The organism is Sphingomonas radiodurans (genome assembly GCF_020866845.1).
GTDB classification, from domain to species: Bacteria; Pseudomonadota; Alphaproteobacteria; order Sphingomonadales; family Sphingomonadaceae; genus Sphingomonas; species Sphingomonas radiodurans.
Genome location: NZ_CP086594.1, coordinates 2,991,764 through 3,049,434 on the forward strand (window position 1 = coordinate 2,991,764; position 57,671 = coordinate 3,049,434).

Below are 57,671 nucleotides of genomic sequence, written 5' to 3' on the forward strand. Positions count from 1 at the left end.
CGGGAACCCCGGTCGCGCTGTCGATCGACAGCCGTGTCCAGGCCGCGATGGAAAGCGAACTCGGCAGCGCGATGGCGGCGATGCAGGCGCGCGCGGCGGCCGGCGTGGTGCTCGATGTCGATACCGGCGAGGTGATCTCGATGGTATCGCTGCCGCTATTCAATCCCAATCGCGTCGGCATGTCGGGCACGGAACAGTTGCGCAATACCGTAACGCAGAGCGTTTACGAGCTTGGATCGGCGTTCAAGCCGATCGCGATGGCGACCGCGATCGACACTGGCGTCGTCACCAATATTGCGCGGCGCTTCGATGCGACCAGCCCGCTCCAGGTCGGCCGCTACCGCATCAAGGACGATCACGCGCAGAACCGCTGGCTCAACATCCCCGAAACGCTGATCCATTCGTCGAACATCGCCACCGCGCGGATCGCCGACGAGATCGGCGCGGCGCGGATGCAGGCGATGTTCCGCAAAATGGGCTTCGATACCAAGCCTGACATTGAACTGATCGAAAAAGGCCGCCCGCTTTGGCCGCAATACTGGGCGCGCACCACGGTGATGACGACCGCCTACGGCCACGGCATCGCCGTCACGCCGCTGCACCTCGCGAACGCTTATGCGACGCTGGTCAACGGCGGCATCTGGCGCCCGACCACCTTGCTGAAGATCGCGCCGGGCCATGCCCCCAAGGGCCGTCGCGTCATCAAGGATACGACCAGCGCGCGGATGCGCCAGCTGCTGCGGCTGATCGTCACCAACGGCACCGGTCGCAAGGCGGAGGCGCCGGGCTACCGCGTCGGCGGCAAGACCGGGACCGCCGAAGCCGCCGAGGGCGGCGGCTATGCGCGCAACCGCAACGTCTCGACCTTCGCCGCCGCATTCCCGATGGATGCGCCGCGCTATGTCGTGCTGACGATGATGGACAGCCCCAAGCGCGTCGAGGCGAACTCGTTCCAGACGACCGCCGCCTATACCGCCGCGCCAGTTGTCAGCCGCGTGATCAGCCGCACCGGCGCGATGCTCGGTGTTATTCCGGACGCGCACCGCGACGTCGACATGGGCGAGCTGCCGAACCTCCTCTGGCATGCGCCGGGCGAGAAGAAGGACGTCGCGGAATGAAGCTCGGTGCGCTGACCGGCGGGAGCGAGACGGAGACGGTGACCGGCTTCGCGATCGACCACCGCAAGGTCGCGCCGGGCACGATCTTCGGCGCGTTCGAGGGCCAGCGCGTGAACGGCGAGGATTTCATCCCCGCCGCCGTTGCCGCCGGCGCGATCGCCGTCGTCGCGCGCCGCTCCGCCGACGTCGAAGGGGCGGTACACATCAGCGGTGACAATCCCCGCGCCTGTTTCGCCGAACTGGCCGCCCGCTTTTTCGCGCCATTTCCGGAGACCGCAATCGCCGTCACCGGCACCAACGGCAAGACCTCGACGGTCGAACTGACGCGGCAATTGTGGCGCATGGCGGGCCACCACGCCGCCTCGATCGGAACACTCGGCGTCACCACCGCCGACGAGCGCGTGACGACGGGGCTCACCACGCCCGATGTCGTGACGTTCCTGTCGAACGTGGCCGGGCTCGCCCGCGAAGGCGTCACGCATGTCGCATTCGAGGCATCCAGCCACGGCCTGACGCAATACCGCACCGAGGGACTGCGCGTCTCCGCGGCCGCGTTCACCAATCTGAGCCGCGATCATCTCGATTATCACGGCGACATGGCGGCCTATTTCACCGCGAAGCTGCGGCTGTTCTCCGAAGTGCTCGCACCCGATGGCACCGCAGTGGTCTGGGCGGACGATCCACGCGCCGAGCGCGTGATCGATCTCGCGCGGCAGCGGCGCAACCGGCTGATCACGGTCGGCGTGCATGGGGACGATCTGCGCATCGTCTCGCGCGATCCGACGTTGCTGGGGCAGGGACTGGTGATCGCCGCCGAGGGCCGCGAGCACCGCGTGACATTGCCGCTGATCGGCGCGTATCAAGCCGCCAACGCGCTCGTCGCGGCCGGGCTGGTGATCGCGACCGGCGGCGATGTCGCGGCTACGATCGCCGGGCTCGGCCGGTTGCAGCCCGTCAGGGGACGGCTCGAGCGCGCGGTGATCACCGCGAGTGGCGCGCCCGTCTACGTTGATTATGCGCACACGCCCGATGCACTGGAGGCGGCGATCGCCGCACTGCGGCCGCACGTCACCGGGCGCCTGATCCTCGTCTTCGGTGCCGGCGGTGATCGCGACCAGGGCAAGCGCGAACCGATGGGCGCGATCGCCGCAGCGTTCGCCGACGTCGCGATCGTCACTGACGACAATCCGCGCAGCGAGCAGCCGGCCGCGATCCGTGCCGACATCCTGAAGGGTGCGCCGAACGCGATCGAGCACGGCGATCGCCGCGGCGCGATCCGGCTGGCGCTCGGGCAGGCCAATGGCGACGATATCGTGTTGATCGCCGGCAAGGGGCACGAGCAGGGCCAGATCGTCGGCGATCTCGTCCTGCCGTTCGATGATGTGAGTGTAGCCAGGGAGGTTGCAGGTGAAGCGTAAGTTCGTCGTTCCGTCCAAACCCAATGTATCCGAGAATCCAAAGCCGCCGCGGGAGCGCCGTACCCTCGGGGTGCGGTTTGAGCTCGTGACCGGCGACACCGTCAGCGGCCTGCGTTGAGCCAGCAACGTCATGCCGGGCTTGTCCCGGCATCCACCGTTGGGCTTGACCCCAAGCCGTGGGACATGCTGCCCGGTGGATCCCGGCACAAGGCCGGGATGACGGCGGCTTATTGGCGGGCGACCGCTCCGTTACCGATGCTATAAAGCGATATGGACACGCTTTGGACCTCGAACGACATCGCGACAGCCGTGAACGGCGAGGCAAGCACTGCCTTCGCCGCCTCCGGCGTTGCGTTCGATTCGCGCGAGGTCGGCCCCGGCGATCTGTTCATCGCGCTGAGTGGCGAGGCGACTGACGGGTACCGTTTCCTCGACCAGGCCTATGCGCAGGGCGCAGCCGGCGCGATCGTCTCGGCGGCAGCAAACGGCCCGAACGTCCGCGTCGCAGACACCTTTGCCGCGCTCGAGGATCTCGCCCGCGCCGCACGTGCGCGCACCACCGCGCGGATCATCGGCGTCACCGGCTCGGTCGGCAAGACATCGACCAAGGAGGCGCTTTTCGCCGCGCTCGACCGCAGCGCGCCGGGCGCCACCCATCGCTCGGTGAAGAGCTACAACAACCACACCGGCGTCCCGCTCAGCCTCGCGCGGATGCCGGCGGCAACGCGGTTCGCCGTGCTCGAGATGGGGATGAACCACCCCGGCGAACTCGCGCATCTCACCACGCTGGTGCGCCCGCACGTCGCGATCGTCACCGCAATCGCCCCCGCGCATACCCAGTTTTTCCCCGACGAAAGCGCGATCGCCGACGCCAAGGGCGAGATCTTCCTAGGGCTGGAACCGGGCGGGATCGCGATCGTGCCCTATGACAGCCCGCACCGCGATCGGCTGATCGCCGCCGCGCAGCCCTATGCTTCAAAGATCGTCACCTTTGGGACGTCCAAGGACGCCGACGTGCGACCGATCGAAACCATGCCGCTGAAAACCGGCGGCACGTTCGTGACCGCCAGAATCGGCGAGCGCGAGCTGAGCTTCACGATCGCGCAGCCCGGCGCGCACTGGGTATCGAACGCGCTGGCCGTGCTCGCCGCCGTCGACGCGGTCGGTGGCGATCTTGCGCGGGCGGGGCTTGCGCTGGGCGAACTCGGCGGGATGGCGGGGCGGGGCGCGCGGTTCGTGGCGCGCGTGCCCGGCGGCGAGGCGCTCGTGATCGACGAAAGCTACAACGCCAATCCCGCCTCGATGGAGGCAACGCTTGCGGTGCTCGGCGCGACGCCCGGCCGGCATGTCGCAATACTGGGCGAGATGCGCGAGCTCGGCGTGGCAACAGCCGAGTATCACGCCGCGCTGGCCGCACCGATCATTGCTGCAAACGTCGAAACGGCGCTGCTCGTCGGCGAAGCGATGGCGCCGCTTGCCTCGGCGCTTGAGGGGCGGATCGAATTGCGCCATGTGCCCACCGCTGCGGCGGCGCTGGAGATCCTTCCGGAGATGCTCGCGCCGGGCGACGCAATTCTCGTCAAGGGATCGAACGGGGTCGGGCTGTCGCGGGTCGTCGCGGCGCTTGCTGGGGGCATGGCTTAGTGTTGTACTGGATCGCCGAGCAGCTCGGGTTTCCCGGCGGGTTGAACCTCATCCGTTACCTGTCGTTCCGCGCCGGCGCGGCGGTCGCTACATCTCTGTTCATCGGGTTGCTGATCGGGCCGAAGTTCATTGGCTGGCTTCGCGTGCGGCAGGGCAAGGGCCAGCCGATCCGCGCCGATGGCCCACAGACCCACCTCGCCAAGCGCGGCACGCCGACGATGGGCGGGCTGATGATCCTCACCAGCCTCACGCTGTCGATCCTGATCTGGATGGATTTGAGCAATCCCTTCATCTGGGCCTGCCTGTTCGTCACGCTTGGCTTTGGCGCGATCGGATTTCTCGACGACTATGACAAAGTCACGAAGGCGAGCGCTGCCGGCATTTCCGGGCGGACGCGCTTGCTGCTGGAATTCGCCATTGCCGGCGTCGCGGCGTGGATCATCAGCTACGAGAATGGCACGGGCCTGTTCCTGCCGTTCACCAATCGCACGTACCTCGAACTGGGGTACTTCTTCCCGGTGTTCGCGGCCTTCACGATCGTCGCGTTCGGCAACGCGGTGAACCTGACCGACGGGCTCGATGGTCTCGCCACGATGCCGGTGATCATCGCCTCGGTCGCATTCATGCTGATCGTGTACCTCGCGGGCAACGTGCGCTTTGCCGACTATCTTGGTATCCCGCACGTCGCCCGCGCCGGTGACCTCGCGATCTTCTGTGGGGCGATGATCGGGGCGGGGCTGGCGTTCCTGTGGTACAATGCGCCCCCTGCGGCGGTATTCATGGGCGATACCGGCAGCCTCGCCTTGGGCGGCGCGCTCGGCACGATCGCGGTCGTGGCGCACCACGAGATCGTACTCGGCATCATCGGCGGCTTGTTCGTGGTCGAGGCGATGAGCGTGATCATCCAGGTGTTCTGGTACAAGCGGACCGGCAAACGCGTGTTCCGCATGGCGCCGATTCACCACCATTTCGAACAGCTCGGCTGGAGCGAGCCGACCGTGGTTATCCGCTTCTGGATCGTCAGCCTCGTGCTGGCGCTGGCCGGTCTGTCGACGTTGAAACTGCGGTGATCGTCTCCGCCGCCTGGGCCGGCAAGCGCTACGCGGTGCTGGGGCTTGCCCGCTCCGGCACGGCGACGGTGCATGCCTTGCTGGCAGGCGGCGCGCAGGTGACGGCATGGGACAGCGACCCCGAAAAGCGCGACGCAATAACTCCCTCTCTCCGCTTGCGGGGAGAGGGCCGGGGAGAGGGGCAGTCCGAACTGCCGACCTCCGCAACTGCCCCTCTCCCAACCCTCTCCCCGCAAGCGGAGAGAGGGCTTTTGGAAGTCGTCGACCTTGACACCGTCGACCTCGCCTCATTTGAAGCGCTCGTCGTCTCCCCCGGCGTCCCGCTGAACACCCACCCGCTCGCCGCGAAAGCCCGCGCCGCCGGCGTCCCGATCATCGGCGACATCGAGCTGTTCGCGCAGGCGCGCGCCGACTTGCCGCCGCACAAGGTCGTCGGCATCACCGGCACCAACGGCAAGTCGACGACCACCGCGCTCGTCACACATATCCTCAAGACGGCAGGCGTTCCCGCGCTGATGGGCGGCAACATCGGCCTCCCAATCCTCGGCGCCGAGCCGCTCCCCGCCGGTGGCGTCTACGTACTGGAACTGTCGAGCTACCAGATCGACCTGACGCACAGCCTCGACTGCGATGTCGCGGTGCTGCTGAATATCACGCCGGATCACCTCGATCGCTACGACGGGTTTGAGGCTTACGCCTCTTCGAAGGAACGACTATTTGAGATGCAGTCGGAGACAAGCACTCTTGTGTTTGGTTCGAGTGCTCACGCGCAACGTCGTGCGACGTACGACCGCTACTTTAACGACGGTCGCAACGTTTATTGTCAGCTCTACTACACGGTGCAAGATCCAGCCGATCTCTGGGATCCATTTGATTCGCGTAATTGGCGGTCTGTGCAGTCCGACTGGCCGGCACTGCAGGGTCCGCACAACGCGGAAAATGCGGGCGCTGCTTTTTGCGTTTGCAAAGCTTTAGGTATGAGCAACGACGAACTGGACGGTGGCCTTCGCACCTTCACCGGCCTCCCACACCGCATGGAGAAGATCGGCGAGATCGCCGGCGTTGCCTACGTAAACGACAGCAAGGCGACCAACCCGGACAGCACTGCGCCGGCCCTCGCCGCGTTCGATCGCGTCCACTGGATCGTCGGCGGGCGCGCCAAGGGCGGCGATCTCGATGCTTGCGCGCCGTACTTCAGCCACGTGGCGTGCGCCTATACGATCGGCGAAGCCGGACCACTGTTCGCGCGCGTGCTCGACGGCAAGGTGCCGGTCGAGGAGGCCGGCACCCTCGCCAGCGCGGTCGTCAGCGCCGCGCGTCACGCGCGGAGCGGAGATACGGTGTTGCTGTCGCCGGCCGCCGCGTCGTTCGATCAGTTCCGCGATTACGAGCATCGCGGGCAGGTATTTCGTGAAGCGGTCGGGGGGCTGGCATGAACGATGGTTCGGACGAACACGGGCTTCGCGGCCGGCTGAAGGAACGCGGCGGGCGCGGCGATCGCTCGCCGCTCGGCACGTGGTTCTGGGATACCGATCGCGTCCTGCTGCTGCTGACCTTCGCGCTGATCGCGGTCGGGCTGCTGGCGGTCGCGGCCGCCTCGCCGGCCAGCGCGATGCGCTATTCGGGCGAGCAGCTGAAGATCACGCCGCTCTACTATTTCTGGCGGCAGGTGATGTGGGTCGGCGTGTCGCTGCCCGTGCTGATCGGCATCTCGATGCTCCCCGTCGACCTCGCGCGGCGCGGCGCCGTGATCGGCGCGGCCGGCTTCGGCACGATGCTGCTGCTCGTGCTGATCCCGGGTGTCGGGGTGGAAGTGAATGGCGCAAAGCGGTGGTTGGGGGTTGGCTTCTCCCAGTTCCAGCCGTCCGAATTCCTCAAGCCCTGCTTCATCGTCACGGTCGCCTGGCTGCTGTCGTTGCGCTCGAAGGAGGAAGGCCTGCCGCTCACGGCGATCACCTTCGCGATGACCGCGCTGGTCGCTGTGTTGCTGATGCTGCAGCCCGATTTCGGCCAGACGATCGTGTTCGCGACCGTATGGATGGTGCTGCTGATGATCGCCGGCACGCCGATGCGCACGCTGGCCGCCTTCTTCGCCATGGCGCCGCTCGGTATCGGCGCGGCCTATCTATTCTATGGCACGGCGCGTGCGAGGATCGACGCCTTCTTGTTTCGCGATCCCAACGAGGCGGAAGGCGCGCATTTCCAGACCGATGCGGCCCATGCCACGCTCACCTCGGGCGGCTGGACGGGCACCGGGCCGGGCGCCGGCACGGTCAAGTTCGGCCTGCCGGAAGCGCACACCGACTATATCTTCTCGGTCATCGGCGAGGAATTCGGCCTGATCGCCTGCATGGTGATCGCGGTGCTGTTCCTGGCGGTCGTCGTGCGCGTGTTCGTCAAGATGCTCGACGAGGAAGACGGCTTCAAGCTGCTCGCCGCCTCGGGCCTTGCGACGCAATTCGGGGTACAGGCTCTGGTGTCGATGGCGGTCAATACCGGCCTCGCACCGTCTAAAGGAATGACGTTGCCGTTCATCAGTTATGGTGGTTCTTCGATGATCGCATTGTCGATCGGGATGGGGCTGCTGCTCACCTTCACGCGGCGCAATCCGTTCCTGCTGCGCAGCCCCTATGTCACGCGCTGGGGCGCCGCCTCGTGACGCGCGCGCGGCATTTCGTGCTCGCGGCCGGCGGCACCGGTGGCCACATGGTGCCGGCTGCCGCGCTCGCCGAGGAGCTGACGCGGCGCGGCCACCGCGTGGCGCTGGTAAGCGACGCGCGCGGCGTGCGGTTCCCGGGGCTGTTCGATGGCGTGCAGACCCACGTGCTGCCAGCCGGCCGCCTGTCGGGCGGTCCGCTAGGCTGGGCGAAGGCCGCGCGCGAGATGTGGCGCGGCCGGGCGATGGCGCGCGAGCTGTATCGCACGTTCAAGCCGGCGGCGGTGATCGGCTTCGGCGGCTATCCAGCGTTCCCCGCGCTGGCAGCAGCCTTTGCGGACAAGATCCCGACCGCGGTGCATGAGCAGAATGCCGTGCTCGGCCGCGTCAACCGCCTCGTCGCCAGCCGCGTCGATGCGATCGCGACCTCCTACGCCACGACCGAGCGGCTGGCCCCAAAGCATGGAGGCAAGGCGCACCATGTCGGCAATCCGGTGCGCGACAGCGTCCTGGCGCTGCGCACGCGCGCCTATCCGCTGCTCGAGGAGGACGGCATCTTCCGCGTGCTCGTCACCGGCGGATCGCAGGGGGCAAGCGTGCTCTCGAAGGTAGTCCCCGATGGCCTCGCGATGCTGCCGGTCGCCTTCCGTCGGCGGCTCCAGGTGACGCATCAAGCACGCATCGAGGATATCGACACGGCTCGCGCCAAATACGCCGAGCTCGAGATCGCGGCCGACCTGGCGACCTACCTCCCCGATCTGCCCGAGCAGCTCGGCTGGGCGCATCTGGTGATCGCCCGCGCCGGCGCCTCGACCATCTCGGAACTCACCGCAGCCGGTCGCCCGGCGATCCTCGTCCCGCTGCCCGGCGCGACCGACGATCACCAGACCGCGAACGCGCGCGAGATCACCGCCGCCGGCGGCGCGCGGACGATCCCGCAAAGCGCCTTCACGCCGGGCGAACTTGCCAAGCAGATGCAGAAGCTGGGCCTCGATCCTGCCGCGCTGGAAAATGCCGCCGGCCGCGCCAAAGCGTGCGGCAAGCCCGATGCCGCACGCGATCTGGCCGATCTGATCGAGAGCCTCGATGCGCCGGTCGCAAAGCTGCCCGTCGGCGTGGCGAAGCCGCAGGAGGCGTTCGCGTGAAGGGCGTCGCGACGGACATCGGCACGATCCACTTCGTCGGCATCGGCGGGATCGGCATGTCGGGCATTGCTGAGGTGATGCACAACCTCGGCTATACGGTTCAGGGCTCCGACATGGCCGAGGGCTATGTCGTCGAGGGTCTGCGCAAGCGCGGCATCACGGTGACGATCGGGCACGACGCGGCGAACGTAGAGGGCGTCGCGGTGGTCGTCATCTCGACCGCGGTGAAGCGCGGCAACCCGGAGGTCGAGGCCGCGCTCAACCAGCGCATCCCCGTGGTGCGCCGCGCCGAAATGCTCGCCGAACTGATGCGCTTGAAGTCCACCGTCGCGGTCGCCGGCACGCACGGCAAGACGACGACGACGTCGATGGTGGCGGCGCTGCTCGATGCCGGCGGCGTCGATCCGACGGTTATCAACGGCGGGATCATCAACAGCTACGGCTCGAACGCGCGGCTCGGCACGAGCGACTGGATGGTGGTCGAGGCCGACGAGAGCGACGGCAGCTTCCTGCGGCTCGACGGCACGATCGCGGTCGTCACCAACATCGATCCCGAACATCTCGATCACTACGGCAGCTTCGACAAAGCGAAAGACGCGTACGTCGAGTTCGTCGAGAACGTGCCGTTCTACGGCGCGGCGCTGCTGTGCCTCGACCATCCCGAAGTGCAGGCGCTGATCCCGCGCGTGCGTGATCGGCGGATCGTCACCTACGGTTTCGCGGCCAGTGCCGACGTGCGCGGCGTGAACGTCGCGCCATATCCCGGCGGCAACCGCTTCGAGGCGATCATTCGCCATCGGGACGGCACGACGCGCTCGATCGAGGGCATCGACCTGCCGATGGCCGGGCGTCACAATGTGCAGAACGCGCTCGCGGCCATTGGCGTGGCGCTCGAACTCGGCATCGACGATGCGACGATCCAGCGCGGGTTCCAGAAGTTCGACGGCGTGAAGCGGCGCTTCACCAAGGTTGGCGAAGTAGCGGGGGCCGTCGTGATCGACGATTACGGCCACCACCCGGTCGAGATCCGCGCCGTGCTCGCCGCCGCGCGGGAAAGCGCGCAGGGCCGCGTGATCGCGGTGGTACAACCGCATCGTTATTCGCGGCTCGGCACGCTGATGGAAGACTTTCAGGGCGCCTTCAACGATGCCGACGCGGTCTACGTGACCCCGGTTTACGCCGCGGGCGAAGCGCCGGTGGCGGGGGTCGATTCCGAGGCGTTGGTCGAGGGGCTAAGGCGCCGCGGGCATCGCGCCGCCGCGACGGTGGCGGATGCCGACGCATTGGCCGACGCGCTCGCCGGCGAAGTGCGCGCTGGCGATCAGGTGGTGTGCCTCGGGGCCGGCGACATCACCAAATGGGCGGCCGGGCTGGCAACTGCGATCGAGGCGCGGCGATGAGCAGCGACTCCTTGATCCTCCCCGGAACGGGGAGGGGGACCGCCGGCGAAGCCGGTGGTGGAGGGGGATCGCCGCTGGGCGAAGCCCCTGTGGAAGCCCCCTTCCACCAGCCTGCGGACGGTCCTCCTCCCCGTACCGGGGAGGATCTTACGGTTCGCGGTCGTCTCACGCCGAACGCGCCACTCGCACCACTCGTGTGGTTCAAGGCAGGCGGCTCGGCCGAATGGTTGTTCGAACCAGCCGACACCGACGATCTCGCCACCTTCCTCGCAAATCTCGATCCGACAGTCCCAGTGCTGCCACTGGGCCTCGGATCAAACCTGATCGTCCGCGACGGCGGCGTCCCCGGCGTGGTGGTGCGGCTCGGCAAGACCTTCGCGAAGGTCGAAGCAATCGACGCGACCACGCTCCGGTGCGGCGGCGGAGCCAGCGGCATCCTCGTCTCCTCCACCGCGCGAGACGCTGAAATCGCAGGCGTCGAATTCCTGCGCTCGATCCCCGGCACTGTCGGCGGCTTCGTCCGCATGAACGGTGGCGCCTATGGTCGCGAAACGGCGGACGTGCTGGTCGACTGCGAGGTCGTGCTGCGGTCGGGCGAACGGCGGACGCTCGCCGCCGCGGACCTGCACTACACCTATCGCCACTCCGCGCTGCCCGATGGCGCCATCGTGGTGAGCGCCACCTTCCGCGGCGAACCCGGCGACACCGCCGCGATCCAGGCCGAAATGGACCGCATCGCCGCCAGCCGCGAGGCTTCGCAGCCGCTGCGCTCGAAGACCGGCGGATCGACGTTCAAGAATCCGCCGGGGCACAAGGCCTGGGCGCTGGTCGACGCCGCCGGCTGCCGCGGTCTGCGGCGCGGCGACGCGCAGGTCAGCGAGAAGCATACCAACTTCCTCCTCAACCTCGGCCAAGCCACGAGCGCTGACATCGAGGCGCTGGGCGAAGACGTGCGCGAGCGGGTGAAGGAGAAAAGCGGCGTGACCCTCGAATGGGAAATCCAGCGCGTGGGGGTAAATGCTCCCTCTCCCCGCACGCGGGGAGAGGGCCGGGGACAGGGGCAGTCATGAGCGCCACGTCCGACACGCCCCCTCTCCCAACCCTCTCCCCTGAAGGGGAGAGGGCTATTCGTTCCCTCCACATCGTCGCCCTCATGGGCGGCTGGTCCGCCGAGCGCGAGGTCTCGCTCACCTCGGGCGCCGGCATCGCCGAGGCGCTGGAATCGCTCGGCCACCGCGTCACGCGGATCGACATGGACCGTGACGTCGCCGCCCGGCTCGCCGAGGCCAGGCCCGACCTCGTCTTCAACGCGCTGCACGGCACGCCGGGCGAGGATGGGTCGATCCAGGGCCTGCTGGACATCATGGGGCTGCGCTACACCCACAGCGGTCTCGCCACCTCGGTCATCGCGATCGACAAGGTGCTGACCAAGCAGGCGCTCGTCCCGCAGGGCGTCCCGATGCCGGGCGGGCGGATCGTCGCGAGCGAGGAACTGTACGCCGGTGATCCGCTGACCCGGCCGTATGTGCTGAAACCGGTCAACGAAGGCTCGTCGGTCGGCGTCGCGATCGTCACCAATGAGGGCAATTACGGCAATCCGATCAGCCGCGATGCGACAGGCCCGTGGCAGGAGTTCGACGAACTGCTCGCCGAGCCCTATATCCGCGGCCGCGAACTGACCACCGCGGTGCTCGGGCAGACCGCGCTCGGCGTCACCGAGCTTCGCCCGAAATCGGGCTGGTACGATTACGACGCCAAATATACCGACGGCCTGACCGACCATATCTTCCCCGCGCCGGTGCCCGGCGAGATTACCGATGCTTGCAAGGCGATCGCGCTCCAGGCGCACCGCTTGCTCGGCTGCAAGGGCTGCAGCCGCTCCGATTTCCGCTGGGATGACGAGCGCGGCGTCGATGGGCTGTTCCTGCTCGAGGTCAATACCCAGCCGGGCATGACGCCGCTCAGCCTCGTGCCCGAACAGGCGCGACATATCGGCATGAGCTATCCCGCGCTGGTGCAGGCGATCGTCGACGAAGCAATGCGGGGAGAGGCGCTGACATGAGCCGGACGATGAAGCGCGAGGGGCCAGCACGCCGCCCCACCGTGCGCCGCCAGCCGCCTAAGACCTCGTTCGGCGACCGCATGATCGCGCGCATGCCGGTCAGCGAGGCGGTACTGCGCAAGGCGGTGACGTGGACGATCCTCGGCCTTGCGGGCGGAGCGGCGATCGTCACCGCGTCGTGGTTCGGCGTGCCGGCGACGATCGGCACCGCGGTCGCCGATAGCAGCGGTCAGCTCGGCCTGCGCGTCGAGCAGGTCGACATTACTGGGCTCAAGCGGATGAACCGCGAGACGGTTTACGCCGTGGCGCTCGAGGATCAGCCCAACGCCATGCTGCGCGTCGACCTGACGCAGATCCGCGAACGGCTGCTCGCCTACGGCTGGGTTTCGGACGCCTATGTCTCGCGCCGGTTGCCCGATCGCCTGCTGATCCACATCGTTGAGCGCGAGCCGGCGGCGATCTGGCAGAATGGCGGCAATCTGACGCTGATCGACGCCAAGGGCGTGCCGCTTGAGACGGTCGACCGCGATCGCATGCCCGATCTCCCGCTGGTGATCGGGCCGGGCGCGGATCGGCAGGAAGCCGCCTATCAGCGCTTGCTTGCGGCGGCGCCAGCGCTCAAGCCACGCGTGAAGGCGGCAACCTGGGTCGGCAACCGGCGCTGGGATTTGACCTTTGATACCGGCGAGACGCTTGCACTGCCGCAGGATGGCGCAGCGGCGGCGCTGGTGCGGTTCGCGCAGCTCGACGGCTCGCGTGCGCTGCTCGGCAAGGGCTGGCTGCGCTTCGACATGCGCGATCCGGCGAAGCTGGTGGCGCGCAAGCCGGGTGCGGATCTGGAACATCAGGTGCCCGACGACGGCAGCGGCGCCGCGATCGATCCGGAACGACTGGCGCGGGTGGGCGACGCGTAGACGACACGACGGGGCAGAATATGGGGGACAAGCAATGGCGAAAGCAGCACCGGAAGGGTTGATCACCGCACTCGATATCGGGACATCGAAGGTGTCGGCGATGATCGCGCAGCGCGGCGACGGGGGCGAGCTGATCGTGCTCGGCACCGGCCAGCGCGAATCGAAGGGCGTGAAGCGCGGCTATATCGCCGATATGGCAGTCACTGAGGTCGCGGTGCGCGAGGCGGTGGCGCAGGCCGAGCGGATCGCTGGCCTCAACATCGAGAACGTCTGGGCGGGCTTCTCTGCCGGCGGGCTTGTCAGCGACGAGGCCTTCATCGAAGTCGAATTGAACGGCCACCGCATCGAGCAGCAGGATATCGACGCACTGTTGCAGGAAGGGCGCCAGGCAATCGACCCGCAGGGCCGCATGGTGCTGCACGCGCAGCCGGCGCTCTACACCCTCGACGGCCTCACCGGTGTGAAGAAGCCGCTCGGGCTCCACGCCGACCGGCTCGGTGTCCACATCCATGTCATCGCCGCCGACGGCTCGCCGGTCCGTAACCTCGACCTGACGGTGCGCTCGGCGCATCTCGAGGTGAAGTCGATCATCGCCTCGCCGGTCGCGACCGGGCTCGCCTGCCTCAGCGAAGAGGAACGCGATCTCGGCGTCGCACTGGTCGAGATCGGCGCGGGGATCACCAACGTGTCGCTGTTCGCCGGCGGCATGCTCGTCGGGCTCAAGTCGCTCGCGATGGGATCGTGCGACATCACCGACGACATCGCCTCCGCCTTTGGCACCACCCGCGGGCAGGCGGAGCGGATGAAATGCTTCCACGGCTCGGCCAACGCTTCCCCGCGCGACAATCACGAGATGGTCACGATCAGGCCCGGCGCGAACGATGACGACGCCGATCCGCTGCAGATCACCAAGGCGGCGCTGATCGCGGTGATCCGCACGCGGCTTGAACATCTTATGGTCGAGATCCAGCGCGCGCTGAAGGAGCTGAAGTTCGAAGGCCCGGTCGGGCGTCAGGTGGTGCTCACCGGGGGTGGCGCGGAACTCAAGGGCATCGCCGATTACGCGCAGCAAGTGCTCGGCCGCTCGGTGCGCGTCGGTCGGCCGCGCGGGCTGACCGGGCTGCCCGATGCGCATTCCGGGCCGGGCTTCGCGACGCTCGCCGGGCTCGCCTTTTTCGCAGCGTCCGATCCGGTAGATCTGCGTGGGCTAGTGCCGCAACAGCAGATGGTGGTGCGCCAAAAGGGATTTACCGCGCTCAGGCGGTTGTTCCAGGCGGCGAAGGCCAATTATTGATTCGCGACGCCTGCTTTTCGGCTGGCACGTAGCGTAGCAATGTTGCACTAAGTTTAATGGCGATGGCGGGCCAGTGTTTCGCGCCCGGAATGATGGAGTATATTGGCGATGGGCATCGAATTCATTGCACCCGAGGTGGATGAGTTGACCCCGCGAATTGCGGTGATCGGCGTGGGCGGCGCAGGTGGCAACGCGATTGCCAACATGATGCGCGCAGACGTGCAGGGCGTCAGCTTCCTCGTGGCGAATACTGACGCGCAGGCGCTGAAACAGTCGATCGCGCCGCAGAAGATCCAGCTCGGCGCGAAGATCACGCAAGGTCTCGGCGCCGGCAGCCGGCCCGAGATCGGCCGCGCCGCCGCAGAAGAGACGATCGAATCCGTCTCGAAGCTGCTCGAAGGCGCCCACATGTGCTTCATCGCCGCCGGCATGGGCGGCGGCACGGGCACCGGCGCCGCACCGGTCATCGCCAAGGCGGCGCGTGACATGGGCATCCTGACGGTCGGCGTCGTGACGAAGCCATTCGCCTTCGAAGGCGCGCGCCGCTCCAAGTCGGCCGACCAGGGCATCGAGGAGCTGCAGAAGTTCGTCGATACGCTGATCGTGATCCCGAACCAGAACCTGTTCCTGATCGCCAACGCCAACACCACCTTCAAGCAGGCGTTCGAGCTGGCCGACGAAGTGCTGCAGCAGGGCGTGCGCGGCATCACCGATCTGATGGTCATGCCCGGCCTCATCAACCTCGATTTCGCCGACGTGCGTTCGGTGATGCAGGAGATGGGCAAGGCGATGATGGGCACCGGCGAGGCCGACGGCGACGACCGCGCGCTCGTCGCAGCGCAGAAGGCGATCGCCAACCCGCTGCTCGACGGCGTGTCGATGCAGGGCGCCAAGGGCGTCATCATCTCGATCACCGGCGGCGAGGACATGCGCCTGCTCGAAGTCGACGAGGCCGCGAACCACATCCGCGAGCTGGTCGATCCCGATGCGAACATCATCTGGGGTTCGGCATTCAACCCCGATCTCGAAGGCCGCATCCGCGTGTCGGTGGTCGCAACGGGTATAGAGGCAGTCGAGCGCACCGAAGCGCCAGCGGCCGAGCCGGCCCGCGCCTTCAGCTTCTCCGCCCCGCGCCGCATCGAGACGCCTGCTGCGGCAGCGCCTACCGCCGCTGCTACGCCGCCGGCTCCCGAAGCACCGCAGCCGAGCGGCGCCGCCGCCGGCGCAATGGCAGCGGGCGTGCCTGCGCCAGGCAAGCAGCCCGAGGTTCATCCGGCACCGGCAGCACGCGCTGTCGAAGACGAGGCGGATGGCGACGAATTGCTGCTCGGCTCGGACACGATCGTTCCCGAAACGCCAGCACCGGCCGCCAAGTCGCGCGTCTTTGGCGAGGAAGAAACCCCCGCCGAGGCACCGCGTCGTCGCTGGCTGTCGGGCGGCGCCGAGGCTCCGCCGGAAGACGTGCCACCGCAGCCGCGCGTGAAGCTCGGCGGCACGCTGTTCGAGCGGATGCAGAACGCCTCGCGCGGCGCGGCGCGCGGCGACGAGGAAGAAAGCAAGGATTCGCTCGACATCCCGCGTTTCCTGCACCGCCAGAACAACCAGTAAGCGAGCGCGCGGGCGGGGTGGCCGGCATTCGTCGGCCCTCCCGTCCGGCTTGGCGCTTGCCCGCGCGCGGCGCATTGCCGGTCGATCGCGCCTTACCCTAAGTAATCATTGCCCATGTTGATTACCCGTCCCTTGATCCTCGCCGTCGCGCTGGCCGGCGCGCCGACTGCGCTGGCGCAAAGCTATTCCGGCCAGCCGCTCCAGATGGTCCCACGGCCAACGCCCGATGCCGATGCGCTCGCGGCGGCGATGCGCCGGCTGGGTGCGAACCCACGTGATCTGTCCGCACTGATTGAGGCGGGGGAGTTGTCGCTCCGGCTCGGCGACGTCAATGCCGCCGCGGCGTTGTTCAAGCGCGCCGAGATGGTCGATCCGATGAATGGCCGCGTCAAGGCGGGGATGGCGCGCATCCTCGTCACTCAGCAGCGGCCCGGCGAGGCGCTGCGCTATTTCGACCAAGCGACTGGCTATGGCCTCGATCCCGCCTCGTTCGCCGGCGATCGCGCGCTCGCTTACGATCTGATCGGCGAGCAGGAGCGGGCGCAGCGCGACTATCGCGTGGCGCTGAAGCTCAGCCGCAATGACGAGGTCGAACGCCGTTACGCACTTTCGCTCGGCATCTCGGGCAAGCGCGATGAGGCATTGTCGGAGATCGACGCTCAGGTCCGACGCAACGATCGTAGCGCCTGGCGAATCCGCGCCTTTGTCCTTGCAATGAACGGTGATGTCCCCGGCGCCGAGAAGATCGCCGCCACGATGATGCCGCCCGGCATGGGCACTGCGCTTGCGCCCTTCTTCAGCCGGTTGGTCACTTTGCCGCCGATCGATCGCGCGTTCGCAGTGCATTTCGGCGAGCTGCGCGCCTCGCCGCAGCGGTTGGCGGACGCACGCATGGCGCCACCACTCCCGGTGCTCGCGCCCGAACCACGCGCGACGCAGGTCGCAGCGGTCGCACCCCCGCGTGCGGCCGATCCCCGGCGCGAGCGCCAGCGGCTACGCGAAGAGGCTGTCCGTCAGCGCGCGCTCGCCCGCCAGCAGGCGCGCGCGCGCCGCGGCCGTCGCGATCCGGCGCCGGTCGTGCTTGCCAGCGCAACACCGCCGAGCGTCGCCGCTGACACAGCCGCCGCGCTTCAACCGCCACGGTACGGCGGCGGCGTCAGTTTTGCCCCCCCGCGTGCCGTCGTACAGACCCTGCCAACGCCAACGCCAGCACCGCCGCCCGCCGCCGTGGCGGTCGCGTCAGCCAGTCCGCCGCCCGCCGCCCCGTCGCCCGCGCCCGCTTCGGTCGCGATCTCTGGACCTCCGCCGCGCGAGCCGACCCCCGCATCGACTGTAGCGAGCGTCGCCCGGCCGCTGCCGCAGCCCGGATTCTCCTCGCTGGCGCCGACTAGCCCGCAAGCTGCACCGCTGACGTCCGTAGCAGCCGCATCCACCCTGCCGACGACTACGCCGTCGCCAGCCGCGAGTGTTGCTGCAACGCCCCCCCCCAGTGTGCCGCCGACGACGGTCGCGACCGCCGTCACCGTCCCGAACGTCCCCTCGCAAGCGACCGGCGGCCCGAGCACCGTCGCGCCCTCCGCCACGTCGCAGACTGTCGCCGCCGCAGCGCCTGCCGAGCCGACCCCGGTAGCGCCGCGAATGAGCGAGGATTCCATCCTCGCCCGGATCATGTCTGGCATTTCCATCCCTGCGGCGGAGCTGGGCGTGGCGCCGGTCCGCCCGCAGCCGCCGACGCCCGAGCCGGGCACGTCGATCGCCACGGCCGAAAGCATCGCCTCCGCCGAAACCGCACGCCGCGCCGCCGAAACTGCCCGCACCGCGCAGGCCGCGCGCGCGGCCGAAGCAGCCACGCGCAAGCCTGTCGAGACGGCCGCGAAGACCGCGCCGAAGGAAGCCAAGCCAAAGGCAAGCAGCACAAAGCCCGATCAGGTCGCAGCCACTACCGAGAAACCCGCCAAGCCCGACCCCAAGAAGGTCGCCGCGGAGCGCAAGCTCGCGGCCGAGAAGAAGGCTGCCGACACAAAGAAGGCGGCCGACGCGAAGAAGGCGGTGGAGGAGGCCCGGATCGCCAAGACCGATCCGCCACGCATCTGGGTGCAGGTCGCCGGCGGCGCGAACGAACGCGATCTCCCCAAGGCCTGGGCCTCGGCCAAATCCAAGGCCGCCGCGCTCAACGGCAAGGCGGCGTATTCGACCCCGCTGCGCGCCACAAACCGCGTCGTCACTGGCCCGTTCAAGACCGATGCGGAGGCACGAACCTTCGTCAACACGCTCGCCAAACAGGGCGTTTCGGCCTTCACCTTCACCAGCGAGAAGGGCCAGAAAATGACGAAGCTCACCGATAAGTGACGGTGCTTGCGTCCTGGGCTTCGGACCCGGCACGCAGCAAAGGTCGCCTTCACGAAGAACAAAGCAAGTCCAGCGCCGGTGTCGAGCGCGGCCCGCGTGACGCCTATCAGCGTGATCGCGACCGCATCGTGCACTCGATCGCCTTCCGTCGCCTGCGCCACAAGACGCAGGTGTTCCTGGCGCCCGACGGCGATCACTTCCGCGTCCGCCTGACGCACAGCCTCGAAGTGGCGCAGATCGGCCGCACGATCGCGCGCGCACTCGGCCTCAACGAGGATCTGACCGAAGCCTTGTGCCTCGCGCACGACATCGGCCACCCGCCGTTCGGCCACGCCGGTGAGGATGCGCTGAAGGCCGCGATGGCGGGGGCAGGGGGGTTCGACCACAACGGCCATACGCTGCGCACGCTGATGCGGATCGAGCGCGCCTATCCGCGCTTCGACGGCCTCAACCTGACGTGGGAAACACTCGAGGGTCTAGCCAAACACAACGGCCCGGCGCGCCATCCCGGTTGGGCGCTGGCGGAGGCCGATGCCGACGCTGCGCTCGAACTGAACGGCTGGGCCAGCCTCGAGGCGCAGGTCGCTGCGCTCGCCGACGACATCGCCTATGACAATCACGATATCGACGATGGCTTGCGCGCCGGGCTGCTCGATGTGTCGCAATTGCTCGCGGTGCCGCTCGTCGCGCGCGGCTGGGCCGGCGTGCGCGCCGCATTCCCGGATGTAAGCGAACGGCGGCAAGCGCGTGAACTGGTCCGCAGCCAGATCGGCGTGATGGTGAACGACCTGATCGACGAGACCCGCCGCCGAATCGCTGACGCCCGGATTGAAACCGTCGCCGACGTTCGCGCCGCGGGCCACGCGCTCGTCAGCTTCTCGGACGAGATGCGCGTCGCCGAGCGCGATCTGAAGCGCTTCATGTACGCCAATTTGTACCACCACCCGCGCCAGCTCGAGGCCGCAGCGGCGGCGCATCAGGTGGTCGCCGGCCTGTTCGCGGCGTTTCGCAACGATCCCGCGACGCTCCCCGAAGAATGGCGCGAACGCCTGCCGACCGAAGAGCCGTGCCTCAGCCGCCACATCGCGGACTATGTCGCCGGAATGACCGACCGCTACGCTGTGCGCGAATATCTCCGCGTCGTCGGCCCTGTCACGCTGCCCGAGGGGTTCTGAGCCAAATCTAATTTCCGTCACCCCGGCCTTGACCCGGGGTCCCGCTTCTTCTTCCGCGTGGTCAGAGGCAGCGGGACCCCGGGTCAAGCCCGGGGTGACAGGGCCTAGTCTAGTTCTTCAGCCGCCACCCACGCTTCAGCAGCATATAGCACGTCACCCCCAGCACCACGTCGATCGCCAGGATCACGAGGCTACCCAGCGCCACCGGTGAATCGGCAATGCCGAGGAAGCCGTAGCGAAAGCCCGAGATGATGTAGAAGAACGGGTTCGCGTGGCTCACCGCCTGAAACATCGGCGAGAGCCGCTCGACCGAATAGAAGGTGCCCGATAGCAAGGTCAGCGGCGCGACGACGAAATTCGTCACCGCGGCGGCATGGTCGAATTTCTCCGCCCAGATCGATGTCAGCAGCCCGATCAGCGCGAGGAACACCGATCCGAGCAGCCCGAACCATAGTACCGCGAGCGGGTGCGCCGGGATCACATTCACGCCGGGCCACAGCATCATTGCCAGCCACACCGTCGCACCCACCAGGAACGCGCGCGTCACCGCGCCGCCGACCAGCGCGGCCAGCAGTTCGGCGGTCGACAGTGGCGGCATCAGATAATCGACGATCGTGCCCTGGATCTTGCCGACCAGCAGCGAGAAGCTCGCGTTGGCGAACGCGTTGTTAAGCATGCCCATCACGATCAGGCCCGGCGCCACAAAATCGGCGAACGCGACGGTCTCGCCACCGATATATACGGCGCTGCGACCACCCAGCGCTACGGTAAAGATGATGAGATACAGCAGCGTCGTCATCGCCGGCGCCCAGATCGTCTGGAGCTGCACCTTGAAGAACCGGCGCACCTCCTTCACATAGAGCGTCTTCAGGCCGCCCCAATTGACGTTCCGGATCGTCGGCACGCCAGGCGCGCTCCTGATCAACGATTGATCGTGCCCGATCGGGGGGTGGCTGCTCATCGCGACTTCGCGTAGTCGCTGCCGTCGCCCGCCGCAACCGGCGCCAAGAGCATAAGGAACGACTGGCCCATGTCCTGGACCGACGAACGGATCGAAACCCTGCGCAAGATGTGGGAAGGCGGCCAGACCGCCAGCCAGATCGCCGAGGCGCTGGGTGGCGTCAGCCGCAATGCCGTGATTGGCAAGGCGCATCGCTTGGGGCTGCAGGCGCGCCCGTCGCCGGTCGTGCCCAAGGAAGAGGTAAAGGCCGCGCCCGCGCCCATCGCGGTTGCCGCGCCGCCGCCCGAGCCATCACCTCCGCCACCCGAAGAAGTGGTCGTGGCGCCGCCCCCCGCGGCGCCGGCGCCGTCCGCGTTCCATTATTCGTCAGAGCACAAGCCGATCACGATCACGACGCAGCTGGAACCGGAACGGTCGGTCGAGCAGGCCCGCATGGTGCGCTCCGTCGGCCCCGGCGGCTTCGTGCGGCAGGCGCCTGGCGAGCAGCAGCCGCCTAGCACGCCGGCACCGCCCCGGCGCTTGGTTCCGGCGAAGCCTTCGGCCGAGATCGCCGGCAAGACGAGCCTGCTCGAACTCAGCGACAAGGTCTGCAAATGGCCACTCGGCCATCCCGGTGAGCCCGACTTCCATTTCTGCGGCGACAAGGTGAACCCGGGGTTCCCCTATTGCGTCGCGCATTGCGGGCACGCGTATCAGGCGCAGTTGCCACGGCGCGATCGTCGCGCACCACCGCTGCCGTTCGGCGGTCCGCGAGCACGCTAAAAAGTGCTCGATCGCTGACGGGATTAGGGTCACGCACTCGCGCATCCATCAGGCGTAAATTCTAGCTGCAAAAACACTTCAGGCCGACCTCTCGCGAGGCCGGCCTGAAGGTATTTCAAACAAACTGCGGTCAGGCGATACTCTCTGCCTGACCGCCTTGCTTCTAATCAGAAGCGGAACGCTGCCGTTGCGCGCATCGAGTGCCAGCGGAACTTGTCGTCGCTGCGACGGAAGTCCGTGCCGCTCGTATTGCCGAGCAGGAACGGGTTGCTAGCAGGCGTGGTGCCCGAATTGCCCGAACGCACGCGGAAGTCGTCGTCCTTGTACTGATGGAACATATACTCGAGGCCGATCGAGAAGTTGCGCCCGAGCTTCTGCTCGACGCCGCCACCACCGGTGATGCCGAACTGATTGCGCTTGCCGCTGGCGGCAAAGCCGTTGGCCGTGTTGGTCGTGTAGAACTCACGATCGATGCGCGCATAGCCCGGGCCGAACGTGCCGTAGAACAGCGTCGAGTTGTTCGGCGTAAAGCCGATACGGCCACGTGCCGATGCTTCCCAGTCGATCGAGCGCGTCATCACATACGATGCTGGCGTGGTCGAGAAAGCGGTCACGCTGTCGGTGATCTCGCTCTTGCCGAACTCGCCGACGATACCGACGACGATCTTGCCGCGCTGATAGTCAGCACCGACGCGGCCGTAATACGCCCAGCCGTCATCGTCGTTGCGGCAGCCAGCAGGCACCGCGCTGGTCGGCGAGGTCGCGGCGCGCGTGCTGCCATTGCAGAAGCCGCCGGCCGGGGTGCCGAACGCGTTCGCGCCGGTCGCCGTGGTCACGGTGTCACCGAAGCGGCCGTCGAGGTTGCGATCGAACAGGATCGACGAGCCGACATCGTTGCCCTGCACGTCGTACCCGCCGGCGCCGCCGATGTAGATGCCCGAAAAACCGGTGTCTTCGGCCATGTCCTGCGCGGAAACGGCGGGGGCGATCATCGCACCGGCGATGGCGGCAAGCAGTAAGGGCTTCATATAACGCAAACCTTTGTCGTTGGGGTTAGCCAGAGAAACGGTGCCCGAGCGGGAAGGATGCACCGCGACACGATCTCGATCAGTTTCAACCGTGAACCGTTGCCGCAATGCAACAGTTCGCCTTCAGCCGCGCTCGCGCTATGGATGGTAGATGGCCGATCCCGATCTGTTCCGAACCGCCACGCCGGCGACCAGTTACGATGCATCTTCGATCGAGGTTCTGGAGGGTCTGGAACCGGTTCGCCGCCGCCCCGGCATGTACGTCGGCGGCACTGACGAGCGCGCGCTGCATCACCTCGCCGCCGAGGTGCTCGACAATGCGATGGACGAAGCGGTCGCGGGCCATGCGACACGGATCGAAGTGACGCTGGAGCCCGGCAATCGCCTGACGGTCGTCGACAACGGGCGCGGCATTCCCGTCGATCCGCACCCCAAGTTCCCAGACAAGAGCGCGCTCGAAGTGATCCTTTCGACGCTTCACTCGGGCGGCAAGTTCGCCGGAAAGGCCTATGCGACGTCGGGCGGCCTGCATGGCGTCGGCGTATCGGTGGTGAATGCGCTGTCGTCGGATACCGTCGTCGAGGTCGCGCGCGATCGGCAGCTTTACCGCCAGCGTTTCTCGCGCGGGCTGACGCTGGGGCCGCTCGAAACCGTCGGCGCGGCGCCCAACCGACGTGGCACCTCGGTCGCGTTCACCCCCGACGAGGAGATCTTCGGGCCGGAACTGCACTTCAAGCCCGCCCGGTTGCACCGGCTCGCGCGATCGAAGGCCTATCTCTTCGCCGGCGTCGAGATCCGCTGGAAATGCGCGCCCGAACTGATCACGGACGATATGCCGGCCGAGGCCGTGTTCCAATTCCCCGGCGGCCTCGCCGATTATCTGCGCGAGCAGATCGCCGGGCGCGACTGCGCGACTGCGGATTTCTTCGCCGGATCGCAGGATTTCCCGGGGGATGCAGGGCGAGTGGAATGGGCGGTCGCGTGGCCATTATGGTCCGACGGCAGCTACAGCTGGTATTGCAACACCATCCCGACGCCCGACGGCGGCACGCACGAACAGGGCCTGCGCCAGGCGCTGGTCCGCGGCCTGCGAACCTTCGGCGAGTTGGTGAAGGACAAGCGCGTCAAGGATCTGACCGCGGACGACGTGATGGCCGGCAGCGAACTGATGCTGTCGGTGTTCATCCGTGAACCGCAATTCCAGTCGCAGACGAAGGACCGGCTGACCTCGCCCGAGGCCGCCGGCATGGTCGAGAAAGCCGTTCGCGACCATTTCGATCATTTCCTGTCGCACAACATGGATCGCGGCAAGGCGCTGCTCGGCTATGTGCTGGAGCGGATGGACGATCGCCTCCGCCGCAAGGAAGAGCGCGACGTCAAGCGCAAGACTGCCACGTCGGCGCGCAAGCTGCGGCTGCCCGGCAAGCTCACCGATTGTTCGGCGAACGCGCCCGCCGGCACCGAATTGTTCATCGTCGAAGGCGACAGCGCCGGCGGCAGCGCCAAACAGGCGCGTGACCGCAAGACGCAGGCGATCCTGCCGATCCGCGGCAAGATCCTCAACGTCGCCTCCGCGACCAGCGCGAAGATCTTCGCCAACCAGGAAATCGCCGATCTCGGCCAGGCATTGGGCTGCGGTACGCGCAAGGACTGCCAGCCCGATAATCTGCGCTACGAACGCATCGTCATCATGACTGACGCCGATGTCGACGGCGCGCATATCGCGACGCTGCTGATGACCTTCTTCTTCCAGGAAATGCCCGAGCTCGTCCGCCGCGGACACCTCTATCTCGCCCAGCCGCCGCTCTACCGGCTGACGGTCGGCGCCAAGTCGCTCTACGCGCGCGACGACGCGCATCGCGCCGAGCTCGAACGCACCGCATTCAAGGGCAAGAAGGTCGAGGTGTCGCGCTTCAAGGGGTTGGGCGAGATGAACCCGGCGCAGCTGCGCGAGACGACGATGGATCCCAAGACACGCAGCATGATCCGCATCACGCTGCCGCAGGAATATGAAGAGCGCGCCGGCGTGAAGGATCTCGTCGATCGCCTGATGGGCACCAACCCTGCGCACCGCTTCGCCTTTATTCAGGAGAATGCGGCGCGGATGGACGAGGAAACGATCGACGCGTGATCCCGGGCGGGTGACCGCGCCGGGAGAAGTGCCTATCTACGCATGATGCACAAGCCGAAGGCCGGGCTGCCGAGCCGCGAACAGATCATCGAATTCATCACCACCAGCGATACGCCCGCCGGCAAGCGCGAGATCGCGCGCGCCTTCGGGCTGAGCGCGCAGGACAAGATCGCGCTGAAGGCGCTGCTCAAGGACATGGCCGATGAAGGGCTGATCGACAGCGCGCCGGGTCGCGCCTTCCACAAGATGGGCGGCGTGCCCAAGGTGACGGTGCTGCGCATCGTCGATGTCGACGACAATGGCACGATCTGGGCTGTGCCCGAGCGCTGGGAAGCCGACGTCCCGCCGCCGCGAATCCGCGTGCGCGAGCGCAAGCGCGGCGAACTCGGCGTCGGCACGCGGGTCCTCGCGCGCACCGAGGAGGCCGGGAACGGCTGGATCGCGCACCCGATGAAGGCGCTCGCGCCCTCGGCCGAGCAGATGATCGGCGTGCTGCGCGGGGAGGGGGATCGGCTCTGGCTCCAGGGCGTCGAGAAGAAGGAGCGGCGCGAATATGCCGTGTCCGACGCGGGCGGCGCGCAGGCGGGCGATCTCGTGCTGGCCGAACGCGCCGGCCGCCCGCCGCGGATTACCGCAAAGGTGATCGAGCGGCTCGGCGACCCGTTCGCGCCGCGCAGCTTCTCGCTGATCGCGATCCACCGCCACGAAATCCCGCACGTCTTTGAAGAAGAGACGCTGGCCGAGGCGGCACGCATGGCACGGCAGCCGCTCGGCGAGGGACGCGAGGATCTCACGCACCTGCCGATCGTCGCGATCGACCCCGCCGATGCGCGCGATCACGACGACGCGATCTGGGCCGCGCCCGATGACGATCCCGCCAACGAAGGCGGCTGGCGCGCTATCGTCGCCATCACCGACGTCAGCTTCTACGTCCGCCCCGGCAGCGCGCTCGACCGCGAGGCGCGGCGCCGCGGCAATTCGGTCTACTTCCCCGATCGCGTCGTGCCGATGCTGCCCGAGGTGCTGTCGGCGGACGTGTGTTCGCTCAAGGAAGGCGTCGATCGCGCCGCGCTCGCCTGCCACATGCAAGTCACGAAGGCGGGCACCCTCAAGTCGTGGCGCTTCACCCGCGCCACGGTGCGGATCGCGGCAAACATCGCCTATGAAGACGCACAGGCGATGATCGACGGCATCCTCCCCGAGCTTCGCTCGGGGAGGGGGACCGCCGGCGAAGCCGGTGGTGGAGGGGAAGAGCCACAAGCGGGCGCGCTCGTGACTGCCCCTCTCCCCGACCCTCTCCCCGCAGGCGGGGAGAGGGAGATCGCTGCCGCCCTCCGTAACCTCTGGGCCTGCTGGGCCGCGCTCCTTGCCGCGCGCGACAAGCGTGAACCGCTCGCGCTCGATCTCCCCGAACGCCAGGTCGCGCTCGACGAAAAGGGCCGCTTGCTATCGGTCGCCCCCCGCGAGCGGCTCGACGCCCACCGCGTCGTCGAGGATTACATGATCGCCGCCAACGTCGCCGCCGCCAAGGCGCTCGAGGCGAAGAAGGCGCCGGTAATGTACCGAATTCACGAGCCGCCCGCGCGCGAGAAGCTGGTCGCGCTGAAAGAATATCTCGAAACCTTCGATGCGCCCTTCGCGCTCGGCCAGGTGATCAAGCCGGCAACCTTCAACCACATCATCGAACGCATCGGCGACGCCGATTTCCGCCCGCAAGTGATGGAGCAGATCCTCCGCTCGCAGACCCAGGCCTATTACGGCCCCGGCAACCACGGCCATTTCGGCCTGTCGCTCGGCTCCTACGCGCACTTCACCTCGCCGATCCGCCGCTACGCCGATCTGCTGGTGCATCGCGCGCTGACCAGCAGCTATGCGCTCGGTCCGGGCGGGCTCAACGGCGACGAGGATTTCGAGCGGCTCGGCGAGACGATCAGCAAGCTCGAACGCCGCGCGATGGAGGCCGAGCGCGAGACGATCGACCGCTATGTTGCTGCGTTCCTCTCGCACCGCGTCGGCGAGATCGTCGATGCGCGGATCACCGGCATCCAGAACTTCGGCTTCTTCGCCACCGTCGAGGGCGTCGGCGGCGACGGGCTGATGCCGATCAGCGACCTGGGCGGCGAATATTTCCGCTTCGACGAAGCCGGCCGACGGCTCGTCGGCGAAACGAGCGGCGAGCAATATACGCTCGGCCAGCGGCTCAAGCTGCGGCTCGCCGAGGCCAACCCGGTCTCGGGCGCGCTGCGCTACGAGCTGCCCGACGGCAAGGGTGCCCGCCCGCCGCGAGGCGGCGATCGTGATCACCGCGGCCCGCGTGAGTTGAAGCGGCGCGGGCGACCGGGCAATATTCGGCATCAGGGGCGGAGAAAGTAGCAATGGCGAACATCGTGGTACGCACTGCCGAGCGGTACTCCACCCGCGCGCAGAACCGCATCGTCGAGCGGCTACGTTCTAGCGGTGCGCTCAAGCCCGCAAGCGCGATTGCCTACGCCCCGACCGGCCGCGGCGAAAAGCGGCTGCTCGAGCGGATGGTAAAGTTCGGCGCCATCGTCGCCGAGACCGAAGGTCAATATTGGCTCGACGAGCGCGCCCTGGGCCATTTCCGCAAGGAAGAACTGGCGCGGGTGCTCGGCGCAATCGCAGTGGCCGGCTTCGCGGCGGCGGGGGCGATCGCCTTCGGGCGATAGCCTCCGCCTGCGCCACTCACCCGGCGGTAAACGTCATCCCAGCGTTCTTCACCAGCCGCGCCCGCAACTCAGTCCCCATCAGCGCCCCCGGCGTCCAGATCCCGCCCTCGCCAGTTACATCCTGCACGAGACAAAGCGCGCTCTCCGCCAGCATCTTGCTCGTCGAGCCATAGCCGGGATCGCGATCTCCCGTGACGACCGCGTCGAGCCGCGTGCCATCCGGCATCAGCCCGGCGAACAGCACGTCATAATGCCCCGCCTCGCGCTCCTCCTTCGTGGGGCCTTCGCCTGGCCTCGGCCCCTTGTTGTCGGCGAACGGGTTCAGCTTCGCCAGCGCTTCCGCCGCTGCCTTGCCCATCTCGCCCAGCCCGGTCACGACCATCTCGTCATAGACGAAATCGTCGCCGTAGCGTCCGCCCAGCAGGAAGTTGGTGCGATGCACGTTCTTGGTGTTGATCGGCGCCATCACGAACGGCGCCACCCATGATTCGACCGTAGCGTCATATTCGGGCAGCAACCCGCTCGGCTGGCTTGACCCCTTGTGTCCCGGCGTCAGCGCGAACGGGCTCGCGAGCAGCGGCACGAGCGAGGGCTCGCGCGCCGCCGCTGCCAGCGTCGCCTTCAGGCTCGCCGCAGTGCCGCCCGAGAAACCACCCTTCATCGTGCGCACGCGGCACTTCACGCGCGGCACGGGCCGGCCGAAGCGCTTCACAGCCTCCTCCTGCAGCGTCAGCACGCCAAGGTCGAACGGGATCGAATCGAACCCGCACGAAAACACGATCCGCGCGCCGCTCGTCTTCGCCGCCTCATGATGCGCGTCGATCATCTTGCGCATCCAGCCCGGCTCGCCGCACAGGTCGACATAGGCCGTCCCGGTCGCGGCGCAGGCGGCGATCAGATCGCTGCCGTAAAGCTGGTACGGCCCGACGGTCGAGATCACCACGCTCGTCCGCGCGCACATCGCGCGCAGCGAGGCGGGATCGTCGGCATTGGCGGTGAACAGCGGCACGTGCGCGCCGATCCCCATTTCGGTGCGGACTTCCTCCAGCTTGCTTAGCGAGCGTCCCGCCATCGCCCAGCGCACGCCCTCCGGATAGGCCCCAGCGATATATTCCGCCACGAGCCGCCCGGTGTAGCCGGTCGCGCCATAGACGATCACGTCGAAATCGGTCGCCATTGTCTCTCTCCCTTATGCCGCTTCGCTGAACTGCAGGCTGGCTAGTCGTGCATACAAGCCGCTGCGCGCCATCAGCGCCGCATGCGTACCCTGCTCGACGATGCGTCCCTCGTCCATCACGACGATACGATCGGCGGCACGGACGGTCGCCAGCCGATGTGCGATCACCAGCGTCGTGCGGTCTGCCATCAGCCGCTCGAGCGCCTCCTGCACCAGCCGCTCGCTCTCGGCATCGAGCGCACTGGTCGCTTCGTCCAGCAGCAGGATCGGCGCCTGGCGCAGCAGCGCACGCGCGATCGCCACGCGCTGGCGTTGCCCGCCCGACAGCCGCGCACCGCCTTCGCCCAGGAACGTGTCGAGCCCCTCGGGTAGCGCGCGCAGGAAGGTCGCGGCATTGGCCGCTTCCGCTGCCGCCCACAGTGCGGCGTCGTCCGCATCCCAGCGGCCGTAGCGCAGATTGTCGCGCGCAGAAGCGCCGAAGATCACCGTCTCCTGCGGCACCATCGCGATCCGCGCGCGCACCGCGGCAGGATCGGCATCGCGCAAGTTCACGCCATCGATCAGCACGCGGCCAGACTCAGGATCGTAGAAGCGCTGGAGCAGCTGGAACAGCGTCGTTTTGCCCGCCCCCGATGGGCCGACCACCGCCACCGTCTCGCCCGGCGCGATCGACAGCGAAAAATCGTGCAGCGCTGCCGTGTCGCGCCGCGTCGGGTAGCGGAACAGGACATGCTCGAACGTCACCGCGCCGCGCGCCGGCTGCGGCAGCGCCACGGCGAGCGGCGGGGCGGCGATCTCGGGTGTCTCGGACAGCAATTCGGCCAGCCGCCCGGCCGCGCCTGCGCCGCGCAGCAGCTCGCCATAGACTTCGGTCAGCGCCCCGAACGCACCGGCGACGATGCCGCCGGTCAGCACGAACGCCGCGATCGATCCGCCCGAGATTTCCCCGGCGGCAACGTCGGTCGCGCCCTCCCACAGCACCAGCGTGATCGATCCGAAGATCAGCCCGATGACGATCGCCGTCATCACCGCGCGCAGCAGGATGCGCCGCTGTGCCGCCACCATCGTCGCCTCGACCGCGCCCGAGAAACGCTGGCTCTCGCGCCCTTCCTGCCCGAACGCCTGGACGATCTTCATCGCCCCGAGCGTCTCGGTCACCATCGCGCCGACATCGGCAATGCGATCCTGCGACGTGCGCGAATAGGTCCGCACGCGCCGCCCGAGCAGCATGATCGGCAGGATGATCAGCGGAATGCCCAGCACCAGCATGCCGGCGAGCTTGGGCGAGATGGTGAAGAGGTAGATCAGCCCCCCGATCCCGGTGAACGCATTGCGCAGCGCGACGGAGACGGTGGTGCCGACGACCGTATCGATCTGCGACGTATCCGCGGTCATCCGCGAGGCGATCTCAGACGGACGGTTCTCCTCGAAGAAGCGCGGGCTTAGCGTCAGCAAATGGCGCTGAACGGTCGACCGGATGTCGGCCACGACGCGTTCGCCGAGCCACGACACGAAATAGAAGCGTACCGCCGTCCCGATCGCCAGCACGACGACGATCATGAGCATGTAATGAAACGCGCTCGCAACCGCCTCGCCACCGCCGGACATGAAGCCGCGATCGATGATCCGCTTGAAGCTGTACGGAATCGCGATCGTCGCGCCGGATGTGATCGCCAATGCGACCCAAGCTGCGGCGATCTGCCCCGGGTATCGCTTGGCGTGTTCCCACACGAGCGCGAGATTGCCGATCCGGCGGCTGGTGGGTGGCTCGTTCGCCGCGCTTGTTGCCATGCCGCGCGTCTAGCAGCGGCGGCGTGGCGGCTCAACGCCCGCGACTACATCCGCCGGGTGCCCGCGTTGTGCAATGCACCATGTTGGTCTACGCAGAGCAACGTTCATTCGTCAGGATACCCGATGCTCTACGACGCCTATGAATTTCAGCGTTCGATGCTCGCCAGCGCAGGCGCAATGGCCAATTTCGGCGCAGGGATGTTGCAGAACCCGGCAAACCCGTTCGCCTATCTCGGCGGCGGTCAGGTCATGGCATCTGCACTCGAGGTATTCGCGCACGCGGCTGCGGTACGCGGGAAGCCCGCCTTCGGGCTCGATCACACGACGGTGAATGGCCGCGAGGTCGCGGTGCACGAGCAGATCGTGCTGCAAAAGCCGTTCGGCCAGCTCAAGCGCTTCTCGCGTGAGGGCATCGAAGGCGGCCCGCGGCTACTGATCGTCGCCCCGATGTCGGGCCATTATGCAACGCTTCTGCGCGGCACGGTCGAACGGATGCTGCCCTTCGCCGACGTCTACATTACCGATTGGCGCGACGCGAAGCTGGTGCCGACCAGCGAGGGGCGCTTCGATCTCGACGATTACGTCGATTATCTCGTCGCCTTCCTCGAAGCGATCGGCGCGGATGGCGAGAAGGGCGGGGCGCACATGCTCGCGGTCTGCCAGCCGTCGGTGCCCGCTTATGCCACCGCCTGCCTGATGAGCGCGCAAAAGCATCCCTGCCGCCCCAAGACGCTGACGATGATGGGCGGCCCGATCGACACGCGCGAGGCGCCCACTGCGGTGAACCAACTTGCCACGCAGCGCCCGCACGCCTGGTTCCAACAGAATGTGATCGCCACCGTACCGATGACGTATCCGGGCGCCGGGCGGAAAGTCTATCCGGGCTTCCTGCAGCTCACCGGGTTCATGTCGATGAACCTCGGCAATCACATGATGAGCCATTGGGAGATGTTCAAACATCTCGTCGCCGGCGACGGCGAAAGCGCCGATCTGACCAAGGATTTCTACGACGAATATCGCGCGGTGTGCGACATGACTGCAGAATTCTATCTCCAGACGGTCGATCTTGTTTTTCAGACGCACGCGCTACCGAATGGAACGATGATGCACCGCGGCAGGCCGATCGATCCGGCCACGATCACCGACATTGGCATCCTCGCGATCGAGGGCGAGCGCGACGATATCTCGGGGCTAGGCCAGACGAAGGCGGCGCTATCGCTCGCGCGCAACCTGCCGGCCGATAAGAAGAAATATTACATGGCCGAAGGCGTTGGCCATTATGGCATCTTCAACGGATCGAAGTGGCGCGATCACATCGCCCCGGTGCTCGAAGACTGGATCACCGCGCACGATTGATCCGGCGCCGCCCGATCGAGCGGCGCCGGATTTCTGGCTTAGGCGAGCGAGTCGACCACCGCGTGGCTCGACGATTCCGATCCGTGGATCGTCCCGCCGAACAGCATCTTCAGCCGTCCGCTGATCGCGACATCGGTCTCCCAGAGTTCAGCCGAGGTGATGTCGAAGCGATTGAGCCGCGCTTCGGCCTTGCCGTTCGGGAACCACGCCTCGACGCTGTTGTCCCAGAGCTTGTCGATCGTCGCCGCGCTGGTCTCTTCCGACACGCGGCCGGCAAGGCACGCGAAGAAATCATGTCCCTTGCCCACGAACTGCGCCATCGCCTCGCCGCCCTTGGCGATGCGATTGTCGTGCGCGGAGAAGATGAACAGCGTGTTGGGCTGCTCGTCGTCGAGCTTCACGTTCATTGGCTCGGAATGGTTGCCGTCGTTCAGACCGATCATGATGAACGGGCTGTCCTCAAGCTTCTTGAGGAAGGTTTCGGCGACTTCCTGCGGGCTGTCGTGATCGGCCATTTGTGCTCTCCTGCTTTAGATCAGTCCGCAGAACGAGGGGAGGCGGGGTTGGTTGCGCGGGTGATATCCCAATGACATCATTGATGTCGGCAGCAATCCCGCTGCCATCACGGTAAGGTGCAACTATGTCGTTCGCCGAACTGTGCCTCTTTCTGACGGTATTGATCGCCTTCGCGACCTTGGTCGTGAAGGTAATTGAAGCCAGCAGGAAGTAGGGTGCCGGGCGGGGCTCGTGTAGCAGCACGGGCCCCAAACGAAATGAGCCCCGACCGTAGCAGCGGTCGGGGCTCGGTAAGGCGCCTATGTCTACGCCGATGGTTTAGTTACGCGGTCCGGCGTAAAATTTCAACCTTACAGCACCTCGAACAACCCGGCTGCGCCCATGCCGCCGCCGACGCACATCGTCACGACGACGTACTTCGCGCCGCGGCGCTTGCCCTCGATCAGCGCATGGCCAGTCATCCGCGCGCCCGACATGCCGTACGGATGGCCGATCGAGATCGCCCCGCCATTCACGTTGAGCAAATCGTTCGAGATACCCAGCTTGTCGCGGCAATAGATCACCTGCACCGCGAACGCCTCGTTCAGCTCCCACAGGCCAATGTCGCCGACGCTCAGCCCGAACCGTTCGAGCAACTTGGGGATCGCGAACACCGGCCCGATGCCCATCTCGTCGGGCTCGGTGCCCGCCACCGCCATGCCGACATAGCGGCCAAGCGGCGTCAGCCCCTTCGCGATCGCGACCTTCTCTTCCATAAGCACACTCGCCGATGCGCCGTCCGACAGCTGCGACGCGTTGCCGGCGGTGATGTTGAGATCCGGCCCAAGTACCGGCTTGAGCGACTTCAGGCCCTCAAGCGTCGTATCCGCGCGATTGCCCTCGTCCTTCGACAGCGTGACTTCCTTGTACGAGACTTCCTTCGTCTCCTTGTTCACCACTGCCATGTTGGCGGTCACCGCGACGATCTCGTCGTCAAACTTGCCCGCGGCCTGCGCGGCGGCGGTGCGCATCTGGCTCTGATAGCCATATTCGTCCTGCGCATCGCGGCTGATGCCATAGCGCGTGGCGACCATCTCCGCGGTCTGCAGCATCGGCATGTAGATGTCCTTGTGCATCGCCACGAGCTCGGGGTCGGGCTGCACGCGCATCTGCGGCGTCTGCACGATGCTGATCGAATCCATGCCCGCGCCGATCGCGACGTCCATGTTGTCGACCACGATCTGCTTGGCTGCGGTGGCGATCGCCATCAGCCCCGAGGCGCACTGGCGATCGAGCGACATGCCCGATACCGACGTGGGGAGGCCAGCGCGCAGCAGCGAGGTGCGCGCGATATTGGTCGCCTGGGCGCCCTGCTGCAGCGCGGAGCCCATCACGAGATCCTGCACCTCGGCGCCGTCGATCCCGGCGCGCTCGACGGCGGCCTTGATCGCGTGGCTCGCGAGCGTGGGCGAGAGCATGTTGTTGAACGCACCGCGATAGGCGCGGCCGATCGGCGTGCGGGCGGTAGAAACAATGACGGCAGAACGCATGAGTGTGTTGTCCTTCTAATTCCCCCATTTCTTGCTCCTCTCCCGCTTGCGGGAGGGGTCGGGGGAGGGGATGTCTGTTGAAGGGAAGGCGTCACGTGCGGACAGGCCCTCCCCCTAACCCCTCCCGCAAGCGGGAGGGGAATCGTTCACGCAAAAACCTGCGTGATCCACTCGGCGATCATCGCCGGCTTTTCGGAGCCTTCGATCTCGATCGTCGTCTCGGTGGTGAACTGATACTGGCCGGGGCGCTTTTCCTCGAACTCGGTGAGCTTCGAACGGCCGCGCACCTTCGAACCCGACGGCACCGGCGCCAGGAAGCGCACTTTGTTGCCGCCATAGTTCACGCCCATCTTCACGCCGTCGAGCCGCGGCATGTCCGGGTTCTTCGCCGACAGCAGTGGCAGCAGCGACAGCGTGAGGAAACCGTGCGCGATCGTCGTGCCGAACGGCGTCTGCGCGGCGCGCACCGGATCGATGTGGATGAACTGATGATCGCCCGTCGCATCGGCGAACTTGTTGATCATCTCCTGCGTCACTTCGACCCATTCGGACACGCTTTCGGTGCCGATCGAAGCCTTCATCTCGTCTGCCGTCATGAGGTTTCCCCTTGGCTGTTCACCCCCGTTCGTGGGCTCCGCGCCCCTGTACGCGCGGCCCCCGCGTGCTCGCAACCCCACTCGACCGAAAGCTGGAAAAACCGGCATTGCATGAGCAGCATCGCGGCGCCCGCAGCGAACCTGATCTTCTAAAACGCTTTCGGGCCAGCGCGCCGCTTGCGCGCGCCACCATAAATAATGTTATGGTGCGCCAACGGCCGCAACAGTGGCGGCGATTTGGGAGAGGCAGCTTGGCTTACGAGCAGATCATCTACGACGTGGCGGACGGGATCGCGACGATCACACTGAACCGGCCCGAGAAACTCAACGCCTTCACCGGCACGATGATGACCGAGATGATCGACGCGTTCGACCAGATCGACGCCGACGACAACGTGCGCTGCGTCATCGTCACTGGCGCGGGCCGCGGCTTCTGCGCCGGCGCCGACCTGTCCGCGGGCGCAAAGACGTTCGACTATGACAAGCGCACCGACCGCCCCGATAAGGGCAGCGGCACCGGCGAATTGAGCTACGAGATGGAAGAGGCACGCGACGGCGGTGGCCGCCTGACGCTGCGCATCTTCGAATGCCTGAAGCCAGTGATCGCGGCGGTGAATGGCCCGGCGGTGGGCATCGGATCGACGATGCAGCTCGCGATGGACATACGCATCGCCAGCGACGCCGCGCGCTTCGGCTTCGTCTTCGCGCGCCGCGGCATCGTGCCCGAGGCGGCATCAAGCTTCTTCCTGCCGCGCGTCGTGGGGATCAGCCAGGCGCTCGAATGGTGCTATTCGGGCCGCGTGTTCGATGCGCAGGAGGCGCTTAACGGCAAATTGGTGAAGCAGGTCGTGCCCGCCGCCGACCTGATCGCGACCGCCACTGCGCTCGCCCGCGAAATCGCCGACAACACCGCGCCCGTGTCGGTCGCCCTGACGCGGCAGATGCTGTGGCGTGGGCTGGGGATGAGCCACCCGATGGACGCGCACAAGATCGACAGCCGCGCGATCCTGTCGCGCGGCCGCTCGGGCGATGCGAAGGAGGGGGTCACCTCGTTCCTCGAGAAGCGCCAGCCGACGTATCCGGACAAGGTATCGGCCGACATGCCGGATTATTTCCCGTGGTGGGATGAGCAGAAGTACGGCTGATACCGCGACATCGATCCGACGAGCGCCTACAACCGCTCGCCATGACGATCGATGACGACAAGCGCCTCGCTGCACAAGCCGCCGTCGCGGAGGTGCGCGACGGGATGGTGGTCGGGCTCGGCACGGGCTCGACCGCCGCCTTCGCCATCGCCGCGCTCGCCGCGCGCATCGCTGACGGCCTTCACATCCAGGCTGTCGCGACCAGCGAGGCGAGCGCCCACGCGGCGTTCGCGGCGGGAATCGTGGTGCGCGATTTCGCTGACTTCGCCACGCTCGACCTCGCGATCGACGGCGCCGACGAGGTCGATGCGCGGCTTTGGGCGATCAAGGGCGCCGGCGGCGCGATGCTGCGCGAGAAAGCCGTCGCCGCCGCGGCGCGCCGCATGATCGTCATCGCCGACGGATCGAAGCACGTGGCGGCGATCGGCGCCGCAAAGCTCCCGGTCGAGGTGCTGCCCTTCGCCCGCGCCTTCGTCGTCGCGCAACTCGAAATCTTGGGCGCGACGGTCACCGTCAGGCCCGATTACGAGACTGACAACGGCAATCTCGTCGCCGACTGCCGCTTCGCCGCAATGCCCGATCCTCGCGCGCTCGCCGCCGCGATCGACGCCATCCCCGGCGCGCTCGGCCATGGCCTGTTCCTCGACGAAGTCGACGCGGCGTACATCGCGTCGCGCGGCGTGGTCACGCGACTGAAGCGACCTTAAACCAGCAGCCCGATCGCATTGCCGAAATTGTGCAGCACGATCGGCATCGCCACGCTTCCGGTCCGCAACCGCAACCAGACAGCGATCAGCGACGGCACGGCGGTCAGCGCCATGACGATCGGGTCGAACGACAGGCTGCCGTCCGCATAGCCGAACGCGTGCGCGAGCCCGAACAGCGCGCACGACACGATCGCGCCCCACCCCCAGTCGACCCCCAGCCAGCGCACCCGCGAAAGGAACGCCCGATCAAGCGCCAGCAGCAGCAGCCCGCGATAGAAAATCTCCTCCTCCAGCCCCGGCATGGTCAGCTGAAAAGCGATCGTCTCGCGCGATGGAGGGTCGTCAGGGAAAGCGAGCGCGATGGCGAGGAAGAAGCCACAATAGACGAGCACGACCGGCACCGCTGAAAGCAAGCTACCCCGCGCCTGCCGCAGCGTGATGCCGGCGTGTCGCCAGCCGAACGCCGGCAGCGCAGCGATGCCCAGCGTCGCCGCCAGCGCCAGCAGCTTGCCCTGCCAGTTCCATCGCGCGTCCGGAACCAGCTCGGGCAGCAGCCCATAGCCGCGGGTCAGCAGCGCGTCGTTGAGGATGACCAGCCCTGCGGCGATGGCGAGCCAGCGCCAGTCGACGCTGCCTGGCCGCACCAGCGCGATCACGCCGCCCGCCGCGAACAGCATCGCGACAATGCACGCGATCGAAACCAGGCCGTCCATCCCGCTTTCCCCATTAATTCCGCGAGGGACATGCTGAAACAGCGATCCTGTACGCCCGCTTTACGCGCGGAAACGTTACGCGACTGGAACACCGCAGCCCAAGTGATTAGAGGAGCGCTGACTCGGCAACCGGGCATCGACCCGCGCGTTCGACCAATAATCCGATGAGGGCTTCGATGACTGATAACGCTACCACTGCGCCGGCAGACACCGACGGCCTTCACGAGGATGGCTCGCCCGAGCGGCTCGCCATCGATACGATCCGCACACTGTCGATGGATGCCGTGCAGGCCGCAAACTCGGGCCACCCCGGCACGCCGATGGCGCTGGCCCCGGTCGGCTGGACGCTGTGGACCAAGTTTCTGCGCTACGATCCCAATCACGCGCACTGGCCCAACCGCGATCGCTTCATCCTGTCGGTCGGCCACGCGTCGATGCTGCTCTACTCGCTGCTGCACCTCGCCGGCGTAAAGCAGCCCGATGGCGCACCCGCGGTTAGCCTCGACGACATCAAGCAGTTCCGCCAGCTCAGCTCGAAGACGCCCGGTCACCCCGAGTACAGCCACACCGTCGGCGTCGAGACGACGACCGGGCCGCTCGGGCAGGGCTGCGGCAATTCGGTCGGCATGGCGATCGCCGAGCGCTGGATGGCGGCGCGCTACAACCAGCCGGGCGCGACGCTGTTCGATCACGATGTCTATGCGCTGTGCGGTGACGGCGACATGATGGAAGGCGTCGCGGCGGAGGCGGCCAGCCTCGCCGGCCACCTCAAGCTGTCGAACCTTTGCTGGATCTACGACAGCAACCACATCTCAATCGAGGGCGGCACCGATCTCGCGTTTGACGAAGATGTCGGCATGCGCTTCGACGCGTACGGCTGGAACGTCGTCCACGTCGATGATGCGAACGACGTGGCCGCGCTGACTGCCGCGTTCGACACGTTCCGCGCCGCCACTGATCGCCCGACGCTGATCATCGTCCATTCAGTGATCGGCTGGGGCAGCCCGCGCGCCGGCAGCGAGAAGGCGCATGGCGAGGCGTTGGGCGAAGAGAATGTCCGCCTCACCAAGCAGGCCTATGGCTGGCCCGAGGATAAGAGCTTCTACGTGCCCGATGGCGTGCAGGAGCATTTCGCCCAGTCGATGATCGATCGCGCCGCGCCGCTGCGCGAGGCTTGGGAAGAAACACTCGCGAAGTATCGCACCGAGCATCCCGAGCTTGCCGCGGAAGTCGATGCGATCCTGTCGGGCGCGCTTCCCGAGGGTTGGGACTCGGACATCCCGAGCTTCGAGACCGACGCCAAGGGCCTCGCCAGCCGCGATGCGAGCGGCAAGGTGCTGAACGCGATCGCCAAGAAGATGCCGTGGCTGATCGGCGGCTCGGCCGATCTCGCGCCGTCGACCAAGACCGACATCAAGGGCGAGGCATCGTTCTCGGCGAACAATTACGCCGGGCGCAACTTCCACTTCGGCGTGCGCGAACACGCCATGGGTTCGGTCGTCAACGGCATGGCGCTGTCGGGGCTGCGCAGCTACGGCAGCACCTTCCTTGTCTTCCTCGATTACATGCGACCGCCGGTGCGGTTGTCGGCGCTAATGGAGCTCGGCACAACTTGGGTATTCACGCACGATTCGATCGGCGTGGGCGAGGACGGCCCGACGCACCAGCCGATCGAGCAGATCGCGATGATGCGCGCGACCCCCGGCCTCGACACGATCCGCCCGGGCGATTCGAACGAAGTCGCCGCCGCCTGGCGCTGCATCATCGAGGACGGGCATCAGCCCGCCGCGCTGGTCCTGTCGCGCCAGGCGCTGCCGACGCTCGACCGTAGCAAGTACGCGAGCGCCGATGGCGTGAAGCAGGGCGGCTATGTGCTCGCCGACAGCGACGGCACGCCCGACGTGATCCTGATCGCCACCGGCAGCGAAGTGAGCCTCGCGATCGAAGCGCACGAGAAGCTGGTCGGCGAAGGCATCAAGAGCCGCGTCGTCTCGCTGCCGAGCTGGTATCGCTTCGAAAAGCAGTCGGCGGAGTACAAGGAAAGCGTTCTGCCCGCCGCCGTCAGCGCTCGGGTTGCGATCGAGATGGCGGGTGAGATCGGCTGGGATCGCTACGTCGGGCTGAAGGGCCAGACGATCACCATGTCGACCTTCGGCGCCTCGGCGCCGATCGCCAAGCTCGCGGACAAATACGGCTTCACCCCGGACAAGGTCGTCCAGGTGGCCAAGGACGTGATGGGTCGTTGATCGACCAACTGGAGACGTAAGAAGATGGGCAAGCTCAATGATCTCGCGGGCCTCGGCCAGGCGGTGTGGCTCGATTTCGTCGACCGCAAGTTCCTTGAGGCCGGCGGGCTCAAGGCGCTGGTCGAGGAGGACGGCGTGACCGGCGTCACGTCGAACCCGACGATCTTCCAGAAGGCGATGGGCGAGGGCACGGCCTATGACGGCACGCTTGCGGCGTTCGACAAGGAAAACCCAGGCGCGGCGACGATGGATCGGTACGAACATCTCGCGATCCAGGACATCAAGGCCGCGGCGGAGACACTCGCGCCGGTCTACGAGCGGCTCGACGGCAAGGATGGCTATGTCAGCCTTGAGGTGTCGCCCTATCTCGCCAACGACACCGATGCGACGATCGCCGAGGCGCAGAAACTGTGGGCCGCAGTGGATCGGTCGAACCTGATGATCAAGATCCCCGGCACCCCTGCGGGCGCTCCCGCGATCTCAGCAACGATCGCGGCCGGGATCAACGTCAACGTGACGCTGCTCTTCTCGCAGGCGTCGTACGAGACGGTGGCGCTGGCCTATGTCGCGGGGCTCGAGCAGCGCGTGGCGCGCGGCGAGCCGATCGACCGCATCGCGAGCGTCGCCAGCTTCTTCATCAGCCGCATCGACGCCAAGATCGACGAGAAGATCGACGCCGGCGTCGGCGGTGACGAAGCGAAGGCGTTGAAGGGCAAGGTCGCCATCGCCAATGCGAAGCTCGCTTATGCCTGGTATCAGGATTTCATCGCGTCCGATCGCTGGCAGGCGCTCGCCGCGAAGGGCGCGCAGCCGCAACGGCTGTTGTGGGCCTCGACCGGTACCAAGAACCCCGATTTCCCTGACACGCTATACGTCGACACGTTGATCGGGGCGGACACGGTGAACACCATGCCGCCCAAGACGCTCGACGCGTTTCGCGAGCGCGGCACCGCCGCGGTCACGCTCGACAAGGAGGTCGATGCCGCGCGGCAGGTGCTGGCGGACGTCGAGCGGCTCGGGCTCGATCTTGGCGAGGTGACCGATACGTTGGTCGAAGAGGGCGTCGCCTCCTTCTCCAAGTCGTTCGACGAACTGCTCGCTTCGATCGCCGTGAAGCATCCGGCGGAGGCTTGATCCGCGAAACGCTGGCTTTCCGTGTCGCTTCCGGAACAAAGTGACCGGGCCGGGGCTTCGTCAGCCGCACCCCGAATGGCTCTAGGGAGTTCCTCGATATGAAGATCGGCATCATCGGCCTCGGCCGCATGGGCGGCAACATCGCGCGGCGGCTGATGCGCGGCGGGCATGAAGTCGTCGTCTGGGATCGCAATGAAGAGGCGGTGACGACGCTCGCCGGCGAAGGCGCGATCGCCGCCAGTTCACCCGCCGACATGAAGGGCAAGCTCGATACGCCCGCGATCTACTGGATCATGCTTCCCGCCGGCGCCCCGACCGAAGATACGATCCGCGACCTGAGCGCGCAGGATTGCGTTGCCGGCGACATCATCATCGATGGCGGCAACACCTTCTGGAAGGATGACGTTCGCCGCGCAAAGGCGCTCAGCGAGAAGGGCGTCCATTACGTCGACGTCGGCACCTCGGGCGGCGTCTGGGGGCTGGAGCGCGGCTATTGCATGATGATCGGCGGCGACAAGGAGACGGTCGATCTGCTCGATCCGATCTTCGATACGCTCGCGCCCGGTATCGGCTCGGTGGCGCGCACGCCCGACCGCAATGGCGAGAACGAGGATGCGCGCGCCGAGAAGGGCTATATCCACGCCGGCCGGGCAGGGGCCGGGCATTTCGTGAAGATGGTCCATAACGGCATCGAATACGGGTTGATGCAGGCCTATGCCGAGGGTTTCGACATATTGTGGGGCCGCAACGTCGATCATTTGCCCGAAGAGGAACGCTTCGATTTCAACCTCACCGACATCGCTGAAGTCTGGCGGCGCGGCTCGGTGATTTCGTCGTGGCTGCTCGATCTCACCGCCGCCGCGCTCGCGAAGGATCAGAAGCTGGCGCAATTCTCCGGCAGCGTCGCCGATTCGGGCGAGGGTCAGTGGACGATCCAGGCCGCGATGGAGCAAGCGACGCCGGCATCGGTGCTCACTACCGCGCTATATGCCCGCTATCGCAGTCGGATCGACGACATGTTCGGCGACAAATTGCTCTCCGCCATGCGCTACGGCTTTGGCGGCCACGTCGAGATCCCACAATGAGTGTGCCCGCATGACGCTCGTCGTATGCGATGTCGATGGCACGCTCGTCGACAAGAACAAGCAGGTGACCGCGCCGACGATCGCCGCCGTGAAGCGGCTGCAGGAGGCAGGGATCGGCTTCACGATCATCAGTGCCCGGCCACGGTCGGGCCTAGCGCCGGTCGCCGACGCGCTCGCGCTCGATACGCCGATGGGTGCGTTCAATGGCGGCATCGTATTTCGGCGCGACGGGACGGTGCTGTGTCACCACACCGTCGAAGCCGTAGTCGCGCGCGGCGTGATCGAGCTGGCGCATGACGTACCGGTCGACATCTGGGTCTTCGCCGACGATCAATGGTTCGCCTCCAGCGCGGAAGGCGAGCACGTTCCCAGCGAGCGCGTCTCGTCCGATCAGGAGCCGGTGATCCGCGCCGACTTCGCCGATCTGCTCGATCGCGCCGACAAGATCACCTTCGTCAGCGACGAGCCCGCGGTGCTCGACGGGCTCTACGATGCCGCGATCGCGCAGTTCGAGGGCCGCGCGACGATCGGCAAGTCACAAACCTATTATCTCGACGTCACCGCCACCGCCGCCAACAAGGGCGATGGCATCGCGACGCTGGCGCACGCGATGGGCGTGCCGCTCGACCGCACGATCGCGATCGGCGATCAGGCAAACGATCTCGCGATGTTCGCCCGCGCCGGCCGCGCCATTGCGATGGGCAACGCTACCGACGCGGTGAAGGCCAAGGCCGCCGACGTCACGCTCGGCAACGACGCGGACGGTGTCGCGCACGCGATCGATAAATTCATCCTGGGGAGAATGATGTGAAGCAGTTGGTCGCCTTCGATCTCGATGGAACGCTCGCCGAGAGCAAGCAGGCGATCCAGGAGGATATGGGCGAGGCGCTGGCCGATCTGCTCGGCGTCGCGCATGTCGCGGTGATCTCGGGCGGCGATTGGCCGCAGTTCGACAAGCAGGTCGCCTCGCGCCTGCCCGAGCGCGCCGACCGCGCGAAGCTGTGGCTGATGCCCACCACCGGCACGAAGCTGTTCACTTGGCGCGACGACAAGTGGGGCTCGGTCTACGCCGAACTCTTCACCGACGAACAGAAAGCCAAGATCCTCAAGGCGTTCGACGAGTCCCTCGAAGCGACCGGCTTCGTCCCCGAAGAAACCTGGGGCGAGCGGATCGAGGATCGCGGCAGCCAGATCACCTTCTCCGCGCTCGGCCAGCAAGCGCCGATCCACGCCAAGGAAAGCTGGGATCCCGATTTCGCCAAGCGCAAGGTGATCCAGGCCGATCTCAAACAGCGTCTGCCGGGCCTCTCGATCAACATGGGCGGCGCCACCTCGATCGACATCACGCAGGAAGGCGTCGACAAGGCCTATGGCTTGAAGCGCCTTCGCGACGAAAGCGGCATCGCGCTCGATGCGATGATGTTCATCGGCGACGCGATCTTCCCCGGCGGTAACGACTATCCCGCCAAGGAACTCGGCCTCGATACGGTGCGCGTGCGCGACCCGAAGGAAACGCTCAGCGTCATCGCCGCAATCGTCGCCTGCCAGAAATAATACCGACGCTCACCACCAACCCCGTCGCCCCGGCCCCAAGCCGAGGTGACGCGCGGCCGTCGGATCAATCTCGCCCGAGCGTATCCAGCGGCTGCGTATCGAGGTGCGCCAAGATCCGCGTCAACGCCGCAATGTTATGCTCCTCCTCGGCGCTATCGAGCGCGTCCTCCAGCACCGCACGAATATTGTCCGCATCGACCCGCTCCATCTCCCAGCTTGGATACAGGCGCTCGCGCTTATCCTCACTCCGGTCGAGTTCGACGATATCGTAATGGCGCGGATCGCCATGCAGGCTCGCGATCAGCTTCTGCACTTCGGCCCCCGGCCCCTCGATCCACTGGAAAAAAACGCCGCTGCCGAACACCAGCACGCCAGTGATGCCGTGGTCGTGGTTATGGCGTTGCGCCGCTTCGATGAGCCGGTGGACCTCGGCCTCGTCGACGCCTTCTGCGGCACGACTGCAATAGACGAAGGTATAAAGCGTCGGCGCGGCAGGATCGACATCAGCGTCGCCCGGGAAACCGTATTCGTCGAACATGGATTGGCTCGCTTTGTCTGGATCGGGCAGGCTGTACCACCCGTGGCTCCGTGCCGAGTTAGCGCATCCGTTTGATCTATGTAAGGAAGCAGTGGCCGATCGCCCGTGTGACGCCTGCTGAAAGCATTCGGAGGCAGCGAATTCTGTTGAGGCTTCGCCGTGACATCCGCTGCGCTTAAGCGCCCAAAATCGCCCGCGCCCGCTCCGACAGCCAGTCCACCGCCGCCGCGTGGATTCCGCGGCTGCTGGTGATCACCCCGAACGCCTGCGGGCTTGGCTTGTTGAACACCAGCGCGCCGCCCAGCGCGTCCGTCGCCAGCCCGCCGGCCTCGATCGCGATCAGCGCCGCCGCCGCAATGTCCCACTCATGCCCCCAGCGCAGCGTCGCCGCTAGGTCCGCGCGGTCGTCGGCGACCATCGCCATGCGCAGCGCGATCGAATTGGGCTTCTCGACCCGCGTCAGTTCGATGCTCATCTTCGGCAGCGCGTCGGTCGGCACGCGCGCGCCGTTCAGTGTGTCGCGCGTGCTCGCCGCGAGCGCGCGTCCGTTCAGCGTCGCGCCGCGCCCTGCCTGCGCCAGCCACACCTCGTCGCGCGCCGGCGCGTCGAGCACCCCGATCACCGCCCGGCCATGCTCCACCAGCGCCACGGACACCGCCCAGCCGGGCCGCCCGCGGATATAATCGCGCGTGCCATCGATCGGATCGACCACCCAGAGCCGCTCGCACGCCAGCCGATCGGGCCGGTCGGCGGTTTCCTCGGAAAGCCAGCCCGCATCGGGCAGCAGCGCCGACAGCCGCGCGCGCAGCAGCTTGTTGACGGCGAGATCGACCTCGCTAACCGGATCGCCCGGCGCCTTCTCCCACCGCGCGAAATCGGTCTGATAATGCGCCAGCGCGAGCTGCCCGGCTTCCCGCGTGACGGCCGCGATCGCTGCCGCCAGATCATCCACCAGCTACGGTCATCCCGTCGATCCGCACCGTTGGCACGTTGGTGCCATAGCGGAATTCCAGGTCGTTCGCCGGCGTCAGATTGGCGAACATATCCTTCAAGTTGCTCGCGATGGTGAACTCGGCGACCGGGCGGGTAATCTCGCCGTTCTCGATCAGGAAGCCCGCGGCGCCGCGGCTGTAATCGCCCGTCACGCCATTCACGCCCTGGCCGATCAGCTCGGTGACATAGACGCCGCGCACGATATCGCCGATCAGTGTCGCGACCGTCACGTGCCCGGCGTGCATGAAGAGGTTGCTGGTCGTCACGCCTGGCGCCCCGGCGATGCCGCGAGCGGCATGGCCGGTCGGTTCCAGCCCGAGCTGCCGCGCCGAAGCCGAATCTAGCAGCCACGTCTCGAGCACACCGTCCTCGACGATCGCCGTCGGCGACACCGGAAGCCCCTCGCCATCGAACGGCCGCGAGCGCAGCCCATGCGGACGGTGCGGATCGTCCGAAATCGTGATGCCCGGCGCGAATACTGCAGTGCCCATCGCCTCGAGCAGGAAGCTCGTCCGCCGCGCGATTGCCTGGCCCGAGATCGCGCCCGTCAGATGCCCGAGCAACCCGGCACCGACGCGTGGGTCGAACACCACCGGCAGCGCCGCGCTTTCCATCTTCGCCGGGTTCAACCGCGCCACCGCGCGCTCGCCGGCACGCCGTCCGATCTCGGCCGGCGTATCGAGCCGGTTGCGGTGCCTTGAAGAGGTGAACGCGTAATCGCGCTGCATCCCGCTGCCTTCACCTGCGATCACGCTGGCGGACAGGCCGTAGCCCGTAGTTGAATAGGCGCCGGCAAAGCCGTGGCTGGTCGCGAGCGCCCACAGGCTGTGCGAGGCACTCGCCCCGCCGCCTTCGCTGTTGGTGACGCCGGCAACCGCGCGTGCCGCCTCTTCCGCCTCGAGTGCCGCCGCGCGCAATTCGGCCGGCGAAACCTCACCGGCATCGTCCAGATCGAGCAGCGGCGGCGCGCCCTTCATCAGCCGCGCCTCTGGCGCAAGCCCCGCCCAGCGATCTTCCGGCGCCTCGCGCGCCATCGCGACCGCGCGCTCGACCAGCGCATCGAGCGCTTGCGGCGATAGGTCGGACGTCGAAACGCTCGCCGAGCGTTGCCCGACGAATACGCGCAACCCCAGATCCTCGCTCTCGGAACGCCCCACATCCTCCAGCTCGCCGAGGCGGACCGAAATCTCGGTCGAGGCATCGGCGGCGAACACGGCGTCGGCGGCGTCTGCCCCCGCCCTGGTAGCACGGGCAACGATATCGGCGGCGCGTTCCTGCGCCTCGGTCGGACTAAGCATCCGGCCGACTTAGGGCGCGCCGCCGCCGGTTGCTAGAGCCTCGTCCCAACCACCACGCACGCCAGGAACATCAGCAACCCCGCAAAGCGGTTGGCGCGGAACCGCGCCAGCGCCCCCGCGCCATCGTCCGGCCGCAGCGTCGCGACTTGCCACACCAGGTGCAGCCCCACCGGCAGCAACGCCAGCATCACCAGCGGATCGGGCCGCCGCAGCCACAATGCCGCGCCCCACAGCGCCAGCGCCGCGGCGTAGCAAACCGCCGTCCCGCCGCGCACGTGCCGCCCCATCCGCAACGCCGACGATCGCACCCCGATCAGCGCATCGTCCTCGCGATCCTGCAGCGCATAGATCGTGTCATAGCCGATCACCCACGCGATCGACCCGGCGTACAGCAGCAGCCCCGGCGCTGCGAGTGATCCCCACGAGTCCAACCACCCGACCAGCGCCGCCCAGGAAAATACCAGCCCCAGCCACGCCTGCGGCCACCACGTGATGCGCTTCATGAACGGATAGGCCGCGACCAGTCCAAGGCTCGCCACCGCCAGGATCGCCGTATCGAGCCGCAACTGCAGCAGCACGACGAACCCGAGGAGCGACAGCAGCGCCAGCCACACCCATCCCGCCCGCACCGACACCGCGCCCGACGCGATCGGCCGCGATCGCGTCCGCGCGACGCTCGCGTCGAGCTCGCGGTCGATGATGTCGTTGTACACGCACCCAGCGCCGCGCATCGCGATGCTGCCCGCCAGCAGCCACGCGATCAGATCCCAGCGCTCGATCGCCGCCCCCGCCAGCGCCACCGCCCACGCGCCCGGCCAGAACAACAGCCACCAGCCGATTGGCCGGTCGAACCGGGCGAGCAAAGCGAACGGCCGGATCGCAGCGGGCAAAGCGGCGACAAGCCCGCGATGCTCGCTGTCCGGGGTAATGTCAGGATGGGCGGTCACCCGCGCCTCCTATCGCCGCTAGCGTCCCGTCGCCAGCACCTCGACCTTGCTGTCCTCGAGATACACCGCGCTCAGCACGCCCGATTGATACGCGCCGGTGTCCACCCCGATGCGGTTGCCCGGCATTTCCACCTTCGGCGTGATCGTATGGCCGTGAACGATCACCGCGCCATGATCGCGCGGATCGTCGAGGAATTCCTCGCGGATCCACAGCAAGTCGCGGCGCTGCTGCTTGCGCAGCGCGACCCCCGGCTTCACCCCGGCATGGCAGAAGAAATAATCACCCGACGTTGCAGTCAGCGGCCAGCTGCGCATCCACTCGATCCACTCGGGCGTCACCGCGGCACGCAGCTGCTCGATATAGTCGCCCGCATCCTCGCCATCGAACGGCGCCAGCCCGAAGCTCGCCGCCGCTTCCTCGCCGCCATTGCGCATCCAGTTGGCGAACATCATCGGATCGCGCTCGCAGGTCCGGATGATCATTTCCTCGTGATTGCCCAGCAGCGTCACCACGCCCGGCGCCTCGTGCCGCATCCGATCGAGCCACTGCAGCGCGCCGCGCGAGTCGGGCCCGCGATCGACGATGTCGCCCAGGAAGATGATGTGCATCGTTCGCGGCGCCGGCCGCGCGGCCGAATGCGCCGCGATCATCCCCCAGAGTTCGTCGAGCAGGTCGACGCGCCCGTGCACGTCCCCGACGGCATAGATCCGCTCGCCACGCGCCGTGCTCGGTGCCCGATCGCGCCGGCCGAGGTTACGAAGCGCCTGGAAGATGGGAAAGCCTCTCGATTATCGTCGTTACCCTAAACGTGGCACAAACCATTCGGTGTCACAATCGTGCCACCTAGGCGAGCAAACCCATCGCGCGCTGCGTTTGCGCCAGCACCGGCGCCGCCAGGTCACGCGCCTTCTCCGCACCCCGCGCCAGAATAGCGTCGATCGCCCCGCGGTCGTCGAGCAGCCGCAGCATCTCGTCGCGTATCGGCGCGAGCTTGGCCACCGCCAGATCCGCCAGCACCGGCTTGAACTGCCCGAACCCCTGGCCGGCGAACTCCGCCACCACATCCTCGGGCGTGCGATCCGCCAGCGCCGCGAAGATCGTCACCAGGTTGCGCGCCTCCGGCCGGCCCTCCAGCGCCTCCCAGCTATCGGGCAGCGCCTCGGGATCGGTCTTCGCCTTGCGGAACTTGTCTGCGATCACGTCGTCGCCATCGATCAGCTTCAACACCGATTGCTCCGACGGGTTGGATTTCGACATCTTGGCCGACGCATCGCGCAGGCTCATGATCCGCGGCGCGGCCTTACTGATCAGCGGTTCCGGCAGGGTGAACAGCTCGGTCGCATAATCGAGGTTGAACTTCGTCGCGATATCGCGCGCCAGTTCGAGATGCTGGCGCTGGTCGTCCCCGACCGGCACGTGCGTCGCATTGTACAGCAGCACGTCCGCCGCCATCAGCACCGGATAATCGTAGAGCCCGACCGAGGCACCCTCGCGGTTCTTCCCCGCCTTGTCCTTGAACTGCGTCATCCGGTTCAGCCAGCCGACCCGCGCGACATTGTTCAGCAGCCACGCCAGCTCACTATGCGCCGGCACGCGCGTCTGGTTGAACAGGATCGATCGCTCGGGGTCGATCCCCGCCGCGACCAGCGTCGCGGTCATCTCGATCGTTTGCGCGGTGAGGTCCGCCGGCGCGATGAACTCGGTCAGCCCGTGGAGGTCGGCGATGAAATACATCGTCTCACCGCCGGCGGCCTGGATCTCGTCCTGCATCGCCACCCACTGCTTCACCGCGCCGAGATAATTGCCGAGGTGAAGGTTACCGGTGGGCTTGATGCCCGAAACGACGCGCATGAAACGATCCTATCGACGAACTAACCGCTTCACGTCGGCCAGCCGAAACGCGCCGAACAGGAAGGTCGCGGCGAAGTAGACGAGCGCGCCCGCGCTGACCAGCACCAGCATCGCCCCCCAGCGGTGCAGGCTCGGCCCCGTCGTATAGGGCTGGAACAGATCGTTCGCGAACCACATCACCACGCCCATCAGCACCGCGGCGAGCGCGAGCCGCCACGCCCGCCGCCGCAACTGCGCGTCCGCCACGAAATGCCCGCGCGCCACCAGCGCGCGCCACAGCAAGGCGACATTGACGGTCGAGGCGAGTGCGGTGGCCAGCGGCGGCCCCATGTGCCCCAGCGGCTTGATCAGCGCGAGGTTGAGCACGAGGTTCACCACCATCGAGATCGTCGCGAACCGCACCGGCGTGCGCGTGTCCGAGCGCGCGTAGAACCCCGGCGTCAGCACCTTGACGAGGATGTACGACGGCAGCCCGATCGAGAACGCCGCCAGCGCCTGCGCGGTATTGATCGTATCGACCGGCGTGAACGCGCCATGCTGGAACAGTGCCGCTACGATCGGCTGCCCGCACAGCACCAGCGCCGCGGTCGCGGGCAGGGTGAGGAACAGCGCCAGCTCGAGCCCGCGGTTCTGCGTCTCCATCGCCGCCACCTCCTCGCCGCGGCCGAGCTGCGCCGAGATCGTCGGCAGCAGCACCGTGCCCAGCCCGATCCCGATCAGCCCGAGCGGCAGCTGGTTCAGCCGGTCGGCGAAATAGATGTAGCTCACCGATCCCGACGACAGCAGGCTCGCGGCCAGCGCAGTAGAAACGACGAGGTTGATCTGCACCGCCCCCGCGCCCGCGGCGGCAGGCCAGATCAGCGACAACAGCCGCTTCACCTCGGGATTGAGCGTTGGCCGCTTGAGCTGCAACGAAACGCCCGCCTGCCGGCACGCCCAGATCAGCCACAGCAATTGCAGCGCCCCCGCCACCGTCACGCCGATCGCCTGATTGCGCGCGGTGAGCAGCGGCTCGGTCTCGTGAAAGAACAACAGCGCCGCGATCAGCGTGAGGTTCAGCAGGATCGGCGCGGCGGCCGCGACCCAGAAACGATGCAGCGAATTGAGCATCCCGCCCAGCAGTGACACCAGGCTGATCAGCATCAGATAAGGAAAGGTGATCCGCGACAGCTCGACCGCGAAGGCGAACTGCGCCGGGTTGGCATCGTTGAACCCGCCCGACAGCACCCAGGTCACCGGCCACGCCGCCAGCTCCATCACGATCGTGAACACGATCAGCGCCGGCAGCAGCACCGACAGCGCGTTGCTCGCGAACGCCACCCCATCGGGCAGCCCACGCCCCTCCATGTCCCCCACCTTGCGGTTAAACATCGGAATGAACGCCGCCGAAAACGCACCCTCGGCAAACAGCGCGCGAAACATGTTGGGCAGCCGAAACGCGATCAGGAACGCATCCGACGCAAACCCCGCGCCAACGAACCGCGCGAAAAGCGAATCGCGCACCAGCCCGAGGATCCGGCTGGCAAGCGTCAGCCCACCGACCGATCCGAGCGCACGGGCGAGGTTCATGCGATTACTCCGTTGGCGCTAAAGCCGTTCGTCACACGCCCCACTGGTCCGTCACACGCCACCCCCGTTCGCCCGCCGCACCCGTTCGTCCCGAGTAGGGATCGAGCGCAGTCGAGAGCCCGTATCGAGGGATGTTGGCCCAGGCTGTCCCCCATCCGTTCGCCCTGAGGAGGTGCTGAGCCGAAGGCGAAGTGCCGTCTCGAAGGGCATGTGCTTCGAGACCGCATTTCGACAAGCTCAATGCTTCCTCAGCACGAACGGAGGTATCAGAATCAAGCCTGCCCGAAATTCCCCGCCGCCAGCTGCGCATCCCGCTGCGCCGACTGCTGATGGTACAACGCGTTGAAGTCGATCGGCTCCAGCAGCAGCGGCGGGAAGCCGCCGTCTCGGATCGTGTCGGCCACCACGCGGCGCGCGAAGGGGAACAGCAGCCGCGGCGCTTCGCCGAGCAGGAAGGGCTGAATCGCATCTTCCGGCACGTTGCGCAGCCCGAATAGCCCAGCATAGGCCAGCTCGACCAGAAAAGTGACGCGGCCGTCGTTCTCGGCGCGAACATCGATCTTCAGCGTCACCTCGAAGGCATCTTCCGCCACCTGGTTCGATGCGATGTCGAACTGCACGTTGATTTCCGGCCCCTGCGTGTTCTGGAACACCCCCGGCGCGTTCGGGTTCTCGAACGACAAGTCCTTCACATATTGTGAGATAAGTCCGACGGCAGGGGCGGTATCCATGCCGTTCGGCTGGGGAGTCGATGGGGTCTCGGCGCCAAAATCCTGCTCGTCCATGTCGTCGTTCCTCAAGGATTGATCGTCGCGCGGCACGGCCGCACGCAGTGTCGCGCCGCGTAGCAGGCGGTCGACGTCACTTCAACGCCAGCACCCATTTGAAAGACGGCGCGTTGGCGCCTATGTTGGAGACCCAGTGTATCGGAGGCCGAGTGACTTTCTACATCGTCTTACTCGCCATGGTGGCGGCGTTTCTTGCGCTCCGGCTCTATTCGGTGCTCGGCAAACGCACCGGCCATGAACAGCCATTGCCGAAACCGGCGGAAGAGCGTGTCGCCTCCACGGCATTGCCGCGCGCTGCCGAGCCGGTCCGCGAAGTCCGCGATACCGCACCACGCCCGTTCGAGGGCAATGCCGAAGCCGGCATTCGCGCGATCGTTGGCGCCGAATCGGGCTTTGACGTCGTCCGCTTCGTTGAGGGCGCGCAGGCTGCGTACCGCATGATCCTCGAAGCCTATTGGGCTGGAGACGAGGCAACGCTCCGCGAACTCGTCGCCCCCGAAGTTGCCGCTGCGTTCGGCGAGGCGATCGCTGCGCGCAACGAATCTGGTCAGGTTCTTGCCAACCGCCTCGTCTCGATCGAGCGCGCCATGATCACCGCCGCCTCGCTGCAAGGCAAAGAAGCGCGGATCACCGTACGCTTCGATGCCGATATCGCTGCGGTGACGCGCGACGCCGACGGCAACGTCATCGCTGGGTCGACAACCGACGCGGTCGAGACTCACGACGTATGGACGTTCGCGCGCACGCTGCGCAGCAGCGATCCGAACTGGAAGCTCGCGGACACCGACGAGGCGTGAAGACGCTTCGTCGAGTTTCCACGCTGGCCGCGGCGCTGGCGCTGTCGGCATGCGTCGGCGGCGTGGCGCCTCCCACGGCCGGCCCACGCGTTCCACCGCCCACGACGACCGGGGCCGTCCGCCAGCCGGTATCGGCGACACCCATCTCGCCAGTCGCTGCGGCAACTGCTACCGGCGCGATCACCGCGGCAACCGCCGGCGTGGTCGCCGGGCCCCCGATCGCCAGCCTGCCGCTCACCGGTGACAGCGCCGCCCGCGCGCTTGCTGCCTTCCGCATCTCCTGCCCGTCGCTGGTCCGCCGCACCGATCCGACCGGGCTGACCCGCGGTTCCGATTGGAAGCCGGCGTGCGATGCCGCGGCCGGCGCCTCGGGCGATCCACGCGGCTTCTTCACCCGCTTCTTTGAAAGCGTGCAGGTCGGCGACGGCAAGGCCTTCGCGACTGGCTATTACATCCCCGAAATCGCCGGCTCGCGCGAATATCGTGACGGCTACGCCCCGATCTACGCCCGGCCGACCGATCTGGTCGATGTCGATCTCGGCCTGTTCTCGACCGAGCTGAAGGGCAAGAAGATCCGCGGCCGCGTCGATGGCAGCAACTTCGTGCCCTATTTCGATCGCACCGCGATCGAGCAGGGCGCGCTCACCGGCAAGGCGCGCATCCTCGGCTATGCCGCCGATCCGGTCGAGCTGTTCTTCCTTCAGGTCCAGGGCTCTGGCCTCGTGCGCCTGCCGAGCGGCGAAATCCTTCGGATCGGCTACGAAAGCCAGAACGGCCGGGACTATACCGGGATCGGCAAGCTGATGCGCGATCGCGGCCTGCTCGCGCCGGGCCAGGCGAGCATGCAGGGCATCGTTGCTTGGCTCCACGCCAATCCCGAGCAGGGCCGCGCGATCATGCGCGAGAACAAGAGCTACGTCTTCTTCCGCCTGCTCGATGGCCCGCCGCTCGGCGCGATGGGCCTGCCCGTGTCGGATCAAGCGACGGTCGCCGCCGACACGCGCTTCGTGCCGCTCGGCGCGCCGGTGTTCCTGTCGATGGATCGCACCGACGCGACCGGGCTGTGGGTGGCGCAGGATACCGGCGGCGCGATCAAGGGCACCAACCGCTTCGACACCTTCTGGGGTGCTGGCGCCGAGGCACGCGCGATCGCTGGCGGCATGAGCGCACGCGGCACCGCCTTCCTGCTTTTGCCCGTTGGCACGCTGGCTCGGCTCGGTGTCGCGCAGCCTCGCCCTTGACGAAGCCGCGCTTTGGGCGCGGGTGATGGCGAGCGTTCGTCCGCTGCGTGCGGTCGCTGTACAAAAAACTCCGGAACCGCTCGTTAAAGCGACGCTCAACCCAAAGATTCGCGTGTCGCTCGCCCCGGCTTTGCCTCCGAAAATCCCCGCCGCAGCCCCGGGAATCACCCTCGATGGCGGGTGGGACAAGCGCCTGTCGCGCGGCATGGTCGTGCCCGATGTGACGATCGACCTTCACGGCCACACGCTTCATTCGGCGCATGATTTGCTGGACGGTGCCTTGGCGCGCGCTATATCACGGAAAGACCGTGTTATTTTGCTCGTGACGGGCAAGCCGCCGCGCCCCGAAAGCGAACGCCCGCACGCCCGCGGCGCCATCCGCGCGGCGATCGGCGACTGGCTAGCCGCCTCCCGCCACGCCAGCGCCATCGCCGCCGTCCGCAACGCGCACCCGCGGCACGGCGGGCAGGGCGCGCTCTACATCATTTTGCGGCGGCCCAAGGGCGCTGCCGTCAGTTGAAGACGCGCCGTAGTATGTCCTCGTAAACATCTGTGAGGACCTGCAAATCCTCGACCGCGACAGCCTCGTCCAGCTTGTGCATCGTCGCATTGATAAGTCCGAATTCCACCACCGGGCACAGCGCCGACAGGAACCGCGCATCCGACGTTCCGCCCGTCGTCGACAGTTCCGGCACGATCCCGGTTCGTGCCTCGATCGCGCTGGATACGATCGCGGAAAGCTTGCCCGGCTCGGTCAGAAACGCCTCTCCTGAAATCCGCGCCTCCACCACAGCCTCTGGCGCATGCCGCCGCACGATCGCGGTAATGCGCTGCGCTAGGTCTTCGCCGCGATGCAGGTCGTTGAAGCGGATCGACAGCCGCGCCGACGCCTTTGCCGGGATCACGTTCGTCGCCGGATTGCCGACGGTGATGTCCGTCACTTCGATATTAGACGCCTGAAACCAGTCACTTCCCGCGTCGAGCACGAGCGCGTCGATCTCGGCCAGCGTCGCCACCAGCTTGGGAATCGGATTGTCCGCCAGGTGCGGATAGGCGACATGACCTTGCCGCCCGGGCACATCGATCCAGATATTCACCGAGCCACGCCGCCCGATCTTGATCATGTCGCCCAGCCGCGCCGCCGACGTGGGCTCCCCCACCAGGCAAAAATCCGGCCGCACCCCGCGCTCGGCCATGCGATCGATCAGTGCCCGCGTCCCGAACGTCGCCGGCCCTTCCTCGTCACCAGTGATGATCAGGCTGGTGACGCCCGGCCCGTCGACGCGCCCGGCCGCAGCGACAAACGCCGCGATCGCCCCCTTCATGTCGACAGCCCCGCGGCCATACAGCAGCCCGTCGCGCACCTCCGGCGCAAACGCCCCGCTGGTCCAGCCCGGGCCTGGCGGCACCACATCCAGATGCCCAGCAAACGCGAAGTGCGGCCCGTAATCACCACGAATTGCAAGCAAATTCTCGACTGGCCCGTCAGGCGCCTCGCCCGCAACGAAGCGCTCGACCGCAAACCCGAGCGGCACCAGCGCCGCCTCCAGCACGTCGAATACCGCGCCGCGCGCCGGCGTCACGCTCTCGCAAGCAAGCAGCGCCGTCGCGAGCGCTACCGGGTCGGTCATGCGGTTGCGGGCTGCTCGAACTGCTCGATCACCCATTCCTCTTCCTGCGCCCCGGCGATCCAGTCCTGCATAAACGGATGCGTCAACACCGCCTCAATATACGGCACCGCAAACCGCGCGACGGGCAGCGAATAGGTGATGATCCGCGTGCAGACCGGGGCGAACATGATGTCGGCCGCGCCGAACTCGCCGAACAAAAACGCGCCGTTGCCGCCGAATCTAGCCCGCGCCTGCGCCCAAAGCTCCATCATTCGCAACAGGTCGTGTTGCACCGCCTCGGACGGCGGCACTGGGGCATGGATCTGGCGAATGTTCATGCTGTGCTCACGGCGCAGCGCGGCAAAACTCGAATGCATCTCCGCCGCCATCGACCGCGCCATCGCGCGTGCCGCCTCATCCGCCGGCCAGAACCGCTCACGCCCGACCTTGTCGGCGAGATATTCGACGATCGCCAGGCTGTCCCACACCACCGCCTCGCCATCCCAAAGGATCGGCACTTTGCCCGACGACGGCGCGAATTCATCCCCCTCCCGCCGCCGGTCCCAATCCTGGTCGTACAGCGGGACGACGACTTCCTCGAACGGCAAGCCGGACTGCTTGCAGGCGAGCCAGCCGCGCAGCGACCAGGAGGAGTAGGCCTTATTGCCGATGATCAATTTCATGGCTCGCGGGGGTAGAGCCCGCAGCCGCCGCGTGCAACATTCGCCGCAGAATCAAAACAACGGGGGCAAGATCATGGAAACGGATCGGCGCGGATTGCTGGGTGGGGCGATGCTGGGGGCGGCGATGTTCGCACCGGGGGCGCAGGCAGCGCAGAGCGGCGACATGGCGAAGATCGCAGCGGCTGTAGGGCAGGGCCATGACGAGGCCATTGCGCGCCTGCGCGAATGGATTGCGCTCCCCTCGATCGCCGCGGAGAATCGCGACATGGACAAGGGCGCAGCCCTGATGGTGCGGCTCGCGAAGGAAGCCGGCTTCCAACAAGCAGTCACCATGCCGACCGATGGCGCCCCCGGTGTGTTCGCGACGATGAACAATGGCGCGGCCAAGACGCTCGGCCTCTATTTCATGTACGACGTGAAGCAGTTCGATGCGTCCGAATGGACGTCTCCGCCGCTTGAGGGGCGGATCATCGACAAGCCGGGCCTCGGGAGGGCGCTCGTCGGGCGTGGCGCGATCAACCAGAAGGGGCCGCAGAGCGCCGTGCTCGCTGCGCTCATCGCATTCAAGCGCTCCGGCGTTCGGCTGCCGGTAAACCTCGTGCTGGTTGCTGAGGGCGAGGAGGAGATCGGCTCGCCGCACTTCATGCAGGTGGTGCAGCGGCCCGAGGTGCTCGCTGCGCTCAAGAAGTGCAGCGGCGTGATCATCCCCTCGATGTGGCAAGATCCCACAAGCGGCGACATCGCGATCAATCTCGGCGCCAAGGGGATGATCGAGCTCGAACTGGTCGCCTCCGCCGAGAAGTGGGATCGCGGCCCGACGCGCGACATTCATTCGAGCATGAAGGCGATCATCGATGCGCCCGCGTGGCGGCTCGTTCAGGCGTTGCAGACGCTCGTCACGCCCGACGGCAACACGCCTGCGATCGACGGCTGGTTCGAAAAGGTCCGCCCGCTTACCGCCCGCGAGAAAGCGCTGATCGCCGAGAGCGCGCGGTCGCGCAGCTCGGCCGACGAATTGCGCCAGGCGGGCGTCAAGAAGTGGATCGGCGACACGAGCTGGCAGGAGACGCTGGAGCGGCTCGCGGCAATGCCGACGGTCAACATCGAAGGGCTTGTCGGCGGTTACACCGGCCCCGGTGGGAAGACGATCCTGCCCGCCAAGATGACGGCGAAGATCGACATGCGACTGGTGCCCAACCAGACCGCCGAGGACTGTATTGCCAAGCTGCGGGCGCATCTCGCCAAGCGCGGATTTGCCGATGTCGCGGTGAACGTGTCGGGCGGTTACGACCCCACCGAAACTGCCGAAGAGTCGGGTCTGATCAAGGCCGAACGCGCGACGTACGAGCGCGCCGGCATCAAGACGACACTTTATCCGCGGCTGGCCGGCAGCTGGCCGGGGTATATCTTCACCGGTCCGCCGGTGTCCTTGCCGGCGGGGCAGTTTGGCCTTGGCCATGGAAACGGCGCTCATGCACCCGACGAATATCTGCTGATCGAGAGCAGCAATCCCAAGGTGCTCGGCTATGACGCGGCGACGGTCGGGTTCGCCGACTTCCTCTACCAGATCGCCGCGACCGGCTGATCCTACGGAAATAGCCTCAGCCGATCGACTCGATCACCGCGGCGCGCAGTTCGGGGATTCCCATTCCCTTTTCCGCAGAGGTGGCGATGATCTCGGGGTGCGCGGCTGGCCGCTTGCGCGCCTCCGCAATCGTCCGCTCGGTCACCTCGGCAAGGTCGCTCGCCTTGATCTTGTCGGCCTTGGTGAGCACCATACGATAGCTGACCGCGGCTTTATCGAGCATCTCGAGGATCTCGCGATCGACATCCTTGATGCCGTGGCGCGCGTCGATCAGCACCAGCGCACGCTTCAGCACTTGCCGCCCGCGCAGGAAATCGTTGACCAGATATCGCCATTTACGAACGATATCCTTCGGCGCCTTGGCAAAACCGTAGCCGGGCATGTCGACGAGTCGAAACACGAGCGGCTCGCCGACGTCGAAGTAGTTGAGCTCCTGCGTTCGCCCGGGAGTAACCGACGTGCGCGCGAGCGACTTGCGCCCCGTGAGCGCATTGAGCAGCGATGATTTTCCGACGTTCGAGCGGCCCGCGAAGGCAATTTCCGGCACCGATGGGTCGGGGAGGAAGGTAAGGGCAGGGGCAGACTTCAGGAACTCGATCCGACCGGCAAAGATCTTTCGCGCCAGTTCAATTGCCTCATCGGAATGAGAAGGCTCCTGGAGGGGAGCTTGCGTGGGCAATGTCGTTTCTGGCGGCACAACTTCGCCATTCGGCTGCACCGAGTGGTCTCCCTCCTCGTGCTGGAGAGGATCGGTCATTTCGCGGGGGCTTCCTTAAGGCCCGGATGTCGAGCGTAGAGC

The 57,671-nt window shown here is 66.9% G+C and carries 51 protein-coding genes (2 of these 51 running past the window's edge); 31 read left to right on the plus strand and 20 right to left on the minus strand.

Annotated elements, in window-relative coordinates:
- From LLW23_RS14040 to LLW23_RS14110, 15 genes are all read left to right on the plus strand, one after another.
- Positions 1-1,118, plus strand: partial view of a peptidoglycan D,D-transpeptidase FtsI family protein gene (locus LLW23_RS14040; protein ID WP_228948594.1) — the 3' portion only. Its footprint begins 601 nt before the window's first position; 1,118 of the gene's 1,719 nt are visible here — the last part of the coding sequence; its start codon lies off the left edge, out of view; its stop codon occupies positions 1,116-1,118.
- Positions 1,115-2,536 carry a UDP-N-acetylmuramoyl-L-alanyl-D-glutamate--2,6-diaminopimelate ligase gene (locus LLW23_RS14045; protein WP_228946117.1) on the plus strand — a complete coding sequence of 474 codons (1,422 nt, stop codon included), beginning with the start codon at positions 1,115-1,117 and terminating at the stop codon, positions 2,534-2,536. The genes LLW23_RS14040 and LLW23_RS14045 overlap by 4 nt, the downstream gene beginning before the upstream one ends.
- A 270-nt stretch (positions 2,537-2,806) precedes the next feature.
- The gene (locus tag LLW23_RS14050) at positions 2,807-4,180 is read left to right on the plus strand and encodes a UDP-N-acetylmuramoyl-tripeptide--D-alanyl-D-alanine ligase (RefSeq protein ID WP_228946118.1); all 1,374 of its coding nucleotides are present in this window, start codon (positions 2,807-2,809) and stop codon (positions 4,178-4,180) included.
- Positions 4,180-5,250 (plus strand): phospho-N-acetylmuramoyl-pentapeptide-transferase, encoded by a 1,071-nt coding sequence (gene mraY, locus LLW23_RS14055; protein WP_228946119.1) that lies wholly within the window; start codon positions 4,180-4,182, stop codon positions 5,248-5,250. The genes LLW23_RS14050 and mraY overlap by 1 nt, the downstream gene beginning before the upstream one ends.
- Entirely contained in the window at positions 5,247-6,686 is a 1,440-nt protein-coding gene (murD, locus tag LLW23_RS14060) for a UDP-N-acetylmuramoyl-L-alanine--D-glutamate ligase (protein WP_228946120.1), read from the plus strand. Before mraY ends, murD begins: the two co-directional genes overlap by 4 nt.
- Positions 6,683-7,909, plus strand: coding sequence for a peptidoglycan glycosyltransferase FtsW (locus LLW23_RS14065; protein WP_228946121.1), 1,227 nt, complete (start codon positions 6,683-6,685; stop codon positions 7,907-7,909). The genes murD and LLW23_RS14065 overlap by 4 nt, the downstream gene beginning before the upstream one ends.
- 47 nt (positions 7,910-7,956) lie before the next feature.
- A complete protein-coding gene (locus LLW23_RS14070) occupies positions 7,957-9,051 on the plus strand; it encodes a UDP-N-acetylglucosamine--N-acetylmuramyl-(pentapeptide) pyrophosphoryl-undecaprenol N-acetylglucosamine transferase (protein ID WP_408642051.1) in 1,095 nt (364 codons plus the stop codon).
- Positions 9,048-10,451, plus strand: a complete 1,404-nt coding sequence (gene murC / locus LLW23_RS14075) for a UDP-N-acetylmuramate--L-alanine ligase (RefSeq protein WP_228946123.1) — start codon at positions 9,048-9,050, stop codon at positions 10,449-10,451. The genes LLW23_RS14070 and murC overlap by 4 nt, the downstream gene beginning before the upstream one ends.
- Positions 10,448-11,521, plus strand: coding sequence for a UDP-N-acetylmuramate dehydrogenase (murB, locus tag LLW23_RS14080; RefSeq protein WP_228946124.1), 1,074 nt, complete (start codon positions 10,448-10,450; stop codon positions 11,519-11,521). The genes murC and murB overlap by 4 nt, the downstream gene beginning before the upstream one ends.
- 83 nt (positions 11,522-11,604) lie before the next feature.
- Complete coding sequence (locus tag LLW23_RS14085; protein WP_228946125.1) at positions 11,605-12,513, plus strand: D-alanine--D-alanine ligase; 909 nt, start codon at positions 11,605-11,607, stop codon at positions 12,511-12,513.
- Positions 12,510-13,427, plus strand: coding sequence for a cell division protein FtsQ/DivIB (locus LLW23_RS14090; RefSeq protein ID WP_228946126.1), 918 nt, complete (start codon positions 12,510-12,512; stop codon positions 13,425-13,427). Before LLW23_RS14085 ends, LLW23_RS14090 begins: the two co-directional genes overlap by 4 nt.
- A 34-nt stretch (positions 13,428-13,461) precedes the next feature.
- Complete coding sequence (gene ftsA / locus LLW23_RS14095; RefSeq protein ID WP_228946127.1) at positions 13,462-14,721, plus strand: cell division protein FtsA; 1,260 nt, start codon at positions 13,462-13,464, stop codon at positions 14,719-14,721.
- A gap of 108 nt (positions 14,722-14,829) precedes the next feature.
- Positions 14,830-16,329: a cell division protein FtsZ gene (gene ftsZ, locus LLW23_RS14100; protein ID WP_228946128.1), complete on the plus strand. Its 1,500-nt coding sequence runs from the start codon at positions 14,830-14,832 to the stop codon at positions 16,327-16,329.
- Between the two features lie 114 nt (positions 16,330-16,443).
- Positions 16,444-18,678 carry a tetratricopeptide repeat protein gene (locus tag LLW23_RS14105; RefSeq protein WP_228946129.1) on the plus strand — a complete coding sequence of 745 codons (2,235 nt, stop codon included), beginning with the start codon at positions 16,444-16,446 and terminating at the stop codon, positions 18,676-18,678.
- Positions 18,675-19,853 carry a deoxyguanosinetriphosphate triphosphohydrolase gene (locus LLW23_RS14110; protein WP_228946130.1) on the plus strand — a complete coding sequence of 393 codons (1,179 nt, stop codon included), beginning with the start codon at positions 18,675-18,677 and terminating at the stop codon, positions 19,851-19,853. The genes LLW23_RS14105 and LLW23_RS14110 overlap by 4 nt, the downstream gene beginning before the upstream one ends.
- Positions 19,854-19,962: 109 nt before the next feature.
- On the opposite strand, the gene LLW23_RS14115 is transcribed toward LLW23_RS14110, so the two are convergent.
- Positions 19,963-20,814 (minus strand): ABC transporter permease, encoded by an 852-nt coding sequence (locus LLW23_RS14115; RefSeq protein WP_228946131.1) that lies wholly within the window; start codon positions 20,812-20,814, stop codon positions 19,963-19,965.
- A 69-nt stretch (positions 20,815-20,883) separates the two neighbouring features.
- Between LLW23_RS14115 and LLW23_RS14120 the strand changes: the two genes are divergently transcribed.
- Positions 20,884-21,576 (plus strand): GcrA family cell cycle regulator, encoded by a 693-nt coding sequence (locus LLW23_RS14120; RefSeq protein WP_228946132.1) that lies wholly within the window; start codon positions 20,884-20,886, stop codon positions 21,574-21,576.
- Between the two features lie 167 nt (positions 21,577-21,743).
- Here LLW23_RS14120 and LLW23_RS14125 read toward each other — a convergent pair whose 3' ends face one another.
- Entirely contained in the window at positions 21,744-22,604 is an 861-nt protein-coding gene (locus LLW23_RS14125) for an outer membrane protein (protein WP_228946133.1), read from the minus strand.
- Positions 22,605-22,755: 151 nt separating this feature from the next.
- Between LLW23_RS14125 and parE the strand changes: the two genes are divergently transcribed.
- Genes parE through LLW23_RS14140 form a run of 3 tightly spaced genes read left to right on the plus strand, consistent with a single transcriptional unit; the run spans position 22,756 to position 27,422 of the window.
- Entirely contained in the window at positions 22,756-24,735 is a 1,980-nt protein-coding gene (parE, locus tag LLW23_RS14130; protein ID WP_228946134.1) for a DNA topoisomerase IV subunit B, read from the plus strand.
- A 42-nt stretch (positions 24,736-24,777) separates the two neighbouring features.
- A complete protein-coding gene (locus LLW23_RS14135; RefSeq protein ID WP_228946135.1) occupies positions 24,778-27,108 on the plus strand; it encodes a ribonuclease R family protein in 2,331 nt (776 codons plus the stop codon).
- A gap of 2 nt (positions 27,109-27,110) precedes the next feature.
- A complete protein-coding gene (locus LLW23_RS14140; protein WP_228946136.1) occupies positions 27,111-27,422 on the plus strand; it encodes a hypothetical protein in 312 nt (103 codons plus the stop codon).
- A 16-nt stretch (positions 27,423-27,438) separates the two neighbouring features.
- Here LLW23_RS14140 and LLW23_RS14145 read toward each other — a convergent pair whose 3' ends face one another.
- Both LLW23_RS14145 and LLW23_RS14150 read right to left on the minus strand, forming a co-directional pair.
- On the minus strand, positions 27,439-28,599 hold the full coding sequence (locus tag LLW23_RS14145) for a saccharopine dehydrogenase family protein (RefSeq protein WP_228946137.1): 1,161 nt from the start codon (positions 28,597-28,599) through the stop codon (positions 27,439-27,441).
- 12 nt (positions 28,600-28,611) lie between these two features.
- Entirely contained in the window at positions 28,612-30,390 is a 1,779-nt protein-coding gene (locus LLW23_RS14150) for an ABC transporter transmembrane domain-containing protein (RefSeq protein ID WP_228946138.1), read from the minus strand.
- 123 nt (positions 30,391-30,513) lie between these two features.
- Here LLW23_RS14150 and LLW23_RS14155 point away from each other — a divergent pair, with 123 nt between their 5' ends.
- Positions 30,514-31,746 (plus strand): polyhydroxyalkanoate depolymerase, encoded by a 1,233-nt coding sequence (locus tag LLW23_RS14155; RefSeq protein ID WP_228946139.1) that lies wholly within the window; start codon positions 30,514-30,516, stop codon positions 31,744-31,746.
- A gap of 38 nt (positions 31,747-31,784) precedes the next feature.
- Here LLW23_RS14155 and LLW23_RS14160 read toward each other — a convergent pair whose 3' ends face one another.
- The 3 genes from LLW23_RS14160 to LLW23_RS14170 all read right to left on the minus strand — a co-directional run bounded on the left by LLW23_RS14160 (position 31,785) and on the right by LLW23_RS14170 (position 34,387).
- Complete coding sequence (locus LLW23_RS14160; RefSeq protein WP_228946140.1) at positions 31,785-32,261, minus strand: pyridoxamine 5'-phosphate oxidase family protein; 477 nt, start codon at positions 32,259-32,261, stop codon at positions 31,785-31,787.
- Positions 32,262-32,612: 351 nt separating this feature from the next.
- Complete coding sequence (locus tag LLW23_RS14165) at positions 32,613-33,791, minus strand: acetyl-CoA C-acyltransferase (protein ID WP_228946141.1); 1,179 nt, start codon at positions 33,789-33,791, stop codon at positions 32,613-32,615.
- Between the two features lie 146 nt (positions 33,792-33,937).
- Positions 33,938-34,387 carry a MaoC family dehydratase gene (locus LLW23_RS14170; RefSeq protein WP_228946142.1) on the minus strand — a complete coding sequence of 150 codons (450 nt, stop codon included), beginning with the start codon at positions 34,385-34,387 and terminating at the stop codon, positions 33,938-33,940.
- A 251-nt stretch (positions 34,388-34,638) separates the two neighbouring features.
- Between LLW23_RS14170 and LLW23_RS14175 the strand changes: the two genes are divergently transcribed.
- Together LLW23_RS14175 and rpiA are read left to right on the plus strand one after the other, a co-directional pair.
- Positions 34,639-35,532: a crotonase/enoyl-CoA hydratase family protein gene (locus LLW23_RS14175; RefSeq protein ID WP_228946143.1), complete on the plus strand. Its 894-nt coding sequence runs from the start codon at positions 34,639-34,641 to the stop codon at positions 35,530-35,532.
- Between the two features lie 41 nt (positions 35,533-35,573).
- Positions 35,574-36,239, plus strand: coding sequence for a ribose-5-phosphate isomerase RpiA (gene rpiA / locus LLW23_RS14180; protein WP_228946144.1), 666 nt, complete (start codon positions 35,574-35,576; stop codon positions 36,237-36,239).
- Here the strand turns inward: rpiA and LLW23_RS14185 are convergent.
- On the minus strand, positions 36,236-36,952 hold the full coding sequence (locus tag LLW23_RS14185; protein WP_228946145.1) for a CPBP family intramembrane glutamic endopeptidase, BDIM_20840 family: 717 nt from the start codon (positions 36,950-36,952) through the stop codon (positions 36,236-36,238). The two genes, rpiA and LLW23_RS14185, sit on opposite strands and share 4 nt — an antisense overlap.
- A gap of 176 nt (positions 36,953-37,128) precedes the next feature.
- Here LLW23_RS14185 and tkt point away from each other — a divergent pair, with 176 nt between their 5' ends.
- From tkt to LLW23_RS14210, 5 genes are all read left to right on the plus strand, one after another.
- Positions 37,129-39,198: a transketolase gene (gene tkt / locus LLW23_RS14190; protein WP_228946146.1), complete on the plus strand. Its 2,070-nt coding sequence runs from the start codon at positions 37,129-37,131 to the stop codon at positions 39,196-39,198.
- 24 nt (positions 39,199-39,222) lie between these two features.
- Positions 39,223-40,332 carry a transaldolase gene (gene tal, locus LLW23_RS14195; RefSeq protein ID WP_228946147.1) on the plus strand — a complete coding sequence of 370 codons (1,110 nt, stop codon included), beginning with the start codon at positions 39,223-39,225 and terminating at the stop codon, positions 40,330-40,332.
- A 98-nt stretch (positions 40,333-40,430) separates the two neighbouring features.
- The gene (gene gnd / locus LLW23_RS14200; RefSeq protein ID WP_228946148.1) at positions 40,431-41,417 is read left to right on the plus strand and encodes a phosphogluconate dehydrogenase (NAD(+)-dependent, decarboxylating); all 987 of its coding nucleotides are present in this window, start codon (positions 40,431-40,433) and stop codon (positions 41,415-41,417) included.
- A 10-nt stretch (positions 41,418-41,427) separates the two neighbouring features.
- Entirely contained in the window at positions 41,428-42,228 is an 801-nt protein-coding gene (locus LLW23_RS14205) for a Cof-type HAD-IIB family hydrolase (RefSeq protein WP_228946149.1), read from the plus strand.
- Positions 42,225-42,971 (plus strand): HAD-IIB family hydrolase, encoded by a 747-nt coding sequence (locus tag LLW23_RS14210; RefSeq protein ID WP_228946150.1) that lies wholly within the window; start codon positions 42,225-42,227, stop codon positions 42,969-42,971. Before LLW23_RS14205 ends, LLW23_RS14210 begins: the two co-directional genes overlap by 4 nt.
- 64 nt (positions 42,972-43,035) lie before the next feature.
- Here the strand turns inward: LLW23_RS14210 and LLW23_RS14215 are convergent, their stop codons facing one another.
- The 8 genes from LLW23_RS14215 to secB all read right to left on the minus strand — a co-directional run bounded on the left by LLW23_RS14215 (position 43,036) and on the right by secB (position 50,953).
- Complete coding sequence (locus LLW23_RS14215) at positions 43,036-43,509, minus strand: BLUF domain-containing protein (RefSeq protein WP_228946151.1); 474 nt, start codon at positions 43,507-43,509, stop codon at positions 43,036-43,038.
- Between the two features lie 175 nt (positions 43,510-43,684).
- Positions 43,685-44,461, minus strand: coding sequence for a 3'(2'),5'-bisphosphate nucleotidase CysQ (locus LLW23_RS14220; protein ID WP_408641970.1), 777 nt, complete (start codon positions 44,459-44,461; stop codon positions 43,685-43,687).
- Positions 44,454-45,800 carry a TldD/PmbA family protein gene (locus LLW23_RS14225; RefSeq protein ID WP_228946152.1) on the minus strand — a complete coding sequence of 449 codons (1,347 nt, stop codon included), beginning with the start codon at positions 45,798-45,800 and terminating at the stop codon, positions 44,454-44,456. The genes LLW23_RS14220 and LLW23_RS14225 overlap by 8 nt, the downstream gene beginning before the upstream one ends.
- 32 nt (positions 45,801-45,832) lie before the next feature.
- Entirely contained in the window at positions 45,833-46,747 is a 915-nt protein-coding gene (ubiA, locus tag LLW23_RS14230; protein ID WP_228946153.1) for a 4-hydroxybenzoate octaprenyltransferase, read from the minus strand.
- A gap of 18 nt (positions 46,748-46,765) precedes the next feature.
- Complete coding sequence (locus LLW23_RS14235; RefSeq protein ID WP_228946154.1) at positions 46,766-47,437, minus strand: metallophosphoesterase; 672 nt, start codon at positions 47,435-47,437, stop codon at positions 46,766-46,768.
- A gap of 154 nt (positions 47,438-47,591) precedes the next feature.
- A complete protein-coding gene (gene trpS / locus LLW23_RS14240) occupies positions 47,592-48,599 on the minus strand; it encodes a tryptophan--tRNA ligase (RefSeq protein WP_228946155.1) in 1,008 nt (335 codons plus the stop codon).
- Positions 48,600-48,608: 9 nt separating this feature from the next.
- Complete coding sequence (gene murJ / locus LLW23_RS14245) at positions 48,609-50,168, minus strand: murein biosynthesis integral membrane protein MurJ (protein WP_228946156.1); 1,560 nt, start codon at positions 50,166-50,168, stop codon at positions 48,609-48,611.
- A gap of 272 nt (positions 50,169-50,440) precedes the next feature.
- A complete protein-coding gene (secB, locus tag LLW23_RS14250; protein WP_228946157.1) occupies positions 50,441-50,953 on the minus strand; it encodes a protein-export chaperone SecB in 513 nt (170 codons plus the stop codon).
- A 122-nt stretch (positions 50,954-51,075) separates the two neighbouring features.
- Between secB and LLW23_RS14255 the strand changes: the two genes are divergently transcribed.
- From LLW23_RS14255 to LLW23_RS14265, 3 genes are read left to right on the plus strand one after another with little or no spacing between them, the layout of a single operon-like run.
- Positions 51,076-51,753 (plus strand): Tim44/TimA family putative adaptor protein, encoded by a 678-nt coding sequence (locus LLW23_RS14255; RefSeq protein ID WP_228948596.1) that lies wholly within the window; start codon positions 51,076-51,078, stop codon positions 51,751-51,753.
- Positions 51,750-52,994, plus strand: coding sequence for a murein transglycosylase A (gene mltA / locus LLW23_RS14260; protein WP_228946158.1), 1,245 nt, complete (start codon positions 51,750-51,752; stop codon positions 52,992-52,994). Before LLW23_RS14255 ends, mltA begins: the two co-directional genes overlap by 4 nt.
- A 25-nt stretch (positions 52,995-53,019) precedes the next feature.
- Positions 53,020-53,514, plus strand: coding sequence for a Smr/MutS family protein (locus tag LLW23_RS14265; RefSeq protein ID WP_228946159.1), 495 nt, complete (start codon positions 53,020-53,022; stop codon positions 53,512-53,514).
- On the opposite strand, the gene dapE is transcribed toward LLW23_RS14265, so the two are convergent.
- Positions 53,507-54,625 carry a succinyl-diaminopimelate desuccinylase gene (dapE, locus tag LLW23_RS14270; protein ID WP_228946160.1) on the minus strand — a complete coding sequence of 373 codons (1,119 nt, stop codon included), beginning with the start codon at positions 54,623-54,625 and terminating at the stop codon, positions 53,507-53,509. The two genes, LLW23_RS14265 and dapE, sit on opposite strands and share 8 nt — an antisense overlap.
- A complete protein-coding gene (locus LLW23_RS14275; RefSeq protein ID WP_228946161.1) occupies positions 54,622-55,287 on the minus strand; it encodes a glutathione S-transferase family protein in 666 nt (221 codons plus the stop codon). The genes dapE and LLW23_RS14275 overlap by 4 nt, the downstream gene beginning before the upstream one ends.
- A gap of 73 nt (positions 55,288-55,360) precedes the next feature.
- Here LLW23_RS14275 and LLW23_RS14280 point away from each other — a divergent pair, with 73 nt between their 5' ends.
- On the plus strand, positions 55,361-56,872 hold the full coding sequence (locus LLW23_RS14280) for a M20/M25/M40 family metallo-hydrolase (protein ID WP_228946162.1): 1,512 nt from the start codon (positions 55,361-55,363) through the stop codon (positions 56,870-56,872).
- 16 nt (positions 56,873-56,888) lie between these two features.
- On the opposite strand, the gene yihA is transcribed toward LLW23_RS14280, so the two are convergent.
- Positions 56,889-57,629 carry a ribosome biogenesis GTP-binding protein YihA/YsxC gene (gene yihA, locus LLW23_RS14285; RefSeq protein ID WP_228946163.1) on the minus strand — a complete coding sequence of 247 codons (741 nt, stop codon included), beginning with the start codon at positions 57,627-57,629 and terminating at the stop codon, positions 56,889-56,891.
- Positions 57,626-57,671, minus strand: partial view of a membrane protein insertase YidC gene (yidC, locus tag LLW23_RS14290; RefSeq protein ID WP_228946164.1) — the 3' end only. Its footprint extends 1,658 nt past the window's final position; only the last 46 of its 1,704 coding nucleotides appear in the window; the start codon falls outside the window, past its right edge; the stop codon is at positions 57,626-57,628. Before yidC ends, yihA begins: the two co-directional genes overlap by 4 nt.

Bases quoted from the DNA above. Each gene is read 5' to 3' on its own strand.
- parE (WP_228946134.1), top strand. From the start codon at position 22,756: ATGGCCGATCCCGATCTGTTCCGAACCGCCACGCCGGCGACCAGTTAC.
- LLW23_RS14165 (WP_228946141.1), bottom strand. From the start codon at position 33,791: ATGCGTTCTGCCGTCATTGTTTCTACCGCCCGCACGCCGATCGGCCGC.
- LLW23_RS14065 (WP_228946121.1), top strand. From the start codon at position 6,683: ATGAACGATGGTTCGGACGAACACGGGCTTCGCGGCCGGCTGAAGGAA.
- LLW23_RS14160 (WP_228946140.1), bottom strand. From the start codon at position 32,261: ATGGCCGATCACGACAGCCCGCAGGAAGTCGCCGAAACCTTCCTCAAG.
- LLW23_RS14050 (WP_228946118.1), top strand. From the start codon at position 2,807: ATGGACACGCTTTGGACCTCGAACGACATCGCGACAGCCGTGAACGGC.
- LLW23_RS14215 (WP_228946151.1), bottom strand. From the start codon at position 43,509: ATGTTCGACGAATACGGTTTCCCGGGCGACGCTGATGTCGATCCTGCC.
- LLW23_RS14115 (WP_228946131.1), bottom strand. From the start codon at position 20,814: ATGAGCAGCCACCCCCCGATCGGGCACGATCAATCGTTGATCAGGAGC.
- yihA (WP_228946163.1), bottom strand. From the start codon at position 57,629: ATGACCGATCCTCTCCAGCACGAGGAGGGAGACCACTCGGTGCAGCCG.
- murJ (WP_228946156.1), bottom strand. From the start codon at position 50,168: ATGAACCTCGCCCGTGCGCTCGGATCGGTCGGTGGGCTGACGCTTGCC.
- tal (WP_228946147.1), top strand. From the start codon at position 39,223: ATGGGCAAGCTCAATGATCTCGCGGGCCTCGGCCAGGCGGTGTGGCTC.
- LLW23_RS14205 (WP_228946149.1), top strand. From the start codon at position 41,428: ATGACGCTCGTCGTATGCGATGTCGATGGCACGCTCGTCGACAAGAAC.
- tkt (WP_228946146.1), top strand. From the start codon at position 37,129: ATGACTGATAACGCTACCACTGCGCCGGCAGACACCGACGGCCTTCAC.
- LLW23_RS14090 (WP_228946126.1), top strand. From the start codon at position 12,510: ATGAGCCGGACGATGAAGCGCGAGGGGCCAGCACGCCGCCCCACCGTG.
- LLW23_RS14045 (WP_228946117.1), top strand. From the start codon at position 1,115: ATGAAGCTCGGTGCGCTGACCGGCGGGAGCGAGACGGAGACGGTGACC.
- LLW23_RS14070 (WP_408642051.1), top strand. From the start codon at position 7,957: ATGGTGCCGGCTGCCGCGCTCGCCGAGGAGCTGACGCGGCGCGGCCAC.
- LLW23_RS14140 (WP_228946136.1), top strand. From the start codon at position 27,111: ATGGCGAACATCGTGGTACGCACTGCCGAGCGGTACTCCACCCGCGCG.
- trpS (WP_228946155.1), bottom strand. From the start codon at position 48,599: ATGCGCGTCGTTTCGGGCATCAAGCCCACCGGTAACCTTCACCTCGGC.
- LLW23_RS14265 (WP_228946159.1), top strand. From the start codon at position 53,020: ATGGCGAGCGTTCGTCCGCTGCGTGCGGTCGCTGTACAAAAAACTCCG.
- dapE (WP_228946160.1), bottom strand. From the start codon at position 54,625: ATGACCGACCCGGTAGCGCTCGCGACGGCGCTGCTTGCTTGCGAGAGC.
- LLW23_RS14280 (WP_228946162.1), top strand. From the start codon at position 55,361: ATGGAAACGGATCGGCGCGGATTGCTGGGTGGGGCGATGCTGGGGGCG.
- LLW23_RS14135 (WP_228946135.1), top strand. From the start codon at position 24,778: ATGATGCACAAGCCGAAGGCCGGGCTGCCGAGCCGCGAACAGATCATC.
- LLW23_RS14085 (WP_228946125.1), top strand. From the start codon at position 11,605: ATGGGCGGCTGGTCCGCCGAGCGCGAGGTCTCGCTCACCTCGGGCGCC.
- LLW23_RS14275 (WP_228946161.1), bottom strand. From the start codon at position 55,287: ATGAAATTGATCATCGGCAATAAGGCCTACTCCTCCTGGTCGCTGCGC.
- LLW23_RS14120 (WP_228946132.1), top strand. From the start codon at position 20,884: ATGTCCTGGACCGACGAACGGATCGAAACCCTGCGCAAGATGTGGGAA.
- murB (WP_228946124.1), top strand. From the start codon at position 10,448: ATGAGCAGCGACTCCTTGATCCTCCCCGGAACGGGGAGGGGGACCGCC.
- LLW23_RS14185 (WP_228946145.1), bottom strand. From the start codon at position 36,952: ATGGACGGCCTGGTTTCGATCGCGTGCATTGTCGCGATGCTGTTCGCG.
- LLW23_RS14125 (WP_228946133.1), bottom strand. From the start codon at position 22,604: ATGAAGCCCTTACTGCTTGCCGCCATCGCCGGTGCGATGATCGCCCCC.
- LLW23_RS14145 (WP_228946137.1), bottom strand. From the start codon at position 28,599: ATGGCGACCGATTTCGACGTGATCGTCTATGGCGCGACCGGCTACACC.
- rpiA (WP_228946144.1), top strand. From the start codon at position 35,574: ATGACGATCGATGACGACAAGCGCCTCGCTGCACAAGCCGCCGTCGCG.
- LLW23_RS14105 (WP_228946129.1), top strand. From the start codon at position 16,444: ATGTTGATTACCCGTCCCTTGATCCTCGCCGTCGCGCTGGCCGGCGCG.
- LLW23_RS14170 (WP_228946142.1), bottom strand. From the start codon at position 34,387: ATGACGGCAGACGAGATGAAGGCTTCGATCGGCACCGAAAGCGTGTCC.
- ftsZ (WP_228946128.1), top strand. From the start codon at position 14,830: ATGGGCATCGAATTCATTGCACCCGAGGTGGATGAGTTGACCCCGCGA.
- LLW23_RS14155 (WP_228946139.1), top strand. From the start codon at position 30,514: ATGCTCTACGACGCCTATGAATTTCAGCGTTCGATGCTCGCCAGCGCA.
- gnd (WP_228946148.1), top strand. From the start codon at position 40,431: ATGAAGATCGGCATCATCGGCCTCGGCCGCATGGGCGGCAACATCGCG.
- secB (WP_228946157.1), bottom strand. From the start codon at position 50,953: ATGGACGAGCAGGATTTTGGCGCCGAGACCCCATCGACTCCCCAGCCG.
- ftsA (WP_228946127.1), top strand. From the start codon at position 13,462: ATGGCGAAAGCAGCACCGGAAGGGTTGATCACCGCACTCGATATCGGG.
- LLW23_RS14255 (WP_228948596.1), top strand. From the start codon at position 51,076: ATGTTGGAGACCCAGTGTATCGGAGGCCGAGTGACTTTCTACATCGTC.
- LLW23_RS14225 (WP_228946152.1), bottom strand. From the start codon at position 45,800: ATGCTTAGTCCGACCGAGGCGCAGGAACGCGCCGCCGATATCGTTGCC.
- LLW23_RS14150 (WP_228946138.1), bottom strand. From the start codon at position 30,390: ATGGCAACAAGCGCGGCGAACGAGCCACCCACCAGCCGCCGGATCGGC.